Here is a 57,671-nt window from a genome sequence, read left to right as displayed (position 1 = left end):
ACCTGATCGATATCCAGGGGGGCGGGTACGGTCATCAACTACTCCTCTGGGCGGACTCTCGATGAGTGGTGCAACGATGAATGACTCAAAGAATAGACTACAGCAGCAGGATCTTCAGGCTGCGCATTCAACCCTTATGACGTTATCACGGTTTGCGACAGCCCGATTATGAGCTGGGTCAGACCGGGCACAAGGAAATGAAGATAATCGTAATAAGAATCGAAAAAAGGACAGTGGGCGCCACAAAAAGGGAATTTTTAATGAGTACTGATTGCAGGAAAATTCACGAAAATAGATAGAACTACTTACGATCTTAGACGAAAAAGTTACATTCTTATGCGAACCTTCATTCATTCCTTGTCGTCTTAGATAGTGAATCCGGATTTTTCCGATATCTGAGTAATGAGGTCGTCTATGAATACCAAATCCTTCTTCACCGCCGCCCTGATCGGTTCCGTCTTTGCCAGCTCTGCAGCACTCGCTGCCGGCGGCCCTGGTTATGGTGGCGGACACAAGGTCGACACCGCTTCAACCGACACAGAAACATCCACTACCACCGAGAGCACCAGCTCCGATCTCGCCAGCGTGGAAGTCAGTGACCTTCAATACATGCGTGAGGAAGAGAAACTGGCCCGGGATGTCTATCTGACCCTGGATCAATACTGGGGCCAGCAAACCCAGGTCTTCGCCCAGATTGCGCTGTCGGAGGAATCCCATACCAGCACCGTCAACTACCTGCTGGACAAGTTTGACGTCGAAGATCCCGTGGTAAACGACACAATTGGTGTTTTCGTCAATGAGGAGCTTCAGGCGCTCTACAATGAGCTCGTCGCCAAGGGCGAAAGCTCCTTCCTGGACGCCCTTTATGTCGGCGCTCTGATCGAGGAAAAAGACATGGTGGACATTCTCGCCGCCATCAACGAGACCGATGAACGCCCGATCATCCTGGCCTACTCCAACCTGCTGGACGGCTCCAAAAGCCATCTGCGCGCCTTCGTGAGCGTGATCGAGGCCCAGGGCATAACCTACGAAGCCCAGATCCTCGATTCGGAAGAAGTCGAGCTGATTATTGAAGAGGAAGACGAGGACTGAACCCTCGTTCCGGTTACGGAAAACACGAAAGGGCAGCCGATGGCTGCCCTTTTTTTGTCCTGATACGACCGGCGCAGGATCTACTGTTCGTTCTCAAGCTTGTCCTGGGTCCGGAGCTCGAAATCGCTGGCATCGTGACGTTCATGCAACTGGGACGACAAATCCCCCCAGGTCTTGTTCACCATCCGGCCACGCTTCACGGCCGGCCGTTGCGCCACCTCGTCGGTCCAGCGAACCACATTCGTATAAGTATGAGCCTGGAGAAACTCGGCTGCCTCGTACACCATATTCTTCACCAGGGCGCCATACCAGGGCCAGATGGCCATATCGGCAATGGTGTACTCGTCGCCGGCAATGTACCGGTTGTCCGCCAGCTGACGATCCAGGACATCCAGCTGACGCTTGACCTCCATGGTGTAGCGGTTGATTGGATACTCGTACTTTTCCGGCGCATAGGCATAGAAATGTCCGAAACCGCCACCGAGGAAAGGCGCACTGCCCATCTGCCAGAACAACCAGTTCAGGGTTTCGGTACGGCCGGCCAGATCCTGAGGGAGAAACTCACCAAACTTTTCAGCCAGATACAGCAGGATGGAGCCGGACTCGAAGATCCGGACCGCCGGGTCCACACTGTGATCCATCATGGCGGGAATCTTCGAGTTGGGATTCACCTTCACAAAGCCGCTGCCAAACTGGTCGCCTTCGGTAATCCGAACCAGCCAGGCATCGTATTCCGCACCTTTGTGACCTTTCTCCAGCAATTCTTCCAGCATCACCGTGGCCTTCACACCGTTCGGTGTTGCCAGCGAATAGAGCTGGATCGGATGCTTGCCGACTGGCAGTTCCTTGTCATGAGTCGGGCCTGCGATCGGGCGGTTGATGCTGGCAAAACGGCCACCGCTTTCGGCATCCCATTTCCAGACCTTTGGCGGCGTATAGGTGGGGTCGCTCATTGTGCATGTCTCCGATTGATGAATAGGAAGCTACCTCTGACTTTACAGGAAAAGCTCCTGGACGGTGAAGGTGTACGAACTTTACGCGATAAAGACCACCCATGCAGGGTTCTCGTCGGACTGGCTCAGCTATCGATTGAAAAAGACACGATCCGTGACAGGTGACTGTATGGAAGACCGGTCTCACGATGCCAACGATTGAACGCTTCCTGAGCCTGGATCAGCCTCTTTTTCGATCCGGGAGAGGCATCCACCAGCCCTTCCCTCTCAAGAACCGTGACGACATCAGGCGAGAGAATAAATCCGTCCCATCCGACACGGCGAAGGAAATACTGGGCGGATGCGCCACCAAGTCGACTGCCGTGCCGTTTCAGCCACAGCAGCAATCCGGCCTGATCGTCCGATGGCCATTGGCTGAGAAAGGCGCCAAAGCTGCCGTGTTCCCGCGAAGCATCCACAATCATCCGGGCATTCTCCGGAACCGTGCGGATTTTCTGCATGTTGCGAACAATGCGCTCATCCTTTGCCAGCTCTTCCAGCACCTCCGGAGGTACCTGTTGCCAGTACAGTGGCACGAAGCCCTGGAAAGCTGATTCAAAATCCGGCCATTTGTTCTCGATCACCCGCCATACAAATCCGGCCTTGAAAACGCAGCGGGTCATCTCGGACAGGTAACGATCATCGCCCCTTGCTTCCAACTCACCCGGCCCGGCAATACGAGGCATCAGGGCCGCCATAGCGGTTTCGCCGCCCTTGCGACGGGCAGCGCGGTCATGGATGGGCGCAAATGACATAGATATTCTCCTGACTCCGGATAACCATTCCGTAAGGCTTGCCTTAAGGAAACTTTAAGGACGATCGACAACAGTCATCGAGGCTCCCGGAGTTTTTATGTTTGAACTCACGGGGTTCATTTCCAATGGCAAGAAGGATGTCTGAGATGAATGTATCCGCTTCGGTACAGGCTCAGCAACTGATGCAGATGGCATCGGCCCAGGCCAAGCCTGCTGTACAGTCTGCGCAGCAGGTACCGCCCACGGCAAACGCGACCGGGGAAGAGACTTCCGAATCCCCTGCCGTGCAAATGGCTGAAGGAGAGATTGGCGGCAGGATCAATACCTACGCCTGAACAGCCAGCAGGCGGTCGTTCAACGACCGCCTGTCCGACTCACATCAGTGTTTTCCCACCATCTTGGCCAGTTTGGTGACATCGGCTTTCACCGCTTCGTTCGGCTCGCTCTGAATGGCCATGAACGTGGGGTGGCCCTGATCGTCGAACGCGAGAACGGCGCTGGAGTGCGACACATTGTAATTACCGCTCTCATCCGGCTCATCGTAGCTGTAGGAAACCCGATAGCGATTGGCAATGTCGTCGATCTGCGCTTTCGTTCCCGTCAGCCCGATGAACTCGGGACCGAAGGCGTCTGTATAGATAGAAAGTGACTCTGGCGTGTCTCTTTTCGGATCTACCGAAACGAAGAGCACCTGGATCCGATCCCGCAGGGTACTGTCCAGTTGCTGCAGGATGGCTCGCAGGCGGGCGAGTGTCGTCGGGCAGACATCCGGGCAGTGGGTATAACCGAAAAACAGGAGCGTCGCCTTGCCGGCATAATCCTGTTCGGTAACGGTTTTGCCGGACTCGTTGACCAGCTCGAAATCCAGGGGCGGCAGAACATCGGAAACGTCCTGCGTCCTCCAGTCTTCGCCAGTACAACCGGCCAGGATCATCGCGACAAACAGCGGAAACAAGAGTCTGGACATAAGCTCCCGGTTAATTCAATCGATGGGACCGCCAACTTACATGGCGGCAGGAGACACAACCTTGAAGGACACCGGCATCGGGTCCCGGCCCTCGAACTCAAGCGTGATGACCACCTCGTCACCGACCTTCAGAGGCGCAGAACGCTTCATAAGCATCAAATGATAGCCGGATGGCGCAAACTCAAAGTCCTCACCGGCAGCCACGTCGATTTCGGGCACCGCCTTCATGTGAGCCATTCCGTCCTTTTTCATGCTCATGTGCATGTGGACCATTCCGAAAGCATCACTGCGGGCGCCCACGAGCTTGATGGTTTCGTTTGTACCGTTATGCAGCTTGAAATAGCCGGCACTGGGAATATCGCCCGGCATCAATCTCACTTTCGGGTTCGAGACAGCCACATCAGAGGCGAAAGCCAGGCCAGTGGAGAGGAGAAGTGCTGAAACTCCCACCAGCAATGAACGGAAAAATGGATACATGGAGTGCTCCTTGAAAGGTTGAATCGGGCAAGCGGTGGTATCGAACACGCACTCTATCAACCGGCTCCCCGGTGTCACAGCAGATGCGACATTTGGTCTCAGCCGCCAGTGATGTCAGAACGTGTCGCAGAGCGTGGAAAATCCGCAACGGGACTGGAATGCCTGGGAGGAGGTATCCAGAACAACCTTTTTATTGACCGTTTCGTAGTAGAACGACGAAAACCCTTTATCGCTGCCGGTCACACGGTAGGTGCCACAGACGCCGTAACCATGGTCCACCCGCTGAAGGTTCACAAGCTCTACGCTTGTACTGCCTGCATTCACAGCAGCGGCAATGGCCTGCTGGACCTCGGCATCATCGCGAGTCTCGGAAAGCGCCTGCCCTCCGAAAATCACAGCCCCCAGGAGCACAAAGACGGCCAGAGGAACAACGAATACAAGAACAAAGGAACGTGTCTGCGTCATGGTCGGGCTATGATTCCCAGTTACTCGAAGGAATGCGTTTGATATGAATGTGACTGACCAGCCGGATGGTGGGGCGAATCAGAAACTGGAAGCTGCCAATGATAAACAACCAGATCGCTGCCGTCTCGTATTCCGGAAACAGGAACAGGATACTGCCGATCAGGAACCAGATGGCGATGAAAAAGTCGTTGATAATACTCAGGACCTCATACCGACGGCGAATGATCAATTCTTCCCGTCCAAGTTTCAAGGTCAGTGGATTATCTGTCCAGTCTTCAACCATGGCTGATCCTGTTTCCGGTCAACAATATCGGCAACCCTGTAAACACGGTTTTACTGCATCGCCTTGTAGGCTTCGTCAGTACGGGCCGCCATAATGAAGTCGTTTTTGTGCAACCCTCCGATTTTATGGGTCCACCAGCGAACCGTCACCTTGCCCCATTCCAGCAGTATCGCCGGATGATGGTTCTCCGCCTCGGCCAGGTCCGCCACTTTGTTGGTGAACGTCTGGGCCTCGGCAAAATTCCGGAATTTGAATGCATGCCGGAGCTGCTCTTCCCCATCCAGGGTTACAACTTCCCAGTCGGGCACATCTTTCTGCAGCTCTGCCTTTTCGGCATCGCTGACTCTGGGCGCATCGGAACTGCAGGCTTCACAGGCTTGCTGTTTCAATTGGGTCATATTCGAACCTCCTTTTTTGCTCCCTGCCATTACGTTGGGTGCAACACTCCGATTTATCAACCCGTGCTTGAAATCCGGCCCACTTCAGAATACTGTATATTTAAACAGTATTAGAGAGCCCCCACCATGAGCGAGCTACTGAACACACTGATGCAGGACGCCCGGGTCTGGCAGGGACACCGGCACAACAAAACCACCACGCCTTCGGAGTCAACCGGCTACCAGCTACTGGACAATCAGCTTGGCGGCATTGGCTGGCCCCGGGGCGCCCTGAGTGAATGCCTTGTGGACCAACCTGGCATCGGCGAAATACACCTGCTGCTGCCGCTGATGCAACGGCTGACCGGCACGGGCAAAACCGTGTTCTGGCTGAACCCACCTCACACACCCTATGCACCGGCCCTGGCCCGGGAAGGGATCAACCTGGATCAGGTTGTCATGATTCAGACCGGGGATGGAGGGGACTTTCTGTGGACCCTGGAAAACTGCCTGCGCTCCCCCGTTACGGGCCTGGTAATGGCGTGGCCGGGCAAACTGGCCACTCGCGACATACGTCGGCTTCAGCTTGCATCAGAATCGGGTAGCAACGTGTGCGTATTGTTCCGGGAGCGACGGTATACAGATCAGAATTCTCCGGCCGCTTTGCGCCTGGAGCTGACCCCCGGCGACCACCAGGATCTCAAAATCAACGTGATCAAGCGGCGTGGCAGCTGGCCCGGCCAGCGGTGCAGCCTGGCCATGGCGCACCGTGCTGACCTGGCCTTCCGGGAAACTCCACAGGTGGTTCAGGGTCCCTGGCATCAATCGCGGCGATAGAACCAACATGCTCTGGCTGTACCTGCATTTTCCACACTTGCTGCTGGATCACATTCGCCGTGATCGTCAGGATCAACGCCCCCTGGTGATCGTGGAAGGCACCGGGCAACATGTGCTCCAGGCCTGCCCGGAAGCACGGAATCGGGGGGTTCAGACCGGCATGCGCCTGAAAACCGCCGTCACACTGGCGCCGGAACTGGGCATCGTGCGGGCGCAGCCCGAACAGGACGCCCGGATCCTGGAAGATCAGGCCCGGTGGCTGTACCGCTACGCCGCTCATATTACCCTGGTTTCCCCTGACGGCCTGTTGGCCGAAATCGGCAGCCTGCAGAAGCTGTACGGCGGTTTGCCAGCGGTCTGGCAAACGGTGGAGCAGGCGCTGGATGAACATCGGCTGACAGCCTGGGCGGCCACCGGTCATACCCCGCTGGCCGCCCGCCTCATTGCACGGGCCGGCAAGGGCGAATGCACAGGCGACAGAGGGCATATTCTCCGTACCCTGGAGACCATGTCCCTGGCGACGGCAGAGTTTGATGCCAAAACCTGCACCCGCCTGCAACGACTGGGGCTGAACACCCTGGGAGAGGTGTTTGCCCTGCCTGCACCGGAACTGGCACGCCGCCTGTCTCCGGAAATCCTCGCCCACATCCAGAAAATCCGGGGTACCCGGCCGGATCCCCAGGCCCCCTGGCAGCCGCCCCACTCTTTCCGCCAGCAGGCAGACTTTGTGCAGGAAATTGAGCATAGCCAGGGCTTGCTGTTCCCCCTCCAGCGTATGCTCTCGGAACTGGAAGACGACCTGTGTTGGCGCCAGCAGGATACTGACAGCCTGCACCTGATCCTGCAGCACCGACACGAGGAAGATACCCGCCTGCGCATCCGGACTTCCGGCCCGGAACACCGGGCTGATGGGTTTCTGAACCTGATCCGGCTAAGGCTCGAACAACAACCACTTCGGGCCCCCGTCGTTGCGCTGGTATTGTCGGTGAAGCGTTTTATCGGGCGGGAAGCCCCCGCAGGACAGGACCTTCTGGGTAAAAGTCAGGACCTGAACGAAGCCTGGCACACCCTGATCAGCCGTTTGCAGGCCCGGTTGGGCGATCACGCCCTGAAACGACTCTCCCCCCAGGAAGACCACCGACCAGAAAGAGCCTGGTCAGCCTCGGAGGTGCAAAGCAAACACAAACCCCGCCTGACCAATCCGGAGCATCTGCCCCGACGCCCTCTCTGGCTGCTTCAGGGGCCACAGCCTCTGACCGAACCGCCAACAGCCTGGTTTTCAGGCCCGGAACGCATCAGCGGTGGCTGGTGGGATGGCGAACGGGTGCACCGTGACTACTACATTGCCCAGCTACGGAGCGGGCAACTGGCCTGGGTTTTCCGGGATGTGCGTGAGGGCTGGTTCATACATGGCTGGTTTGGATAGTGCCATGCCCGACTACGCCGAACTCTTCTGCTTCAGCAATTTCACATTTCTGACCGGTGCCTCCCATCCCCACGAACTGGCTGAACGGGCGGCGGAAATGGGCTATACGGCCCTCGCCATCACCGATACCTGCTCCGTCGCGGGTATTCCCCGGGCCTGGGCCGCACTGAAGGACAGCCCGGTGAAGCTGATCACCGGCAGCTGGTTCGCTCTGGAGGATGCCCCTGACGGTGCCGCTACGCCCCGATTCATTCTCCTGGCTCGTACCCGACGGGGCTACGGCCAGTTGTGCCAACTGATTACCACTGGCCGTCGTCGGGCCGAAAAGGGTCTGTACCGGTTGTTCTTCAGGGATGTGGAAACCCACGAACTGGACGACTGCCTGTGTCTGTGGCTGCCGCCCACGGTTGCCGAGGCGAACACCGACCAGGCACAGGCCTGTGGTGAATGGCTGCTCAGGCTGTTTGAGCACCGCCTCTGGATCGCCGCCACCCGCACCCTGGAATCCGGCGAAGAACACCAGCTGGCCCGCGTCCGGTGGCTTGCCGACCAGCTCCGCTGCCCGATCACGGCGTGCGGCGAGGTTCATATGCATAGCCGGGAACGCCAGCCTCTGCAGGATGTACTGACCGCCCTGCGCTATCACACTACCCTGGAACACGCTGGCTATTGCCTGTTCCAGAACGGTGAACGCTACCTTCGTCCGCTGCCCGTTCTGCAACGGCTGTTTCCCGAGGAATGGCTGAACCAGACCCTCCGTATTGCCGAGGCCTGTTCGTTCGAACCGGGCAGCCTGCGCTACGAGTATCCCCCGGATCTTGTTCCTTCCGGAGAAACCCCGGCCGGCTACCTCAAACGCCTGACCCACGAGGGCGAACGCCAACGCTACCCCGGAGGCACACCGCTGCAGGTCCAGGCCCTGATCCGCAAGGAGCTGGAACTGATTTCGCTGATGCAGTACGAACACTACTTCCTCACCATTCACGACATTGTCGCCTTTGCCCGAAGCCAGGGCATTCTGTGCCAGGGTCGTGGGTCGGCCGCCAATTCCGCAGTGTGTTACTGCCTGGGCATCACAGAGGTAAACCCTGCCAACGTGGAGCTGTTGTTCGAGCGGTTCATCTCCAAAGACCGGGATGAACCACCGGATATCGACGTGGATTTCGAGCATGAACGTCGGGAAGAGGTCATCCAGTACATCTATCAGCGCTATACCCGGGAACGAGCCGCCCTGGCCGCAACCGTCATCCGCTACCGTCCGCGCAGCGCCATCCGGGATGTCGGCAAAGCTCTGGGATTCGACCCGGCACTGGTCGAACAGCTGCTGGATGGCATCGACTGGCGGGACAAGGCTACCAATTGGCGCCAGCAGGTGCTGGACAAGCATCTCACCCGCAATCCGTCAGTGGCAGATCAGTTCTTTACCCTGGTCAACACCTTGCTGGGATTTCCCCGGCATCTGTCCCAGCATGTAGGCGGTTTTGTGATCAGCGCCGGCCCCCTGGCGGAACTGATCCCGGTGGAAAATGCCGCCATGAAAGACCGCACTGTCATCCAGTGGGACAAGGACGACCTGGAAAGCCTGGGCCTGATGAAGGTGGACGTACTGGCCCTCGGCATGCTCTCCGCCATCCGCAAGGCGCTGGCCCTGATCGGCGAACAGAAAGGCGTGCCCTTCCATATCCAGGACATTCCGCAGGAAGATCCGGCCACCTATGCCATGCTTCAGAAAGGCGACAGCATCGGCGTGTTCCAGGTGGAATCCCGCGCCCAGATCAACATGCTGCCCCGGCTCAAACCAGAGACCTATTACGATCTGGTGATCGAAGTCGCCATCGTGCGACCCGGTCCGATCCAGGGAGATATGGTCCACCCTTACCTGCGCAGGAAGCACGGTCTGGAACCGGTCAACTACCCCAATGATGCTGTCCGTCGGGTCCTCGAACGCACCCTCGGCGTTCCCATTTTCCAGGAGCAGGTGATCAAACTTGCCATGGTGGCCGCCGGTTTCTCGGCTGGCGAAGCCGATCAGCTCCGCCGGGCCATGGCCGCCTGGAAGTCCCATGGCGACCTGACACCTTTTCGTGAAAAGCTCATCACCGGCATGCTCGAACGGGGCCACGATGCGGATTTTGCGGAGCGACTGTATCAACAGATCTGCGGCTTCGGCGGCTATGGCTTCCCGGAATCCCACGCCGCCAGCTTTGCCCTGCTGGTCTATGTGTCCGCCTGGATCAAACGACATTACCCGTCGGCGTTTTACTGTGCCCTGCTCAACAGCCAGCCCATGGGCTTCTATTCGCCCTCACAGCTGGTTCAGGATGCCCGCCGCCACCAGGTTCAGGTGCTGCCCCCCGATGTCAATCACAGTCAGTGGGACCACAGCCTCGAGGGACCGGATCGCCACCTGCGCCTGGGTCTGAGAATCATCCAGGGGCTGTCCCGGGAAGGCGCCAACCGCATCCACCAAAACCGACCGGGCAGCGGCTACCGCTCAGCAACCGAACTCCGCCGCCAGGCCCACCTTAACCAGCGGGATATGGAACTGCTCGCCGGCGCCAACGCCATGCCCGGATTCACCACCAACCGCCACCAGGCTTACTGGCAACTGCTGGATCACGAACAACCGGCTGCCCTGTTTGCACAGGACACACCGGCAGACTACCAGCCGGACCACTGCCCCCTGCTCCCCGAACCCAGCGAAGGCCAGAACGTTCTGGCCGATTACGCCAGCCAGGGCCTGACCCTGCAACGTCATCCGCTGGCCCTGCTCCGGGAGCAGGGGCATTTGCGCTTTTGCCTGACCTCCGAACAGCTGAAGAATACAAGGGCCGGGATTCCTGTCCAGGTCGCCGGCCTGGTCACCGGCCGCCAACGCCCCGGCTCCGCCTCCGGGGTTACTTTCGTCACCCTGGAAGACGAAACCGGCAACGTTAATGTGGTGGTCTGGCTGGAAACCGCTCGACGGCAACGCAAACCGTTACTGACGGCAAGGCTGTTGCACGTAAAGGGTGTGTTGGAGAGGGAGGGCGACATTGTTCATGTGATGGCGGGAAAGCTTTCCGATCTGAGTCACCTGATCCATTCACTGCCGGTCAACTCCCGGGATTTTCAATGATCTGGTCATAGCCCGGCTGCATCGCTATCATCCGGTTGACCTTGTAGTTACCACAGGGTTTTAAATAGTCTCTGATCGATCTGGCTAACTGGAGCCGTATTGTGAGCAAAACCTGTGAAAACTCGTGTGGCTGCGCGGCCACATCAGAAGCAAATGCTGCTGATATTCCGGTTTCATCCGCAGCCTCAGGGGCATGGGTCAGCGTTTATACCGTCCCCAAAATGGATTGCCCGTCAGAAGAACGAATGATCCGAATGGCCCTGAGCAACTTTGACGAGATTCAAACGCTTTCCTTCGATTTGCAGAACCGCCGGCTCGACATTATCCATGACGGTTCGCCCGAGCCCATTACCGCAAAACTGGAGACTCTGAATCTGGGGGCGTCTCTTCAGCGGACCCGGTCTGCCGATTCGGAAATCATAAAAGCCGCAGCCGCACCTTCTCCGGCAGAAGAGGCCGGCACCTTGCGTATTTTACTTGGCATCAACGCCCTTATGTTTGTGGTGGAACTGGTTGCGGGCCTGATCGCCCAGTCTACCGGCCTGATCGGGGACTCCCTCGACATGTTTGCCGATGCCGCCGTCTATGGCCTGGCCTTCTACGCCGTCGGGCATAGCGCCAGGATGCAGGTCCGTGCCGCACATGTTGCCGGTGTACTCCAACTCATTCTCGCCATCGGAGTTCTTGCAGAAGTGGCGCGGCGCTTTGTGTTTGGCAGTGAGCCCGAATCCCTGGTGATGATGCTCATTGCGTTCATCGCGCTCATCGCGAATACAGCCTGTCTGCTGCTGATCTCCCGGCACCGTGAGGGTGGCGCCCATATGAAAGCCAGCTGGATATTCTCCGCCAATGATGTTGTCATCAATCTGGGCGTCATCGCCGCCGGCGCACTGGTTGCGTGGACCGGTTCCAGCTACCCCGACCTGATCATCGGCACGATCGTGGGACTGATTGTGCTCAACGGTGCCCGGCGGATCCTGGCCCTCAAAAACTGAGAGACAAAGGATCACATAAAAGAAAACCCCGCTTATCGCGGGGTTTTCTTTCGACGGTGAAAGACAATCAGCCCAACAGCTTGATCATCACACCCGCCGCCACAGCCGAGCCAATCACACCCGCCACGTTCGGGCCCATGGCGTGCATCAGCAGGAAGTTGTGAGGATTGGCATCCAGCCCGACCTTGTTCGATACCCGGGCCGCCATCGGCACCGCCGAGACGCCCGCAGAGCCAATCAGCGGATTGATCTTCTCCTTGGTGAAGGCATTCATCAACTTGGCCATCAGAACACCGCATGCGGTACCAACACAGAACGCTGCCATACCCAACACCAGGATACCGAGCGTCTGAAGGTCCAGGAACTTATCGGCACTCAACTTGGAGCCCACCGACAACCCGAGGAAGATGGTCACAATGTTGATCAGCGCATTCTGGGAGGTATCACTCAGGCGCTCCACCACACCACACTCACGCATCAGATTACCGAAGCAGAACATCCCGAGCAGCGGCGCTGCATCCGGCAGGAACAGCGCGGTGGCAATCAATACCACGATCGGGAAGGCGATGCGTTCCTTCTTGCTCACCGGCCGCAGCTGGGACATCTTGATGGAACGTTCTTTCTCGGACGTCAGCGCCTTCATAATGGGCGGCTGAATCATCGGCACCAGCGCCATGTACGAATAGGCTGCCACTGCGATCGCACCCAGAAGATGCGGCGCCAGAATGCTGGATACGTAAATCGAGGTGGGACCGTCGGCACCGCCGATAATCCCGACCGCAGCCGCCTCCAGGATGGTAAAGTCCATGGTGCCACTCCAGTCCAGCAGAGCCGCGCCAAGCACCGTGCCGAAAATACCGAACTGAGCGGCAGCACCCAGCAGCAGCGTTTTCGGGTTGGCCAGCAACGGACCGAAATCGGTCATGGAGCCCACACCCATGAAGATGATCAGCGGCGCGGCACCGCTGGCAATCGCCACCGTGTAGAAGTTATAGAGCATGCCATTGGTGTAGCCATAGGTCTGAGCCACCACGCTGGCCTGCTGGACCACATCGTAGCTGGCCTCCTTATAGGCATGTTTGAAGGCTTCCAGTAAATCCGGTGTCACCGCCTGCCCTGCCTGATAGGACACATCCAGAACAGCCGACAGGGCCGCCAGCACATCGGGTTTACCGAAGTGAATGGCATTCTCCGCCGCCGACAGGGCCAGGCCCGCCTCCGGAATATTCGCCAGGATACCCCCGAAGCCGATGGGCACCAGCAACAGCGGCTCAAAGCCCTTGCGGATCGCAAGGAACAACAGGAGCAAGCCCACACAGATCATCACGAACTGGCCGGCTGAGAGGTTGAACAGGCCACTACCCGTCCACAACGTTATTAGCTTTTCCATGGAATGCTGGCCCTTATCCGATTGTCAGCATTTCATCATCAGGGGATACGGCATCACCGACCTTGATGAAGACTTCGCCGACAGTGCCGGCTCTGTGTGCGCGGACTTCCGTTTCCATCTTCATGGCCTCGAGGATCACCAGGACATCGCCGTCCTCCACCACGTCACCGGCCGATACCAGTACCTTGAAGATATTGCCACCAAGCGGCGCCACCACAGGCTCACCTTCCCCGGCTGCGGGTGCTGGTGCCTGGGCGGGCGCCGACGCGGACGCGGACGCTGCACCGCCCTCACCCTGGATCTGGGTAATCTCACCACCCTCGGACACGGCAACCACGAACTTCTTGCCGTTGACCTCGACGGTATAGGTTTCAGGGCCGCCGGCATTCTTCGCAGGGGCGGCGCTTTCAGCAGTGGGGGCCGGCTCGAACGCATCCGGGTTGCCACGGTTTTCCAGGAACTTGAGGCCGATCTGCGGGAACAACGCGTAGGTCAGTACATCGTCAACCACGTTGTCAGCCAGCTTGATGCCTTTCTCATCCGCCAGCTTCTTCAGCTCATCGGTCAGCTTGTCCATTTCCGGCTCGATCAGATCCGCAGGACGGCAGGTAATCGCTTCCTTGCCATCCAGAACACGCTCCTGAAGTTCCTTGTTGAAGGCTGCCGGAGCCGCACCGTATTCACCCTTGAGGATGGCGGAAGTCTCCTTGGAAATGGACTTGTAACGCTCACCGGTCAGCACGTTGAGCACCGCCTGGGTGCCCACGATCTGGGAAGTCGGCGTTACCAGCGGAATGTAACCCAGATCCTCGCGGACCTTCGGAATCTCGGCCAACACATCGTCGAATTTGTCCGCGGCATTCTGCTCCTTCAGCTGGCTTTCCATGTTGGTCAGCATGCCACCGGGTACCTGGGCCAGGAGAATGCGGGAATCCACCCCCTTGAGACTGCCCTCGAACTTCGCGTATTTCTTGCGGACTTCCCGGAAGTAGCCTGCGATCTCCTCAAGCAGGTTGAGATCCAGCCCGGTATCCCGATCCGTTCCCTCCAGAATGGCCACAACGGCCTCCGTGGGAGAGTGGCCGTAGGTCATGCTCATGGATGAGATGGCGGTATCCACATTATCGATACCCGCTTCCGCAGCTTTGACCGCTGTCGCGGTGGACATGCCCGTGGTGGCATGACACTGCATGTGGATGGGCACGTTCAATTCTTTCTTCAGTCGGCTGACCAGATCATAGGCCACGTAGGGTTTGAGCAGACCGGCCATGTCCTTGATGGCAATGGAATCAGCACCCATGGACTCGACCTGCTTTGCCAGCTCGACCCACATCTCGATGGTATGCACCGGGCTGGTGGTGTAGGAAATCGTGCCCTGGGCGTGCTTGCCGGTCTTGCGGACCGCCTGGATAGCCGTTTCCAGGTTGCGGGGATCGTTCATTGCATCGAAGATACGAAATACATCCACCCCGTTCTCGGCAGCGCGCTCAACAAACCGCTCGACCACATCGTCTGCGTAATGGCGATAGCCCAACAGGTTCTGCCCCCGAAGCAGCATCTGCTGCGGGGTATTGGGCATGGCCTTCTTGAGTTCCCGGATACGCTCCCACGGATCTTCGCCGAGGTACCGGATACAGGCATCAAAGGTCGCACCCCCCCAGGACTCCAAAGACCAGTAACCCACCTTGTCGAGTTTCTCGGCAATGGGCAGCATGTCATCCAGTCGCATTCGGGTTGCAAGCAGGGACTGGTGGGCATCTCGCAGAATTACATCCGTAATGCCCAGCGGTTTTTTTGTATCAGTCATCGCGTCAGCCTTCTGAAAAGGTTCCAATCGGTGTCCGGCTCACTTCTTGTGGCGAGTCCGGTATTGTGCAATCGCCTTCTTGATGGCCTCGGCGGTATCAGCATCCACAGACGCGGGGGCCTTTGGCCTGGCTCGGGGGGACCGGGCCGGAGTCGCCGGCTCAGGAGGGGAATAACGGGTGATGATTCGCGACATCAAGCCGGTTGCAAACACCAGAATAATCAGGAATGCGAACACGAAGCCCATTCCCACGATCATCAGATCGATGGCTTGTGACATCAGCTCATTCATATCGAACAGCTACCTGTTTTGTTGTGTGTAACTTCCCTATCGGCGCAGCCTGGCGCAGGCAACGCGTCAGATTAATCCTGCGTAATGTACCGTTTCAAACGGTACTGGGCAACCAAGAACCATATTTTCCATACGGGTTTTCCGTAACTCCGTCAGGCATACCGAATCCGAAAATTTCTACCCTTGATCTTCCCGCGCTCAAGGCGCTTCAGGGCCCTGGCCGCGTAGTCCGCCTCAATAGCGACAAAACTCTCAAACTCGAACAGGTCAATCTTGCCAACGGCGCTGCCGGGGATGCCCGCCTCACCGGTCAGGGCACCCAGGATATCCCCGGGACGAACTTTGTTTTTTCGGCCACCGGCAATATTCAAGGTCACCATCGGCGGGGTGACCGGGCTGATCTCTGTCGCAAGCAAAGCCTCCGTATCACCCCACTGCACCGCCTGCCCCCGGGCTGACTCCAGGCGGGATATCTTGTGCCCTTTTGAGGGCGTACAGAGGGTAACGGCAACACCTTCCTCACCCGCTCTGCCAGTTCGTCCAATGCGATGAGTGTGGACCTCCGGATCCCGGGCTGGCTCAGCATTGATCACCAGCGGCAGGGATTTGATGTCCAGACCACGGGCAGCCACATCGGTTGCCACCAGTATCGAACAACTACGATTACCAAAGCGTACCAGCACGCTGTCCCGCTCTCTTTGATCGAGATCACCGTGCAACGCCTCTGCAGAAAAGCCTTCGCCGCGCAGACTCGATGCAAGCTGGTCACAATTCTGTTTGGTGGCACAGAACACGATGGCCGAAGTCGGCTGGTATCGGGACAGCAGGGCCATCACCGCTGGAACTTCAGCGTCGGGTGGAATTTCAAAGAAAACTTCGTGGATGTCCGGAGTCGCCTGCGTTCCCTCGACCCGCACATCAACCGGCTCCTTCTGGTAACGACCACTCAGGGCCCGGATCGCCTTCGGCCAGGTCGCGGAAAACATCAGCGTCTGCCGACGATCCGGTGTCTGGGCCAAGATCGATTCCACCGAGGCCTCAAAGCCCATATCCAGCATGCGGTCGGCCTCATCGAGCACGACCATTCCGGCGTTACCCAGATCCAGCGTGCCCTTGCGCAGGTGATCCTCAATGCGTCCGGGGGTGCCCACCACGACATGGGCCCCGTGGCTCAGTGAGCCGATCTGAGGCCCGATCGGGACACCGCCGCACAGAGTCAGAATCTTGATATTCCGTTTTGCCCTCGCCAACTCACGCAGGGCCTTGGCCACCTGATCTGCCAGTTCCCGGGTTGGGCACAGCACCAGCGCCTGGACCGAAAAATCCCGCGGCCGGAGTTTCTCCACCAGCCCGATGCCAAATGCCGCCGTCTTGCCACTCCCGGTGCGGGCCATGGCAATGACATCCCGGCCAGCCAGACAGTGAGGGAGTGCCAGTCGCTGGATATCGGTGGGTTGGACCAGGCCGAGCCGGCTAAGGCTGGACATCATGGCCGGGGAAAGACCGAAGTCGTCGAAGGAAGGCATAGGCAAACTGTCCGGAATCGTGAGGTACGGTTTTTGAAGGCGAAAATGACGGCGTATACTACCCCATCGTAACAGGCGAGTTCGCAACTATTCGACGGAGTACACAATGGCATCCTTACAGGATCAGCTCTTGAAGGCCGGCCTGGCCGATGAGAAGAAGGCCCGATCGGTCCGCAACGAGAAGCGCAAACAGCGTAAACAGCAGCCCAAAGGTTCGGTTCAGGTCAACGAAGCCGAGATTCGTGCCCGAAAGGCCCGGGAAGAAAAAGCCGAACGGGACCGCCAGCTGAACCTTGAGCGCCAGAAAGAGGCCGAGAAAAAGGCCATACAGGCACAGATTCGCCAGTTGGTCGAGACTAACCGCCTGGACCGCAGCAAGGCCGAAACTTCCTACCAGTTTGTGGACGGCAAGAAGATCAAGAAAATCCTGGTCGACGATACCATGGTGGACCAGCTTTCCCGTGGGCGCCTCGCTATCGTTCGTCTCGGAGAAGACTACAACATCGTGCCCGAAAAGGTCGCGCGCAAAATCATGGAGCGGGACGAAAGCGCTGTGGTCGTTCTTCACGACCGGAAACAGGATGATCAGGGAGACGATGATCCGTACGCCGGGTACGAAATCCCGGACGATCTGATGTGGTAGGGCTCGCCCCAGCCCTCTTTGCAAATCGAAGCTCCTGACCAGAACGGCTGATTGTAAGCTGCCGGATAATATCCGGCACTGCTGCTAATCTTTGAGGTAACGACACTGTACCGCCTCAAGGAGTTTGGCATGCCTGAGCTGACAGAAAGGGATTTTTCCTCGGGTTACATCACTGCCGTGCGAGGCAACGTCGTGGACGTTCGTTTCACTGGCGTGCTGCCACCCAGACATGCCGAACTGCACACCGGAAAGGCAGGAAATGTCATCCTTGAGGTGCAGACGCACCTGGACCGAACCACCGTCCGATGCATTGCCCTCACCCCCACCCGGCGCCTGGCCAGAGGCATGTCGGTTCAGCCGACCGGCACCGGGCTACAGGTGCCGGTCGGCCCGTCACTCATGGGCCGCATGATCAATGTCTTTGGCAAACCGGTCGACGGAGGTGCAGCCATTGAAACCTCGCAGTACTGGCCTATTCATCGCCCCGTCCTGCCCCTCTCCGAGCGCACCACCAGCACCGAAATTTTCGAAACCGGCATCAAGGCCATTGATCTGCTCGCCCCCATTGAACGTGGCGGGAAATCCGGCATGTTTGGCGGCGCGGGCGTTGGCAAAACCGTCCTGATCAATGAACTGATCAATAACATGGCCGAGCGGTACGAAGGCGTCAGCCTGTTTTGCGGCATCGGCGAGCGCATGCGCGAGGCCGAGGAAATGTACAGCTCCATGCAGGAATCCGGCGTTCTGGAGAAAGCCGTACTGATCTACGGCCAGATGAACGAGCCACCGGGTGCCCGATTTCGCGTTGGTCACGCCGCACTGACCGTGGCCGAGTATTTTCGGGATGTCCAGAAACGGGATGTCCTGCTTCTGATCGACAATGTCTTTCGCTTCGTTCAGTCCGGCATGGAGGTCTCCGGCCTCCTGGGACGGATTCCATCAAGGGTCGGATATCAGCCGACACTCGCGACCGAACTGGCGGAGCTTGAGGAGCGAATCTGCAGTTCAAAAAGCGCCAGCATCACCTCCGTCCAGGCCGTCTACGTGCCCGCCGATGACCTCACCGACCCCTCTGCCACGCATATTTTCTCGCACCTGACGGCGTCCATTGTCCTGTCACGAAAGCGGGCCAGCCAGGGACTGTATCCTGCCATCGACCCGCTATCGACCGCGTCGAAAATGCTCACGCCGACCATTGTCGGCCGCCGCCACTACCGCGTGGCACAAGCCGTTCGCAGCACCCTGGCAGAGTATGAGGAACTGAAGGACATCATTTCCATGCTGGGTCTCGAAGAACTGTCGCGGGAGGATCAGGCCACTGTCAGCAAGGCGAGACGGCTGGAACGGTTCCTGACGCAACCGTTTTTCACCACCGGACAATTCACTGGCAAAGGTGGCCGCCTGGTGCCACTGGAAAAGACGGTCGAGGGTTGTGAGCGGATTCTTCAGGGGGAATTCGAAAGCGTCAGTGAAAAGGCCCTGTACATGATTGGGGCGATTGAGGAAGTTGCTGCCCGGGAGACGGATCATGAGCACTGAACCACCGTCTCACATGAACCTGAAACTGCTCCTTCCGACCGAAGTTCTGCTCGAACAACCGGTCACCAAAATCATTGCCGAGGCAGAAAACGGAGAGTTCTGCCTGCTGCCGCGGCACATTGACTTTGTGGCCGCGCTGGTACCCGGCGTTCTGAGTTTCATCACGGGAGATGGCGAGGAACGTTTTGCGGCGATTGATCGCGGCATTCTGGTGAAATGCGGCCCTGACGTCTCGATATCGACGTTCCGGGGTGTCACCGGAACGCAAATCGACACACTCCAGGACCTCATTGATGAGCGCTTCACGGTTATGGATGAACATGAACGCAAGGCCAGATCTGCTCTGGCCCGCCTTGAGGCCAACACCCTGAGGGGGTTTCTGAACCTGGAGGAGCCCCATGAATGAACCCTCTCGCCGCCGCGGCTCTGAGCTGGATCCCGATCGCCTGAGCCGGAAAATCGGTCGCCGGGCAAAGCGCAAGCAACAGGCCCGTGAACAGAAACCCGGGCCGGCGTGGTTCGGTCTGGGGATGTTTGGCCTGGTGGGCTGGTCGATTGCCATACCGACGCTGATCGGAATCGCGGTGGGTGTGTGGGCCGATAAGCGCTGGCCCGGCGAGGTTTCCTGGACACTGACCCTGCTGTTCATCGGCCTCGCCCTGGGTTGTGCAAACGCATGGTACTGGATCAAACAGGAGAGCCATCGTGACTGAAACGTTAATCCAGATTCTCTATTACGGCATCTACCTGGCCAGTGGCGCGATACTGGGACTGGTGTTTCTCTGGGGGCTCTGGCTGACGGTCCAAAAGCTTCCTGCCACTCGACATCCGGCGCTTCTGGTCATGGCCAGCCTGATATTGCGATTTGCCGTCTCGTTGGCGGGATTCTATGTCATCGTCCAGCTGGGCGGCTGGGATCAGATTCTCATGGCAGTGGCCGGATTTACCCTGCCCAGGCTGTTTCTCGCAAGGCGCCTGCAACCCCCGCAGGAAGTGAGTGGAGGCGTTGATTCATGACGATTTCTCCCGACAGCATTGTCTACTGGCAATGGCATGCCCTCACCCTGAACGCGACCATCGTCTTCACCTGGCTGGTCATGCTGATTCTGACCGTCGGCTCATGGCTGGTCACCCGAAACCTGTCCGAAGGCCCGGAGCTATCGCGCCTTCAGAATCTGCTGGAAGTGGTGGTAACAGGTATTCGGGACCAGATTGCCCAGGTGAGCCTACAGAACCCCGGTCCCTACCTGCCCTTTGTCGGCACCCTGTTCCTGTTCATCGCCACCGCCAACCTGCTCAACATCATTCCGGGTTACCAGGCACCGACGGGATCACTGTCGACCACGGCAGCACTGGCAATCTGCGTGTTTATTGCGGTCCCCGTCTTTGGTATCGCCAACCGGGGAGCCGGGCGTTTTCTGAGGCACTACATCCAGCCAACGCCCCTGATGCTGCCATTCAACATTATCGGGGAGCTCTCCCGAACCGTGGCGCTGGCCGTTCGCCTGTATGGCAACATCATGAGTGGCACCGTCATCGTCGCCATCCTCCTGAGCCTGACCCCCTATTTTTTTCCCATCGTCATGCAGCTCCTGGGGCTACTGACCGGCATGATCCAGGCCTACATCTTCGCTGTTCTGGCCATGGTCTACATCGCTTCGGCAACCTCGGCCCAGGAGCCTGAAAAAGAGAACACACAGACCTCGCCCCCCTCTCACGAACGCTGAAGGAGTTACTCTATGGATAGCATCTCGATCATTGGCATGGTGTCGGTCATTACTGCAGGGCTGACGATTGCGATCGGGTCCATTGGCCCGGCCTTCGGAGAGGCACGGGCAGTTGCCCAGGCCCTGAGTGCCATTGCCCAGCAGCCGGACGAATCAGCCACCATCACCCGAACCCTGTTCGTCGGTCTGGCCATGATCGAGTCGACGGCGATCTATTGTTTTGTGGTGGCCATGATCCTGATTTTCGCCAACCCCTTCTGGAATCATGTGACCGCTGCAGCGGGAGGGTGATTCATGGACATTGACTGGATAACGGTCTCCGCACAGGTCGTTAATTTTCTTGTACTGGTCTGGCTGCTTAAACGCTTTCTCTACCAGCCGGTCATTCGTGCCATGGACCGGCGTGAGCAAAGCATACGGAACCGGGTTGATGATGCAGTACAGCGGGAGCAGCTTGCTGAAAGCGAACGGGACGCTTACCAGAACCGAATTGCCGAACTGGAAGCCAAGCGCGAGGAACTGCTCGAAGAGGCGCGCCAGTCGGCACGACAGACCCGAAGCCAGTTGCTTGACGAAGCACGGGAGGAAACGGCTCGGGCCCGGACCAACTGGATGCGCGAAGTCTCAGAAGAGAAGTCCGCCTTCATCGATGGATTGCGAACACAGACGCTTGAGGTGGTCGATTTGATCGCCCGCAATGCGCTTCGAGATCTGGCGGATGAGACGCTGGAAGAAAAGATGGCTCACTCGCTGGCCCGCCAGATCCATCATCTCCAGCAGGAACTCCGGGAGGCCCTACGAAACTCGAAAGACGCCATCGTCATTAACAGCGCCTTTGAGCTCAGCTCCTCTGTCCGCAGCGCACTGACCCGGACAATTCACGAGCAGGTCGGCTCCGCTGTGGCCGTCAATTATGCCCGCAACGCGGACCTCATCTGCGGCATCGAACTGATTGGCGGGGGACTCCGGATTGCCTGGAACCTGTCCGACTACCTGAATCAATTGACGACGCGCATAGACAAGGCTTTCGAACCGTTAGAGACCCAATCCGATGAAGCATGATGGCCCGTTAAACCAGATGCTGTCGGATACCATGTTGACAGTCCGGCAGGAACTCCAGCAGAAGCAGCCAACGCTGATCTGCCAGGAAACCGGAACGGTTCTTCAGGTCGGTGGCGGTATTGCACGCGTTCAGGGACTGGCGAGCATTTCTTCGGAAGAGCTGGTGGCATTCCCCGGGGGCGTGCTGGGCGTCGCAATCAATCTGGAACCCGATGAGGTCGGTGTCATTCTCCTTGGCGAAAGCGAACAACTGGGCGCTGGTGTGCGCGTGACCGCAACAGGCCGGGAGGCCGACACACCCGTAGGCGATGGCCTGCTCGGCCGGATTCTGGACGCAACGGGAAAAGTACTTGATGGGGGCAAACCACTGGAGGTCCACGAACGTCGACCGATTGAACGGGCAGCTCCGGAAATCATTGAACGCGCACCGGTGACCGTCCCGCTGGAAACCGGTCTCAAGCCGATTGATGCCCTTATTCCCATAGGTCGAGGGCAACGGGAACTGCTTCTTGGCGATCGGCAGACTGGCAAGACGTCCATCGCCATTGACACCATTATCAATCAGCGAGACAAAGGCGTTATCTGCCTGTACTGTGCCGTTGGACAACGCGGCACATCCGTTGCGAAAGTGATCGAAACACTACGCCAGCACGATGCGCTGGACCATACCATTGTCGTCGTTGCTTCCGATGAAGACCCGGCCGGGCTCCGATACATCACCCCCTATGCGGCCACAACCATGGCCGAATATTTCATGGAACAGGGGCGCGATGTTCTCATTGTCTATGACGATCTGACCCGCCACGCCCGTGCCTACCGGGAACTGTCCCTGCTCTTGCGCCGCCCACCCGGAAGGGAGGCCTACCCCGGCGACATTTTCTACATCCACTCGCGTCTGCTTGAACGCAGCACGCACATGCGTGCCGAATACGGCGGCGGCTCCCTGACGGCACTGCCCATCATCGAGACCCAGGCCCAGGACATTTCGGCCTACATCCCCACCAATCTCATCTCGATTACCGATGGCCAGATCTACCTGTCCCCGACGCTCTTCCAGAAAGGCTTGCTGCCCGCCATCAACATTGGTAAATCCGTCTCCAGGGTGGGCGGCAAAACCCAGCATCCGGCCCTCCGGAACGTTGCCAGCGACCTTCGCCTCGCCTATTCCCAATTCGAGGAGCTGGAAACCTTCGCCCGATTCTCAACCCGGCTGGACCCGGAAACCAGGGACACCATTGAACGGGGCCGGAGGGTTCGGGAAGTTCTCAAACAGACTGAGCACCAGCCCCTTCGGACCAGCGAACAGGTGGGCATCCTCACTGCCGTGAATGCGGGCCTTTTCGATAGCCTGCCACTGGAAGACCTGGCCGACGCGGAAGAATGGATCCGACGCGGATTGCTCGAGAGACTGCCCGAGCTCTGCGCCCACATCGATAGCGGCAAGCCCCTCGACGAGGAACAGTCACGACAGCTCCTTGACGACATATCCACCGGCCTGACCACACTGCCCTCCTGATCGGACCAAAACCATGGAAACGCTGGAGTACCTGCACAGGAAAATGGACAACCTCGAGGACCTTCACGGCATTGTGAAAACCATGAAGGCCCTCTCAGCCGCCAACATCCATCAGTACGATCAGGCCGTTGGCGCCCTCGACGGCTATTACCGGACCATCGAGATGGGGCTTCACATTCTGCTCAAAGACTATGATCCCGCCAGTTTCAATTCGCCTCGGCCCAGAACCGCAAACAGGCTGGGTGCCATCATTTTCGGGTCCGATCACGGGCTGTGCGGTCGATTCAATGAAGACATCGCCCTGTATGCCACGGAGCGGATGGGAGCCATTCCCGCAGACAGTACCCATCGACAGATTCTGGCGATTGGCGCACGGGTCGCAGAAAACCTGGAGGACGCGGGAGAAGGCATTGATGAGGTGATGCCGGTACCCGCTTCCGCGGCCCAGATCACCAGTTTGGTCGAACGCATCCTGATGACCATCGACGACTGGCGTGAAGCCGGGAATGTTCACTATGTCTACCTGTTCTACAACCACCCACTGAAACGGTCGGGTTACCATCCGATCGGCGTTGAACTGCTCCCGGTTAACCTCCAGAGATTTCATCGCCTGGAGGAGGAGCGCTGGCCCTCCCGTTCGCTCCCGACCTACACCATGAACCGGCAGACCCTGTTTCAGCGACTGCTGGATCAATATCTTTTCGTGCTGCTGTTCCGTGCCTGTGCTGAGTCCCAGGCGAGTGAACATGCCAGTCGGCTTGTTGCCATGCAGTCGGCAGAACGGGCCCTGGACGAACGACTGGAGGATGTCACCATGAATTTCCGTCGGGTGCGGCAATCGCTCATCACGTCGGAGCTGCTCGATCTGATTTCAGGTTTCGAAACAACCGGGTCAACAGATCAAACAAACTGATTTTATTTTTGTGCTTTAATTTTTTCGGGCGTGTCACTTCGAGAAACCCGTGAAATCATCTGTTACCTTAAACCACTGGAATTTTTCACAAATTCAGGCCTTAATATAGGCATCAATAATAAACAGAATGCCGCTTTTCGTATCAGGATAGTTCGTTGATCTGCTTCAACCTCCCTGGCACGTCAGCATCGGTTTTGTTCAAGGAAATCAAGGGCGCACCATGAGTCTTCCAAACCTGCTCAACAATTTGACCATTCGCTCCAAGCTCGCAGGTGGGTTTGCGGTGTTGCTGGTACTGACCATTGTGGTTGGCGTTGTCGGCAATCGTGCGCTGGAAAGCTACAGCACCCGGTCGAACATCGTTGCCATGCTCGGACAGGTGAATACGAGGCTGACCGAAGCGAGGGTCGAAGAGAAAAACTTCCTGCTGACCAGCGAAGCCGACGCTGTAAAGAAGGCGCAGGCAAAGGGTGACGCGGTACTTGCCGTAACCGGCCAGATCGAGCCCCTGCTATCGGTTGCCGAAGAACTCGACACGCTGGATGGAATCGAGAAAAACGTCCACCAGTATCAGACCCTTCTGGGCAAGGTAAAAACCAACCTCGCCGAGCGGGAGGCGGCACTGGGTCGTCTCGAAACCAAGGCGCGGATCGCCGAGTCCTCCCTCAAAGCGCACAGCTCACTGTTTTTCGCATCGGCCATGTTCGGAGATCTTCGCCGATCCGAAAGGAAGTTCCTGGTCGAGCACGATCAGGACAGCGTAAAAGCCTTCCAGGGAGACTCGGAACGAATCAAGGAACCCCTCAAGTCCGCCGCCCTGTCCGCCGAGGACAAGGCAAAAGTCACCAAAGCCATCGACGATTACATCAACGAATTCAAGACCGTTGTCGGCTTGTTCCAGTCCGGTGAAGAACTTTCCAATCAGATGGTGGATACGGTGACGGGCGCGATCGGCTCCGCCAATCGTCTGAGAGAAAACCAGGTCGAGATGATGGCCTCCGAACGCAGTGAAGCAACACTGCTGATTTTCAGTACGACAGCCCTGGCACTGCTACTGGGGGCCGCAATGGCCTATCTCATCATCCGCGCGATCACCGCCCCCATTAATCAGGCCGTTTCCATTGCATCGGAAGTGGCATCCGGCAATCTGTCCGTTCACATCGACAACCGGAGAACCGACGAAATCGGAAAACTGCTGGCCGCCCTGTCAACCATGGTGGTGGGTCTGCGGGAGCTGATCCGGAGCATTGAAACCGGCGCCACGAACATCGCATCCTCCGCCGAGCAGCTATCAAGAGTTACCGCCCGGACCAGCAGCGGCATCGACCAACAAAAGCAGGAAACCGATCAGGTCGCCACCGCGATGAACGAGATGACGGCCACCTCTGCCGACATCGCCCGGAACGCGGAGCAGGCCTTCAGCGTCGCGTCGGAAGCGTCCAACCAGGCCGGCGACGGCGAGCGGGAAGTCAAAGACACCATCGACCAGGTGAACCGGCTGACCCAGGCGGTCAATCAGAGCATGGAAACCATCCAGGGGCTCCAGCAGGAAACCTCCAACATCGGAACCGTGCTGGACGTGATCAAATCTGTCGCTGAACAGACCAACCTTCTGGCTCTGAATGCCGCCATTGAGGCAGCCCGAGCCGGTGAACAGGGGCGCGGCTTTGCGGTCGTGGCGGACGAAGTAAGGTCACTTGCCCAGCGAACACAGACATCCGCCCAGGAAATCGAGACTCTGGTTACTTCACTTCAGAGCAGCGCCGGCAATTCCGTTTCGGCGATGGAATCCAGTGCGAACCTGGCATCAGACACCCTGACGCGGGCGTCGGCCACGGGTGACACCATCGCACGCATCACTCGCGCGGTGGAGGAAATCCAGCAATACAACAATCAGATCGCAACGGCCTCGGAAGAACAGACCTCGGTCGCCGAGGAAATCAGCCACAATGTCACCCGGATACGGGATGTGACGGAACAGTCGGCAACGTCGGCGAACGAAACGGCCGGCTCCAGTTCAGAGCTCGCAGCGCTGGGCAGCGAGCTCCAGAAACTGGTTTCGCGATTCCGTCTGTAACGATCGCCCGTCAATCCCGGCGCCAGTACACCCGGACCAGATTGGATTCTTTGGTGTACTGGATGTCGAGATTGCCGTCGTAGGCCCGCTCGATGGCCTGCCCGGTACCTCTGGGCAGGTGCGTATCGGTAAACGTCAGAACCACGTCTCCCTCTGGTCCATCTTCAACGGCCATGAGTCGTTTGAGAGGGTGCCCGGCCTTCTCTTCCTCTACCTTGTGCTGAACCAGCTTGAGAATTTCTTCCTTGTGGCCATCGAGAAAGCCTCCGCTTAACGTAAGGATGCCCGCCGGCATATTGTCCTCAATTCGCTTGCAAGCCGGACACATCACCTCGTCAGCATCGCCTATGTAATCCACTTTCCATTGCCACCGGCCCTTGTGGAAAATGGCACCGCATCCCGGACAGACCGTGGGCTCAGACAGCTTACCCCTGGCCTGGTAGGGATCGTGAATCTCTTCCTGTATCAGGCGGTCATGACGATCGCCGCCAGGACCGGGATCATTTCCCGCACTCATCTCGCTGCTCCTCTGACATTGGGATTTCTCGGCCGAGCCGCCTCCGGTTAATGGAGCTGGCGCCGGTCAAAAATTACCCGGACCTCCCGTTCCGCGTCAGCTACTGGCATCTTTCAGAATAGGCAGCGAGGCTCGATGTGCGCAAATTTTGAGCAGTCAAAGTTGATTTGGCGCAAGCCCGGCTTTAGGACGGCGCCTGACGCCCCGTCCATTTCCAGTCCCGGATATCCGGCATGTCCTGCCCTACCCGCTCTATATAACGCTTGTGCTCGGTGAGCCGGTCCCTCATACGCTGTTTGAGATAGGCTCCGCTGGCACCCAACGACGGAACCCGATCAACCACATCCATCACCAGGTGAAAGCGGTCAAGATCATTCAGCACCGCCATGTCGAACGGGGTAGTGGTTGTCCCCTCTTCCTTGTAACCGCGGACATGAAGGTTGTCATGATTGGTACGCCGATAGCACAGTCGGTGAATGAGCCAGGGGTAGCCGTGAAACGCGAAGATGATCGGTCGGTCTGTGGTGAACAGGGTGTCGAAATCCCGGGCCGACAATCCGACCGGGTGTTCCTCCCTTGGCTGGAGTGTCATCAGGTCTACCACATTGATTAACCGGACTTTCAGATCCGGAAGATGCTCATTGAGGATTTCCACCGCCGCCAGGGTTTCTATGGTCGGTACGTCACCGGCGCAGGCCATGACGACATCCGGCTCGCTTCCCTGGTCGTTGCTGGCCCATTCCCAGATGCCGATACCGGCCCGACAGTGATTGATGGCCGCATCCATATCCAACCACTGCGGATTCGGTTGTTTGCCCGCGATAATGACATTGACCTTGTCCCGACTACGCAGGCACTGGTCGGCAATATAGAGCAGTGAATTGGCGTCCGGCGGCAGGTATACCCGGACAATGCTCGCCTTCTTGTTGACCACATGATCGATAAACCCCGGATCCTGGTGGGAAAAACCGTTGTGGTCCTGGCGCCACACATGGGACGTCAGCAGAATGTTGAGCGACGCGATCGGACGACGCCAGGGGATTTCCTTGCTCACCTTCAGCCATTTGGCGTGTTGGTTGAACATCGAATCCACGATGTGGATAAACGCCTCGTAGCAGGAGAAGAAGCCGTGGCGACCGGTCAGAAGATACCCCTCCAACCAGCCCTGACAGGTGTGTTCGGAGAGTATTTCCATCACCCGGCCATCGGGCGACAGGTGATCATCGTAATCGAAACGGTCCGCCTCCCAGGTCCGGTCGGTTGCTTCCAGAATGGCGCCCAGTCGATTGGAAACCGTTTCATCCGGACCAAAGACACGAAAGTTCCCCCGGGCCCGGTTTGCATGCATTACATCCCGCAAAAAATCACCTAGCCGACGCGTTGCCTCTCCCATCACCGCTCCGGGCAGCGGTACTGTCATCGCGTAGTCAGCGTAATCCGGCAGCTGCAGGCTCTGCATCAGGAGCCCGCCGTTGGCGTGAGGATTGGCTCCCATTCGTCGCAACCCTTTCGGTGCCAGTTCCGCCAGCTCGGGCCTGAGGCTTCCGTTTTGGTCGAACAGCTCCTCGGGCCGGTAACTCTTCATCCATTGTTCCAGCAGTTTCAGGTGTTCTGGCTTGCTCGCGAGCTCGGCAAAGGGCACCTGGTGGGCCCGCCAGTAGCCCTCCAGCTTCAGACCATCGACGTCTGGCGGGCAGGTCCAGCCTTTGGGCGTCCGCAGAATGATCATGGGCCAGGTGGGGCGGGCCGATGCACGCCCTGATCGGGCCTCTTCCTGAATCGTTCGAATGCGGTCCAGTGCGTAGTCGACCGTCTGCGCCATGGCCTGATGCACAACCAGCGGATCATCCCCGTCCACCAACAAGGGTTCGTAACCATAGCCCTCAAACAGGGCGAGCAGCTCCCGATCACCGATTCGGGCCAGAACCGTCGGGTTGGCAATCTTGTATCCGTTCAGATGAAGGATCGGTAGCACCGCTCCATCGCTGGCGGGATTCAGGAATTTGTTGGAGTGCCAGGCCGTCGCGGCCGGCCCGGTCTCGGCTTCTCCGTCACCGACGACGCAGGCAACGATCAGATCCGGGTTATCGAACGCGGCGCCGAAGGCATGACTCAGGGAATACCCCAGTTCACCGCCCTCGTGAATGGATCCGGGCGTTTCCGGCGCGGTGTGGCTGGGAATGCCCCCCGGAAATGAGAACTGCCGGAACAGTCTGGTCAGACCCTGCCGGTCCGCACTGACGCTGGGATAGATCTCGGAATAGGTGCCCTCCAGGTAGGTGTTCGCAAGGATCCCGGGGGCACCATGGCCCGGGCCGGTTATGTAGATCATGTTCAGATCCCGGGCCTTGATCACCCGGTTCAGATGCACATAGATGAGATTCAGGCCCGGCGCGGTGCCCCAGTGTCCCAACAGGCGGGGCTTGGTGTGGGAGAGCTTCAGCGGTTCCTCCAGCAAAGGATTATCGAGGAGGTAGATCTGGCCGATAGACAGATAGTTGGCTGCCCGCCAGTAGGCATCCATCCCTGCCAGCTCTCTATCTGTGAGCGGATTGGGGGCATTCCCGGCTCTTGTGTCAGATCCCGCCATGGTTGTCTCCCTGGCCTAGATGGAAAATTCTTCGTGCAAACCCGGCATGATCACTTTGGTATTATTCAGTTGACCGGCAAAGGTATTCATCGCGTCTTCCTCGCCGTGCACCAGGAATGTCAGCTCGGGATTGCCGAGCTTCTGATGCCACGCCAGCAACTCATCGCGGTCGGCATGGGCAGAGAACCCGCCGATGGTATGGATTCTGGCACGCACCTGGATGTCTTCGCCAAACATCCGGATCTCGCTCGCACCGTCCACAATACGCCTCGCTGGCGTGCCCTGGGCCGCATACCCCACAAATATCACACTGCTGTCCTCCCGCCAGAGATTGTGCTTCAGGTGGTGCCTGACCCGCCCACCTGTGCACATCCCGGAACCGGCAAGTATCACGGCGCCGCCGCCAATACGGTTCAGCGCCATGGATTCGGCGGTCTGACGGGTAAAATGAAGACCCGGGAAATCAAATGGATCATCGCCATTACGGAAAAGCTCGCAGGCCTGTTCGTCGTAACATTCGGGGTGACGGCGGAAGATCTCTGTGGCCGAAATGGCCATGGGAGAATCCAGGAAGACCTGCATCGAGCTGGACAGCGCGCCGCTCTGGATACCCTCCCGAAGGTAGTAAAGAATCTCCTGGGCGCGTTCCAGGGCGAAGGTAGGAATAACCACGTTACCACCGCGTTTGAAGGTATCGTTGATCGCCTGGTACAACTCTTCGATGGAGGGCTGGAGGCTCTTGTGCAGGCGGTCACCGTAGGTGGTCTCCATTACCACAACGTCTACCGGCGATGGGGGCGCAGGATCCCGGAGAATAATGCGATCGTTGTAACCCAGGTCTCCGGAGAAAAGCACCCGCCTGGAATACCCGTCCTCCTCCAGCTCCAGCAGCACCGATGCCGACCCCAGGATGTGTCCGGCATCGTAAAACGTGGCCTTGAGTCCACCGTCCAGTGTCAGGGCCTGACCATAGGATGCCGTCCGTCCAAAATGGTCCAGGCTGTTGAGGGTATCCAGAACCGTATAAAGCGGTTTGATTTTCTTCCCTTTCTTGCCATGGCGAGCATGTTTGCGGGCCTGCCATTCCGCTTCTTCTTCCTGCAGGTGGGCACTGTCCAGCATCACCAGTTTGGCGAGCTCCCGACTGGCCGAGGTGGTAATGATCTCGCCACGAAAGCCCCGGTTGAACAGCAATGGAATCCGGCCGCAGTGGTCCAGATGGGCATGGGTCAGGAGCAGGTAGTCGATGGTGGAAGGGTCGAACCCCAGAGGCGCCTGATTTTCCTCCTCAAGATCATGTCCGCCCTGGTACATGCCACAGTCGATCAGAATTCGTGTATCGCCGCATTGCACCAGATGGCAGGATCCCGTAACTCCGAGATCGGCACCGTGAAAAGAAATCTTCATGGATCATTCCCCTGTTTAAAAATTTGCGAAGGTACGATCGCGGGCCTAAGCCAACGCTCCCTCTCGCCGCAGCATCCGGTAGGTGAACACCTTGACTGCATCATTGACCAGAAACCACACCAGAGCATAGCCCCAGATCGCCAGCGCATAGGCCCAGCCGATCGGGTCGATAAAAATGCCGTAGACCGCGATGAACGTACCCAGAATCTCCGTTCCGAAGGTAGCGACCAGCAGCAGAGGCGCCGGTAGAGGGCGTTCCCAGAACCAACCCTCCGAGCGGGTAACGTAGAGCGTACTGTGTCCGGCGACGATCAACTTGAGGAAAAGCATGCTGCGAATGACATCGTCGGAGAATCCCTGCTCCCGAAGGATAAAGAACAGCAGGAAGGAGGCCAGAACGCCGAAAACGCCCAGGACCATGGATACCGTCAGCAATTCCCGCATGTTCCACCGCACGGGCTTTTGGTGGACGCGCGTGTTGTCATAGGCGATGGCCAGGATGGGAATATCGTTGAGCAACGCCAGGAGGATGATCATCAGCGCCGTGATGGGGTAAAAATTGAAGACGATGATGGACAGTGTCATAAACAGAATGATCCGTATTGTCTCAGCAATGCGGAACGTGGCGTAACTCTTCATCCTCGCGAAGGTAATTCTGGCCTGGCGCAACGCGTCGTTGATTACGGAGAGCCCGGGCGCCGTCAAAATGATATCGGCTGCAGCCCGGGCCGCATCTGTGGCATTGGAGACAGCAAATCCGCAATCCGCCTTTTTAAGGGCCGGTGCATCATTAACGCCATCGCCCGTCATGGCCACGATGTGATCGCCTTTCTGTAGCGTATCGATAATGCGGTACTTATCTTCCGGCACCACCTCCGCAAAGATATCCACCTCCTCGATCATTTCGATGATGGCGGACTCATGGGTATGGATGAATTCACGCTCGAGGACACGGGTGTCGTACAGCGTTGCCACCTCTTCCATTACCTCACTGGCAAACCGGCGGGCTTCTTTTTCGGCCACGTCCCCTTTCAGCCTGCGGTAGATCACCCGGGTAAGCACTTCGGCCAGCTCCAGCAACTCGTTGCTGGCAGCACCGGACAACTGGGAAGAGCGAATCGTGCGTTGCTGGAGCCCCAACAGACCGCCAATTTCGCGGGCAATGGCGAGGTTGTCGCCGGTAACCATCTTGACCTGAACCCCGTAATTCTCCATTTCCGCAATGACGTCTTTCGAATCATCCCGCGGCGGATCGTAAAGCGGAATCAAGCCCAGGAGCTTCAGAGGCGCCTCTCCCTGTCGCCGCCCTACCGCAAGTGTTCGATAGCCCTTGGCAGCCAGCTCATCGACCCGCTGATTGATTTCCCGGGTCTTCGATTCATCGAGTTCCGTCATCCCCAGCAACACCTGGGTCGCCCCCTTGGTCACAACGAACTGTTCGCCCCCTCTCTCAACGCTGGCTTCTGTGCGCTTGCTGATCGGGTCAAAGGGTGTGAACGACGCCTGTTTCCACGAGTGCCAGTCGGATTCGCTGCCGTGCTCCTCCAGCCACTGAAAAATCGGAGATTCAATCGGGTCCTGGTTTTCCCGTCGGGAGGCCAGCGCCGCAAACACAAACAGTTCCTGTTCAGTGAAACCACTGAACGCGACAGGATCCTTCACCTGCATCTGGTTCTGGGTGAGCGTCCCGGTTTTGTCCGAACAGAACACATCCACCCCCGCCAATTCTTCAATCGCGGTCAGATGGGACACAATCGCTTTTCGTCGGGCCAGATTTACCGCCCCCACCGCCAGGGTGACAGACAATACCGCGGGCAACGCCACCGGAATGGCGGCCACAGTCAGAACCAGCGCAAAGCGGGCAATCTCCAGCAGCGGTTCATGCCTGAACAGGGAGACCATGACAATCAACAGCACAAGTGCCAGGGAGACCATGATCAGGAAATTGCCGATCTGCATCACCATCTTCTGGAAATGACTGCGCTCTTTGATACCGGCCCTGGCCACGAGCGACACGACATTGGAGAAGTTGGTGTGCATCCCGGTATTGACCACCACCGCTTCCATCTCGCCCTGCTTGACGATGGTATTGGCGTAGGCCACTTCCCGGGCCTTTTTACTGACCGGAAGCGACTCTCCGGTCAGAGCCGCCTGGTCCACCAGGAGATAGTCGCCCTTCAAAAGCTGGACATCGGCCGGGACCACGCTTCCAATCTTCAGGCGTATGATGTCGCCCGGCACCAGTTCTCGAACCGGCACGGAATGGTATTCGCCATCCCTCAGCACCGGCACCTTTCCCGCCAGCCCCTTCTTGAGCGCCTTGAGGGCATTCAGGGCCCGGTGTTCCTGGAAAAAATCCAGGAAGGCATTTACCAGCAGCATAACGAGGATGATGCCGAAGTCTTCCCACTTCCCCACCATCGCGGACAATATGGCCGCGATCTCGATCATCCATGGAATGGGCCCCCAGAATCGACGGAAAACCCGATGCCAGACGGATTCTTCTTTCTCCACAATTTCGTTGAAGCCGACGGTTTCCAGGCGTTCCCGGACCACCGCATCGGTCAATCCCGTGGTGCCGTCCGAGCCAAGGCGCTCGAGCGTCTGGTCCAGGGTTAACTGCCCATAATCATCGGTTTTGGTGCGTTCCATGGACGTGGGAACCCTCATGCCGGGAATAGATAAGCAAAGACAGGACTAATCAGGGGGCGCGGGAGAAATCCCCATTTAAAGTTAGTAAGCCACCGAACCCGTGTCCACGTTTTGACCTTTCTCAAATTTTTTTCCATGCAAAGTGCAACTTTCTGCTGCGCTGCGCCGAATACCCTAGGCGACCTGTCGCAAAAAAAGACAATGACCACAAGATTCAGGAGAAAGACAATGAATGGAACAATCGCAAAATCGCTGGGCATCGCTTTTTGTATTATCGGATTCTCCTCGCCTTCCTTTGCAGGACACACAAACCATGTCCTGAAAGCAAAACTCGACGGAAGCCAGATGGTGGGTACCGAAGGTGATAGGAACGGAATGGGCGAAGCCTACGTGTTCGGTATTGATGGTGATCCGAAAACGCTGTGCTATGTCCTTGAGGTTGAGGATATACAGACCGTTCCAGTCAAGGAAGGAATGGCGGCGCACATTCACGAGGCCAGGAAAGGCATGAATGGATCACCCGTTGCCGTGCTGGCAGGCCCTGAGGATGGTGATGCGGCGGATTGCCTGACTGAAGGCGAAAAAGGGAAGTTTCCGACTGGAGAGGCCGGAATTGTGCAGCGGATTCTCGCGAATCCCGACGACTTTTACATCAACGTGCACAATCCGGAGCATCCTGCCGGCGCCATTCGTGGTCAGTTACACGGCCAACACGACACGAAAATGTAATAGAAAAGGCAAAGCTCGGCAGCAATAAAGCCCCGGTCCGGCAACGGATCGGGGCTTTTCTGTGCGAATAATAAAAAACCCCGCGCTTGGCGGGGTTCTTTATTTGATATGGCGCGGCTGGGAGGATTCGAACCTCCGACCGCCTGGTTCGTAGCCAGGTACTCTATCCAGCTGAGCTACAGCCGCTTGAAATCGGTCGCAAGTGTCGGGAAGTGGCGCGGCTGGGAGGATTCGAACCTCCGACCGCCTGGTTCGTAGCCAGGTACTCTATCCAGCTGAGCTACAGCCGCGCATTAATCACTTGCCTGTCGAGTGCTACCTCAACGGTTCTCTGCTTTTCCCGAAAAGGAAATGGCGGAGAGGGAGGGATTCGAACCCTCGATACGCGCAATGCGTATGGTTCCTTAGCAGGGAACTGGTTTCAGCCACTCACCCACCTCTCCTTGAGAACGGGGCGTATACTACCATAATTTTTCTGTTTTCATAGGGTTGACACAAGATTTTTCCGGGACGATTTGCCCGGAAATAAAAAAAGCCGTTCGGGCTTTCCCTGAACGGCTTTTTTCTGATCAGCGGTTGCCTGGTTCCGGCTCTTCCGAGCCCTTTTCAGACTGGATCCGCTGATAGATCTCTTCCCTGTGAACTGCAACGTCCTTGGGCGCATTCACGCCGATGCGTACCTGGTTTCCCTTCACCCCAAGAACGGTGACGGTGATTTCATCACCGATCATCAAGGTTTCGCCAACGCGGCGAGTCAAAATCAACATATCCCTTACTCCCTATCAGAGCTTCTACCTGTTCCGACAAATGGTTTTTTTCATACTTCTTGTACTTATTATTTTTATAGTGAGATCACTGTCTGATCAAAAGACGCACATACCCTTATACTGATATGCATTTCGATAAACTCAGACAATGACCTCTTTTCCAGAGACCAGCGGATTGACCTGAAATCCGCTGTATCAGGCCTCTTCCTGTACCCCGTTCCTGTCGAGTTCGAATGCGCTGTGCAGCGCCCGGACCGCCAGTTCGAGATATTTCTCATCGATCACCACCGAAACCTTGATTTCAGAGGTGGAGATCATCTGGATATTAATACCTTCGTTGGAGAGGGCTTCAAACATTTTTGTCGCCACACCCGCGTGTGAACGCATGCCCACACCGACAATACTGACCTTGGCAATCTTGCTGTCGCCAATCACCTGGCCTGCGGTCAGCTCGTCCGCCACCTTCTGAAGAACTTCCTTGGCCCGCTTCAGATCATTGCGGTGTACCGTGAATGTGAACGCGGTCTTGTTATCTTCTCCCACATTCTGGACGATCATGTCCACTTCAATGTTCGCATCGCTGACCGGTTTCAGAATTCTCAGTGCACTGCCGGGAGTGTCCGGCACACCGGAAATGGTCAGTTTTGCTTCATCACGATTAAAAGCAATGCCGGAAACAACCGGTTGTTCCATGGCGTCTTCATCCTCAAAAGTAATCAGGGTACCTTCACCTTCAGTAAAGCTGGAAAGTACCCGTAATGGAACGTTGTATTTACCTGCAAACTCGACGGCGCGGATCTGGAGCACCTTGGACCCGAGGCTCGCCATCTCAAGCATTTCCTCAAAGGTGATCTGCTTGAGCCGACGGGCACTGTCCACAACACGGGGATCGGTTGTATAGACGCCGTCCACATCCGTGTAAATCTGGCATTCATCAGCGTTCAGAGCCGCCGCAAGAGCCACTGCGGTGGTGTCAGAGCCACCCCGGCCGAGCGTGGTGATGTTGCCGAGCTCGTCAATGCCCTGGAAGCCAGCCACCACAACCACCCGACCGGCTTCGAGGTCGCCCCGCATATTATGCTCATCGATATGCTGGATACGGGCCTTGGTATGGCTGCTGTCCGTCAGTATTCGGACCTGCGACCCGGTATAGGAACGGGCATCGCAACCACGTTTCTGAAGCGCCATGGACAACAGGGCAATGGTCACCTGTTCACCGGTGGAGACCAGAACATCCATCTCACGGGGGGTGGGTTCTTCCATGATCTCGTTGGCAAGACCAATCAACCGATTGGTTTCGCCACTCATCGCCGAGACCACCACCACGACATCGTGTCCTTCGTTGCGGAAACGGCACAACTTGTCCGCAACCGCTTCTATCCGCTCGGTGGTGCCCACGGAGGTACCACCAAATTTCTGAACCAACAGAGCCATGTCTTCCCAAACTCCGAAACGGGGACTCACGACAGGGATCAACCTGCCAATCAAAAGAAAGCGGGCGGGATTATAAACCCCTGCCCGCTCTCAAAAACAGTTGCTCAAGCGATATTTTGCTCAACCCAACCCGGTACAGCCTGCAACGCCTCTGCCAACCGGGACGGATCGTTGCCGCCACCCTGGGCCATATCGGGCCGGCCACCTCCTTTGCCGTCAACCTGCGATGCGAGGTGCTTCATGAGATCGCCCGCCTTGATGCGGCTGGTTGCCGACTTGGTAACACCGGCCACCAGCGTCACCTTGCCGTCTGCCACTGTTGCAAGAACCACAACACCCTCACCCAGTTTGTTCTTGAGCTGATCGGCCGTTTCCATCAGTGCCTTGCGATCGGCCCCCTCAAGCTCAGCCGCAACAACCTTGAGACCGGCAACTTCAACGGCCGACGCCGCCAGATCGGTTCCGGCGGAACTGGCCAGTTTTGCCTTCAGAGCATCCACTTCCTTTTCGAGCTGGCGATTGCGATCCATCGCCTGCTGAACTTTCTCGACCACTGTGTCGCGGGTCGCCCTGACAAGTCTGGCCGTGTCGCGAAGGGTACGCTCGGTTTCCTCGACCCAAGCCAGAGCTCCGAAACCGGTCACCGCTTCAATCCTCCGGACACCGGAGGAGATGCCGCTCTCGGAGGTAATCCGGAAAAGACCGATATCCCCTGTGCGGGCAACGTGGGTTCCACCACACAGCTCCACCGAGTAACTGTCGGTACCCATGCTCAGCACCCGGACGGTATCGCCATACTTTTCACCAAAGAGCGCCATGGCGCCCTTCTCTTTCGCATTTTCCATATCCGTGATTTCGGTCTGAACCGGCGTATTTTCGAGAATCTGCTCGTTTACCTGGTGCTCAATCTCCTTGAGTTGCTCAGGGGTCACGGCTTCAAAATGCGAAAAGTCGAAACGTAATTTGTCCGGGTCGACCAGAGATCCTTTCTGGCTGACATGCTCACCCAATACCTTGCGCAAGGCCGCATGCAGCAGATGGGTGGCGGAGTGATTGCGTTTGGTGCGCTCGCGACGGGCATGATCAATGCGAGCATCAACTTCCAGCCCCGGGAAAAGCTCGCCCTCAATAACGGTGCCGATGTGCAGATGGTTGTCACCTTCCTTCACCGTATCAGTCACCTGAAAACGACCGCCACTCCAGGTCAACAGGCCGGTATCACCGACCTGCCCACCGGATTCGGCGTAAAACGGCGTCCGCTCCAGCACGACGACGGCCTCGTCACCGGCCTCGGCGTTGCGCTCTTCAGACCCCACCAGAACCGTCCGGATTCGCTCGTGGCCATCAACATGATCGTAACCGGTAAACTCGGTTTCACCTTCGATCGTCAGCCCGGTTGCATTGTAATCGATGCCGAATTTACTGGCGGCCCGGGCACGCTCACGCTGTGCTTCCATGGCCTTTTCATAGCCCTCGTAATCCAGCGACAGGCCTCTTTCACGGGCGATGTCGTTGGTCAGATCCACCGGGAAGCCATAGGTATCGTAAAGCGTAAAGATGGTCTCGCCGGGGATCTCGGAACCCTCAAGCCCGGCGATGTCCTGCTCCAGCAGGCGAAGCCCCTTGTCCAGAGTCTTGGCAAACTGCTCTTCTTCCTGCAGCAATACCTTTTCGATCTGCTTCTGGCTGCTGACCAGTTGGGGATAGGCCTCTCCCATCAGATCCACCAGGGCGCTGGTGAGCCGGTAGAAGAACGGCTCCGTTGCGCCCAGTTTGTTTCCGTGGCGTGCGGCCCGACGGATGATCCGACGCAATACAAAGCCGCGCCCCTCATTGGAAGGCATAACACCGTCGGCAATCAGGAAAGCACAGGACCGGATATGGTCGGCCACCACGCGAAGCGACGCTTCGGTAGCAGGCACGCCGCCCAGAACATCAGACGCGGCGTTCAGCAGATCCTGGAACAGATCAATCTCATAATTACTGTGGACGCCCTGCAGGACCGCCGTAATGCGTTCCAGCCCCATACCGGTATCGACTGACGGTTTGGGCAGCTTGAGCATTTCGCCATCCGCCTGACGGTTGTACTGCATGAACACCACGTTCCAGATCTCGATGTAGCGATCACCGTCTTCATCCGGGCTACCGGGAGGACCGCCGGCTACATCCGGGCCGTGATCATAGAAGATCTCGGTACAGGGACCGCAGGGACCGGTATCTCCCATCTGCCAGAAATTATCCGACGCGTAGCGGGCGCCCTTGTTATCGCCTATGCGGACAATCCGCTTAGCCGGCACGCCTATTTCACTGTTCCAGATATCGTAGGCTTCGTCGTCTTCTGCATAGACCGTTACCCACAGCTTGTCCTTGGGCAGTTTGAGCCACTGCTCTCCCGTCAGAAACGTCCAGGCGTAGTTGATGGCTTCGCGCTTGAAGTAATCACCGAAACTGAAGTTGCCCAACATCTCGAAGAAGGTGTGATGACGGGCGGTGTAGCCGACATTCTCGAGGTCATTGTGCTTGCCGCCGGCACGCACACATTTCTGGGAGGTGGTCGCTCGTGTATAGTCGCGCTCTTCGCGCCCGAGGAAGACGTCCTTGAACTGATTCATGCCCGCATTGGTAAACAGCAATGTCGGATCGTCATGAGGCACCAGTGAACTGCTTTCAACAATGGTGTGACCCTGCTGCCTGAAATACTCGAGAAACGCCTGTCGCAACTCTGCGGTTTTCATAGACCTTTGATACCTTTCCAGAAACCGGGCGGAAATCCCCTGGGGACCGCGATTGAATACGGATACTTACATGCGTGTGCAAATCGGCTACTCTAGCACACGCCGAGTACAGGAAAAACGTGAAACCTCACAGGAGAGACCATGCCCCGACGCTTCCACGACCCGGAAGACCTTTTCCCGCCAGCAACCTTTATCAAGCGGGCCCTGGCCATCATTTACGACGGGCTTATCAGCATCGCGGTCCTGATGGTAGCGACCTGGGTATACACCATGATTGCCGGCTCTTTCACCGGATGGGACCGGTACGAGAAAATGGCGGAAGCCAACGAACTTTCCGGCGACCCGGCCCTGACCTTTATCCTGTTTCTCGTTCTCTACCTGTTTTTCGCCTACTTCTGGACCCGCATTGGCCAGACGCTTGGCATGCAGGTCTGGCGAATCCGGATCGAAAACCTCGACGGCACGTCGGTCAACTGGACCCAGTCCCTGCTGCGTTACGGCACCGCCTCTGCGGTCATTTTCATCGCGATGCTTGGAGGCTACTACCTTGGCCCAGTCACCCTGCTGTTGACTGTCCCCGCCATCATCGCCCTGTTCCTGCCGATTAATGGCCTGTCCCTGACAGACAGGGCGTCCAACAGTGTCGTCGTACAGGTTCCCAGGGAATCCAAAAGCCGTTGACGATCAGCCGGCCCGACGCATCAGAATGAGGCCGGCAATGCCGCTGATGATAATGGGGATAAGAACGGCGAGCACCGGGTTGAAACCATAGACCACGCTCATCGGCCCCAGCAGATCCTGCATATATTTGAACAGCAGCCCCACCAGCAGGCCCGTAAACACCCGGAACCCCATGGTGACCGACCGTAGCGGGCCGAAGATAAAGGAAATTGCCACCAGCACCATGACCGCGGTGCCCAGAGGCTGAAGCGCTTTCTTCCAGAACGCGAGCCAATACTGCGCTGCGTTGAGGTCCTGCTCCCCAAGATACCTCGCGTAAGTGTAGAGCCCCGATAGCGAAAGGTCCGTGGGGTCGACGATCAGCACGCTCAGAACACCGGGCGAAAGTCCGGTATCCCAGGTCTGCTCTGCATGCGTTTCAACCCGGGTCCGATCCTTCTCGATATAGGTCGTACGGATATTCTGCAGTAACCAGTGATCTCCCTGGTAGATCGCTCGTTTGGCAAAACTGGCCGACAGCAACTTGCGCTGGTCGTTGAAGCGGTAAAGAGAAACACCATGCAAGACGCCGTTAGGCTGAACCGCATTGAGGTGGATAAACTCGTTACCTTCCCGATGCCAAACCCCCCTCGAGGAAGCGATATTTTTATTCGCACCGAGCGCAACAGCTTTCTCACTTTCAGCAAACCGCTCTGTGGCCGGTGCTACATACTCTCCGATCAGCACGCCGAGAACTACAATGACCAGCGCTGGCTTCATAGCTGACCATACGATTCGCGCAAGCGACACCCCTGCGGCCCGAATAACCGTCAACTCAGAGGAACCTGCCATGGCACCGAGCCCCACCAGGCATCCCATGAAGGCGCCCAACGGCAGATAATCGTATATTCGTCGGGGAATGGTAAATAACATGTACCAGAGAACCTCAAGGATCCCATAGTTGTTCCTGATGTGATCAAGCTCCCCAATGAACCCAAAAATAAGGTCAAGAGAAAGCACCACGACCATAACAAGGACCATTGCCCCACCGACATTACGCATGACGTAGCGGTCAATCCTGCGCATCGCGCGCCCCCCGTCGCAGCAAGCTCCGCCGACGGAGCCAAGCCGGCCCAAACTGGAGCCAGAACCACAGCCCCAGAAACAGAGCATGAACCCACAGCATTCCGAGCCAGCCCGGCACTTTGCCATCGGCCAACATATCCCGAGCAACAATCAACAGACCAAGATAAGTAATGTATACAAGCATCGCGGGCAGGAGATGGAAAAATCGTCCCTGGCGGGGATTGACCCGACTGAGCCTCACCGCCAGCAAGGTGACAATCGGCACAATCAAGGGCAATGACAGACGCCAGTGAAGAAGTGAGCGATGCCAAGGGTCGTCTGAGTTCCAAAGCTCGGCCGTGCTGATTGCAGATTTGTAATTGAGATCCCGTCCTGCCCCACTCTGGAGTTTGAGGCCATAGGCCCCGAATTCGGTCACCTTGTAATCCAGCGCTCCCGGGGCGCCGTCGAAACGGGCACCATCTTTCAGAATGAGGAAACGACTTCCAGTATCCTTGTCGATCAACTGCGAACCGCTATCCGCCGTGATGATGCTCAGCCCCTCGCCGTTCCGACCGTACTCGGCGATAAAGACGCCCTCCAGGCGACGCTTGTCATCGCTCAGGTCCTCGGTGTAGGTCACGCGCCCTCCGGACATGAGATTCTGGAAACGCCCCGGTGCCAGCATCTCGAATTCCGTTGCCTTGGCCTGATCCTCGATGATGGTCTCGACCTGTTTCATGCCCCAGGGCCCCAGGTACAGGCTCATCGAACCCACGATGATCATGATCGGAAGGCTGGCCAGCAGGGATTTGGCAAGCAACTGCTTGTCGCTCACGCCGCAGGCATAGAGCACCGTCATTTCGCTTTCCAGATACATTCGGCCGTAGGCAAGCAGAATGCCGATGAACAGACCGAGCGGCAGGATCAGCTGGATCAGATCCGGGAACCGATACATCATGATCGTTGCCAGAACGTCCACGGAGATTTTGCCCTCGGCCGCGTCCGCCAGATAGCGAAGGAAGCGGCCGCTCATGAAAATCAGCACGAGGATCGCCGAAATGGCGAGCATGCTGACCATCACCTGGCGGGTCAAATAGCGAAAAATGATACTCAAATCGGTGTCTCTGGCCGCACTTTCTGAAACGAATGGAGGAATCCCGAAACTGCGCGTATTCTATGTAACCTTTGGTCCGAATGACAGAGCAACGGAGTTACAGACGCACCATGGATCCACCCGATCCGGCCTGCTTGATTAATTCCCTGCCAGACCCAATGCTAGTCTAGACATAATAATCACTCCGCTTTCCCGCGGAACGTTTCCGGAACAAACCAACAGGAGTTGTCATGAACTTCAGCCTGAGCAGCAAAGCTATTGCAACCATCAAGGCAGACTGTCTCGTTGTCGGCGTGCCTGAAAAAGGCGATTGGCCAGAGTCCACCACCCATGCCGATGAAGCGCTCGACGGACTGATCAAACGGTTGCAATCGGCTGGGGACATCACGGGCAAGAGCGGCAGCACTGGTGTATTCCCACTTGAGGGCCGCTCCTGGAGCCGCCTGATGGTGGTCGGAACCGGCAAGGACACTGACCGGTCATACGCTGCTTTTCGAAAGGCAGTCATTGCTGCAGTCACCGCGCTGAAGGATGGCCCATCCAAGAGCGCACTGATCGCATTGGCCGATACCCCGGTCAACGGCGAGGACGCGGTGAGTTCCGAGGAAGCTCTGCTGAACCTGATCGGACGCACTCTTGAAGAGCAGCTTTACACGTTCACTCAGTTCAAGAGCGACAAACCGGCATCACGGAAACTGAACAAAGTCATTGCACTGGCCTCCGGCAACGGCAAGGCACTGAAAGACGCCTTCAATCTTGGCCTGGCCACCGGCCGTGGCATGAACTTCACCCGAGACCTGGGCAACACCCCACCCAACATCTGCCACCCCATCTGGCTGGCGGAGCAGGCCAAACAGATGGCCAAGGACTACGACTGCATCAAGACCGAAGTCCTTGATGAAAAGCAGATGGAAAAAATGGGGATGAACACCATCCTGGCGGTCGGCAAAGGCAGCACCCAACCTCCCCGGCTGATTGTCATGGAATACCGCGGTGGTAAAGCCAAGGACAAGCCTTACGTGCTCGTCGGCAAAGGCATTACCTTTGATACCGGCGGCATCAGCCTGAAGCCCGGCGAAGCCATGGACGAAATGAAGTATGACATGGGCGGCTCCGCCAGCGTTTTCGGCACCATGAAAGTCATTGCGGAGACCAAACCGAAGATCAACGTGGTTGCGGTTGTCGCCGCAGCGGAAAACATGCCGGACGGCGGCGCCTCTCGCCCGGGCGACATTGTTACCACGCTCTCTGGACAGACGGTAGAAATCCTCAACACCGACGCGGAAGGCCGCCTGGTATTGTGCGATGCCCTCACCTACGTCAAGAAATTCGATCCGGAAGCGGTGATCGACATGGCCACCCTCACCGGCGCCTGCATCATCGCGCTGGGTAACCATGCGACAGGCATGCTTGCCAACAACGATGACCTGGCCAACGAACTGCTGGCCGCAGGCGAACGCACCGGTGACCGCGCCTGGCGCCTGCCGCTCTGGGATGAATACCAGAGCCAGCTCGACAGCAACTTTGCCGACATGGCCAACATCGGCGGCCGCCCTGCGGGTACGATTACCGCCGCCTGCTTCCTGTCCCGGTTTGCCAAGGACTACCGCTGGGCCCACCTGGACATCGCCGGCACCGCCTGGCTTTCCGGCAAGGCGAAGGGAGCCACCGGCCGCCCGGTACCCCTGCTTGTCGACTACCTGATGTCCCACGCCGGCAAATAATGCAGGACAGACAGCCTCAAACCACCCCGGACCCCGGCAGCAACCCTGCCGGCCCGTCCGGGCAGGAAGACCGGAACCAACGCTACTGGTTCCACATCCTCGCCAGGAACACCCCTGCGGCGCGCAACCTCCACGCCATCAAGCTGGTGGACAAAGCCTGGCAGCAGGGCGACCGCGTCTGCGTGGTCTGCGACACCATGCAACAGGCCCAGGAGCTCGACGACCTGCTCTGGAACTTCAGCCCGGACGCGTTCATCCCCCACTCCATCGTTCCGGACTCAGCCACCACCTGCACCGATCCCGTCGGTATCCTTTTATGCCCACCGGTGGCCGAAGACTGGGATACGGTGATCATCCTCTCCGCCACATTGCCGGCCGATGCCGACCGCTTCCGCCGGCTGGCGCTGGTCGCTCACAACGACCCGAACGTACTGAATCAGGCGAGATCCCACTTCAAGCAACTTCGCGCTCTCGGCATCGAACCCAGAGTCCACGACCAGCGAAAGCGGTAACGAGCGAAAACTACTCACAGGCCGAAGCGCCGGAGGAAGAGTCCCTTTCCAAAACTGTTGAGGGCCAAGGACGGCCCGAAACAAGCGCACATGGGTGAGGCCGAGCGTTCATGAAGCAAAGCTTCATGCGACAGCCGAACGACAGCAATCTGTGATTGCTGGCTGGACCCCGGAGGGGTGCTCGTAGCGTGTTTTGGAAAGGGACTCTTCCTCCGGCGCCACACCCAAAAACGCAGTCCTGATAGATCAAAACCGAGGTTCGCCGCAAACAGAGCGAGCATGTATAATCGGGCGTCTAATTTTTCCCTTGTGAATCAACCAACGGTCACTGCAGAAACCCATGGAAAAAACCTACCAGCCAGAAAATATCGAGCGCCAGTGGTACGAAAACTGGGAATCCAAAGGGTACTTCCGCCCCAGCGGTGAAGGCCAGTCCTACAGCATCGCCATTCCACCGCCCAACGTGACCGGCAGCCTGCACATGGGCCACGCTTTCCAGCACACCATCATGGACACCCTCACACGCTACAAGCGTATGCAGGGCCGTAACGCTCTCTGGACGGTCGGCACAGACCACGCCGGCATTGCCACCCAGATGGTCGTCGAGCGCAAACTGGCTGCCGAAGAGGGCAAAACCCGCCACGACCTTGGCCGGGAAGAATTCATCAAGCGCATCTGGGACTGGAAAGAACACTCCGGCGGCACCATCACCCGCCAGATGCGCCGGCTGGGCAACTCCGTCGACTGGGACAACGAACGCTTCACCATGGACGACGGCTTCTACAAGGCCGTTCAGGAAGTCTTCATCCGGCTGTACGAGGACGGACTGGTCTATCGTGGCAAGCGGCTGGTGAACTGGGATCCAAAGCTGCACACCGCTATCTCTGATCTTGAAGTCGAAAACAAAGAAGAAAAAGGGTTCTTCTGGCACCTGCGCTACCCGTTGGCAGACGGCGCAAAGACTCAGGACGGCAAGGATTATGTCATTGTCGCCACCACCCGGCCGGAAACCATGCTGGGCGACACCGCTGTCGCCGTTCATCCGGAGGACGAGCGCTACCAGCACCTGATCGGCAAGCACGTTCTTCTGCCTCTGGTGAACCGCCGCATCCCGATCATCGCGGACCACCACGCAGATCCCGAGAAGGGCTCCGGCTGCGTCAAGATCACCCCGGCCCACGACTTCAATGACTACGGTGTGGGCAAGCGCAACGATTTGCCCATGATCAACGTCATGACCCAGGACGCCAATATCCGGGACGTGGCCGAGGTCTTTAACGCCGACGGCACCGAAAACACCGATATCGATGGCACCATGCCCGAGGCCTATGCCGGCCTGACTCGTGAGGCCGCCCGCAAGCAGATCGTCGCCGACATGGAGGCTCAGGGCCTGGTCGAAAACATTGAAGACCACGTGCTGAGTGTCCCCCGCGGTGACCGCTCCGGCCTGATCATCGAACCCATGCTCACCGACCAGTGGTTCGCCGACGCCAAGACCCTGGCCAAGCCCGCAATCGAGGCGGTGGAAGACGGCCGCATCCAGTTCGTACCCAAACAGTACGAAAACATGTATTTCGCCTGGATGCGCGATATCCAGGACTGGTGTATCTCCCGTCAGCTGTGGTGGGGCCACCGGATTCCGGCCTGGTACGATGCCGACGGCAACATCTATGTTGGTCGCAGCGAAGAGGAAGTGCGCCAGAAGCATGGCCTGACAGCCGATGTAGAGCTCAGCCAGGACGAAGACGTGCTGGACACCTGGTTCAGCTCCGCCCTCTGGACCTTTGGCACCCTGGGCTGGCCGGAAATTACCGAGCGCCTGAAAAATTTCCACCCGACCGACGTGCTGGTCACCGGCTTTGACATCATTTTCTTCTGGGTTGCCCGGATGATCATGATGACCATGCACTTCATGAAGAACGAAGATGGCACCCCCCAGGTGCCCTTCCACACCGTCTACGTCACCGGCCTGATCCGGGACGAGCACGGCGACAAGATGTCCAAGTCCAAGGGTAACGTCATCGATCCGCTGGACATGATCGACGGCATCAGCCTGGACGACCTGCTGGAGAAGCGCACCGGCAACCTGATGCAGCCCAAGCTGGCTGAAAAGATCGGCAAGCGCACGCAGAAGGAATTCCCCGAAGGCATCGCCGCCCATGGCACCGACGCCCTGCGCTTTACCCTGGCGGCCATGGCCACGACAGGCCGTGATATCAACTGGGACATGAAGCGCCTTGAAGGCTACCGTAACTTCTGCAACAAGCTGTGGAACGCCGCCCGTTACGTGTTGATGAACACTGAAGGCGAGGATTGCGGCGTGAACGACGAGCCGGTCACCCTGTCGCTGGCGGATCGCTGGATTGTCAGTGAACTCCAGAAGTGTGAGCAGGACGTCATCCGCCACCTCGACCAGTATCGCTTCGATCTCGCTGCCTATGCCCTGTACGAGTTCATCTGGAACGAATACTGCGACTGGTATCTGGAACTCTCAAAGCCGGTTCTCAATGACGACAGTGCCAGCGCCGAGGCCAAACGCGGGACTCGGCGGACTCTGGTACGGGTTCTCGAGGCCGTACTTCGCCTGGCCCATCCGATGATGCCGTTCATCACTGAAGAGATCTGGCAGCGCATCGCACCGCTGGCCGGCAAGAGTGGTGACAGCATCATGTTGCAGGCCTTCCCCCAGCCTGACGAAAGCAAGCAGGATGATGCCGTTGCCGCGGATATCGAGTGGCTCAAGGGCGTCATTGTCGCGGTACGTAATATCCGTGGCGAGATGAATATTTCTCCTGCCAGGCAAATCCCGGTGTTGCTCAAAGGCAACCGGGACGAAGATCGCCGCCGGATGGACGATAACCGCCAGTTCCTGATCTCTCTCGCAAAGCTGGAGAGCCTGGAATGGTTCGACGGAGATAAGGCGCCCATGTCCGCCACGCAACTGGTGGGCGAGATGGAAGTCTTGGTTCCGATGGCAGGCCTGATCGACAAGGATGCCGAACTGAAACGCCTCGACAAGGAACTCGACCGCCTGCAAAAGGAAATCGGCCGTCTCGAAGGCAAGCTGGGCAACGAAAAGTTCACTGCCAAAGCGCCGGCGGAAGTCGTGGAGAAAGAAAAAGAAAAACTTCGCGATGCCCAAAGCAGTCTGCAGCGTTTGAGCAACCAACGGTCTGAAATCGAGGCCATGTAAGCGCCATGATCGGGATCCTGGGTGCAGGGGCGCTGGGGCGGCTGTGGGCCGCCCTGCTTCCCGCTGATCAGGTCGGCTACTTATCCCGGCCGGAGGCCAGTCTCTCCGGCCAGGATGTAGACTACATTTTCGAGTCCATCAGCGGCGAAGAACACCCGATCCATCTATCACCAATCACGCCCGAAACAATCAGCGTACTTCTGGTCACCACCAAGGCCGGCGACACTTTGACGGCTCTCCAACACAGGATGCCGGCCATCCCGCTCCGAACCCCCATCGTTTTGTTCCAGAACGGCCTGGGTAGCCAGCAATCCGTCGCCGAAGCCTGGCCCGACCGCCCGATTCTGGCAGCGTCTACCACGGAGGGCGCCAATCGCCCAACGCCGGAACGTGTGATACACGCCGGGCTGGGCAAGACCTGGCTGGGTCCGATGACACCCTCTGGACGTCAGTGCGTCGAGGATGTGCTTCGGGTGCTGAAACAGACCGGCCTCGAGCTCCACGCCGAGGAAAATATTCTGACACGGCTCTGGGACAAACTGATTGTTAACGCCGGCATCAATCCGTTTACGGCGATTCTGGACTGCCCGAACGGCGATCTCCTGGAATCAGCCTTTTTCCAGAAGCACATCGGGGCCCTATGCCGGGAAATGGCCCTTCTGGTGGCGGCGGAAACGGACCGGGATCTCTCGCCGGAAGATCTACAGGAACGGATCCGGGATGTGGTGATCAGAACTGCGCGCAATACCTCGTCGATGCGCGCCGACGTCTTGCGTGGAAAGCCGACCGAGATCGACTTTATTAATGGCTACCTGGTGGGCCTCGGCAAAAAGCTTGGCATACCCACCCCGGTGAACCAATTACTGACAGAGCAGGTAAAACAACTGTCACCACACTCAGAGTGAGAGGAGTTTCCTGATGGGCAACCGTCTTTCAAAGATTTATACCCGTACCGGCGATGATGGCTCCACGGGCCTGGCAGATGGCAATCGCATCGCCAAGAATGCTCAGCGGGTAGAAGCCATGGGAACCGCCGATGAACTGAACAGTCATATTGGCGTCCTGATCGAAACACTGCCCTCCGGCGATGAGCTGGTCGAGACTCTGCGGCGCATTCAGCACCACCTGTTCGACCTGGGGGGTGAATTCGCTATTCCGGGCAGCCAGGTCATTGGCGACGATCACATTCAATGGCTGGAGCAGACCCTGGACCATCACAATGAGAGCCTCCCTCCCCTGAAAAACTTCATACTGCCGGGCGGAACCGCAGCTGCCGCCCAGTGCCACCTGGCCCGGGCGGTGTGCAGACGTGCGGAGCGAGTGGTCGTCGCCCTGGGTCATGAAGATTCAATCAACACCGCATCAAGGCATTACCTCAACCGCCTTTCGGACCTGCTGTTTGTGATTGCACGTCAGCTGGCCCGGCAAAACGGGGGGCAGGAAATTCTCTGGGAACAAAAAAAATCCGGCCTCTAGGGCCGGATTTTTATCGCTGGACGCAGATCGTCCTGACGATCACACTTTGAACGCCTCCACGAGCCGCTGGAGTGATGCCGTCAGATCGGACATTTCCCGGGACGCTGCAAGGGTCTCGTCCGCATTCTCCGCCGTACTCTGCCCAAGCTCGCCGATCTGTTCCACCGACGCGTTGACGTTTTTCGAAACCGCAGACTGTTCTTCTGCCGCCTGGGCAATCTGATGGCTCATGTCCACGATGGTCGAAATCCCGCCGGCAATACGGTCGAGGGCCTCGGTAACCTCTTCGGATTTCGCAACGGTGGTCTCGGTGACGCTCCGACTGTTGGTCATGGCGTTTACGGCATCCTTGACCCCACTTTGCAGCCTCGAAATCATGCCCTCGATTTCTTCCGTTGATTTATGGGTTCGCTGCGACAGGGACCGAACCTCATCAGCCACGACGGCGAAACCGCGCCCCTGTTCGCCGGCGCGCGCAGCTTCGATCGCCGCATTCAGTGCCAACAGGTTGGTCTGCTCCGCAATCGCCTTGATCTCCACCAGAACCTGGCTGATGTTGTCACTGTCCCGGCTCACACGGTTGATCACCTCAACCGCATCGGCGATCTCCTGGGCAAGGTGGTTAATCGTTTCCACCGTGCCGGCAACGACCCCGCGACCGGTTTCCGTATCCCGTTCCGCCACCCCGGCACTGTCCGCCACCCGATGGGCACTCTCGGTCACTTCCCGGACCGCTTCCACCATCTGGTTCATGGCTTCGGCAATGTGTCCACTCTCTTCCATCTGGCGACTGACGGCCTTGGCGTTGGCTGAGGCCGTATCGTTAACTCGCGACGCCTGCTGATCGACCTCTGTCGTCGTTCTTGTGACGGAACGGACGAGTTCGGCAATCCTGTCGGTCATATTATTGAATTCGGACGTCAGCTCACCCAGTTCGTCCCGATTACGGATCAGAACGTGGGTGGTCATATCGCCCGCCGCCACGTTACGGGCGGCAGCCGTAAAGCGGTTGATCGCGGTCCGGACCGAGACAAAGAAACCGATGTACAGATAGACCACCACCAGAAGAATCCCGATCAATGCAATCACGATGGCGTTGCGCTGACTGGTCTCGGCCTGAAGACGTGATTGCAGATTCTCCCGGATGACACTGAAGATCGCCGCCTTGAGGGTATCAAAGTGCTCCATCTGCTGATTGATCTGCTCGTCGTAGTCCTGCCAGGGCATTTCAAGACGCATCGGCGTAATCACGTTGGTATCCAGCACGTCACGGACGGCCAGCAGACTGTTCTTCACTTTCGCGATCGCGCCATCAGACGCCGCAACCAGCCGCGGCGAGGCGTCCTGCGCAACGCTCAATGCCGGCGCAAGCAGAGAACTCCGGTTGGTCAACTGATCGTATATGCCATTGAGCGTTTCGCTCAGCGCATAACCAACCTGGCCCTCCACGAGCGCGAAGATACCGTAAGACCGGGCCCGTCCCAGCGCCTGACGCGCTTCAGGCAAAGCCTCTTCAATCAGCCCCAGCAAAAGCTGGCTTTCACGTTCCGCCTCCTGACCCAACCCGGAAATCTCGATCATTGAGGATGGCAGGGCCATGACCTTCTGGACGAACTCCTGATAGTACTTGAACTGGGGATCCATGTTCCCCTGATAGCTGTCATTGGCCCGGAGCGTTTTCCAGGCTTCGGCCACCGTCTTCACCTGGTTTTTCCAGGTCCCGGACCGGTCGAGGGAATCCGGCACCGACGACAGCTGTTTGAGCAGTGTGTCGATCCTCTGTGCCGCCGCTTCCGCTTTCGCGGTGATATCCGCTTCGTCCTTGATGATTCCGGGCGCCTTGTAGTCCCGGTACTCCATGGACGCCACCACGAGGCGATTGACGCTCTCAAGCTGGCCCAGTCCTTCGACACCCCGTGCAATGGTCTGGACCGAACGGTTGAGATCCGAGATTACCAGCCATGAAAGTCCACCGATGGGCAACAGGAAGAGAATGCTGATGAGCCCGAACTTATAGACCATCGGCAGACGGTTCATCAGCGCTATCGCGGGTTTGATCAATTTTTTCACGAATACCCTCACGGAAATGGTGAACCACACCTGGATTGTTGTTCTTTTCTATATTGTCGCCCGAAGTTCCGAAAACTTAATCACTATTTGGTGTGAAACTGTAATATTTTTAAAAATATAACCGGGCTCAAATCACGCCAGAGATCACCATGAGGGCCAATCCGCAAAGCCAGACGAGCATCGAACGGTTCAGAAGATCCCGGATCGCTTCAACGCTTCGGCCACCGAATTCCAGCCAATCGTCGGCATGTAGTGTCCTGAACCGGTCCGGATCCAGGGCATATCCGGTCAAAGCCCCGTTAGCAGAGGCCATCAGCGCTTCTCCGGTGGCCAGCCCCGGATGACTGAGCACCCGCCGGGCGACCCGTAACCAGCCCGCCAGATCACCGGCCAGACCGAATGTCAGACACAAAAGCCGGGATGGAGGCCAGGCGAGCCAACGGGCCATACGGACAAACGCCGGCCGCGCCGACGCCTGCGGCCACTGTTCTGCCAACGCAACCAGCCCTCGCGCCAGGATCGCACCGGCCATACCACCGAGCACAAACCAGAACGCCACCAGGAAGAAACGGTTAAACACCGCCAACATCAATGCCCGTGAAAGCGACAGATGCATGGCCTCCGGAGACAGGGCGTCACCGCGCTCACTGGCCGGGAGCTGATCACGCACATGGTGCCATGCTGCCTGCATGTCCCCCCGGGACCAGGCTTCCGAGTAATCCGTCAGCAGGGAGCGCCAGCCGGGCGTTCCCATCATCAGGACCAGTACCACCAGTTGCAGTGGGTAAAGCAGACCCCAAAAGCCAAGACTGGACAGTTCGAATTCGATGACTGCCGCCATAATTACCGGAAGCAGCAAAAAGATCAGGGCAGGACCTGCTGCCCCTTCCTTGCCCGGCGACGCGCGGGAACCCCACCTGAACCAGAGACGCCAGAGCGCATCGGAAGAGAGATGGTTGGCATTATCGAGCCGTCGGCGGATCAGGTAAGCAAGCAAAAAGACAATTAACGCCATCAGGCATCGACTCCGTCGAGGGGCCGCGTCACCAACAGGGCCCGGAACCGGTTCCAGTCGAATGCGGGGCCCGGATCTGTTTTCCTGCCGGGAGCGATATCGCTGTGGCCGGTTATGCGGTCCACCTGAATATCGGGCCACGCCTGCATCAACAGTGTTGCCAGTTCAGCCAGACGGTGATACTGCGCTTCGGTGTAGGGAACGTCATCGCATCCTTCAAGCTCGATACCAATGGAAAAGTCGTTGCACTCCTCCCGGCCATCGAAACAGGAACGACCAGCATGCCACGCCCGATCAAGCAGGCTGACGAACTGGACAACCGTTCCATCCCGTCGAATCAAGGCATGCGCTGATACCTGAAGACCGGCAATTTCCTGAAAATAGGGGTGGGCCGAGATATCCAGCTGGTTACAGAAAAAATCCGCGATTTCAGGGCCTCCGAACCGACCCGGCGGCAGGCTGATGTTGTGGACCACCAGCAGACTGATGCCGGCGCCTTCAGGCCTGGCACCAAAATTGGGGGAGGGACGCCAGGTCACTCCGGGCAATCGCCCTGTTTTACGGAGCGCCTCGACGTCCGACTGATGGAAGGTTCCTGAAGACAGAGGAGCTTTTGTTTCTGGCAAGGTTGATCCCAAAGCTACACATCATTTAAGGATGTGAACGATTGAATCACAAAGCCCTTCTCGTTGCCATGCTCTCAGTCTTTACGGCTGCTGCGCAGATTATCAATGATGGATTCAAGGGCTCGGTCAAAGATCAGACCGTCATCAAGCATACCGATTTCGCCCGCTTCCATGGAGGCCGCAAGTTCCTCACGGAGGTATTCAGCCACCTTGGCGCCGCTGCGATTCACGAAGATATACTTTCCGGTTGCCTTGATGAACGCTGCCAGCTTGCAACGAACCTTGTTGCCGTCCCGGGTCAGCTCAATCCAGGAGCCAACTCGCAGGGAGTCGGCACGCTCCAGCCACTCGGGCGCAGCCCCGACAGCTGGGCTCTCTGCCGTTGTTTGGGCTTCCTCGACCGGAGGCGTAGCCATCCCGGCGGTCTCGCTATCGGAGGCCTGCTCGGGAATCGGCGCTGGTTCGATCGCGTGCCGGGCTTCGGGCTCAACGGTGCCGGAGAGATCAGGTGCGGGCGTCTCAACAGGGTCTTTCGATGCCGGCGGCTCAACTGTCTCTTCCCGCGGTGCGGCCGTAACCAGCCGTTGAAAGACGTCCACGTGGGCCAGCTCGAGGTCACGGATCGCGGAGTCCGTTGCAAACGGGTCCCAGGAAATTTCCTGCAGTGCAGCCCGAAGATCATCAACGATGGACGGGATGGCGCGCAAAAGCTCGCTGCGTGTGGATGGGCCAACCGGATTCGGATCGACACTCCAGACCAACCGTTCCGTCAACGCGACACCGGTATTCCAGCGATCGGCTCCCTCCCCTTCCCGGAGATATAACCACTGCAGGTAGCGGTTCCAGGGATCCTTCAACAGTGACACGACGGACTCGGGCACATCGCGGTTTTCAAGCAGAGGTTGTATGACTCCATCCGCTGCTTCAGACGCCTTCTCCTGCCGGGCACGCCCCTCTTCAGCATCACGCAGGCGTTGTTCGATGAGCTCACGTCGCCTCCGATCGAGGTCGGTGAACCGGCTAAAGTCCTCAAGAAGATCCTCGAACAGTGAGACGTCGTCGGTGAAATCGTCCAGCACCCGGGTCACAACTGCTTCGATTTTTTCCTTGAGCGGGTCCCGTTGCCCTTCCCTTTTTTCGCTCCAGCCCATAGCTGATAGCGCAAGTTCATTCAGCAGCTTGCGTACCGGGTGTCCGCCGCGGTTAAAGAAATTCCGGTCGCTCAATGCCACCTTGAGCACCGGAATCTGGAGACGTCCGATCAGCGCCTTCATTACGGGATGGAGCTGGCGATCTTCCAGAATAAAATCGAACAGCATCGACACCAGGTTGATGACATCGCTGTCGACCTGTTCAACTTGCAAGGTCTGTCCGGAGTCACCCCTCAATACCGATTGCAGCTGAGTGTTCAGTGAGACCACTTCTCCGGGCTGCCAGTTTCCTGGCTGGGCCTGGATACTGCTCAGCCGGTCTACCAGCCGGTTGGTGTCGAGAAAGCTCGTGCCCGTACCTGCACCGGCGTTCCCGGAGGGCACGCCTCCCTGGCGCAGGAGCGCAGTAAGTTCGGAGAAGGTGGCGCCACCCGGCGCCGATCCCTGTTCCGGGCCGCCATCGCCTGCCACCCCGGATTCTGCTGCGCGACCGGTGCGACGGGACTGTGAACTGGTTGCCGGAGGCCGCTTCAGGTCTGGCAGTACCCCCTCGGTCGCCAAGGCTTTGTTGGCATTCTGGTAAAAGGGCCCCAACTGGTCCGCGAGCAGCCGGTCGAACAACTTCAACACCACCAGTTTGGCCCGGATGTCGATGTCCAGATCAGAACAGGCTTCGGCGATTGCGCCGCAGATCACTTCAGGGCTCAGCGGCATCTGGCTGTCGCTGAGATCGACATTGGGCACCAGATGGCTGACACGGGCCTTGAGCATCAGGATGGCATCGAGGTGGCGATTCCGGAACTTGTTGACCATGTTATCGATCGCGACCTTCTGCTCCATGTCGGCATGGTCCAGGAGACTCAGTCCTTCACTGTCGATGTCGTCCAAGGACCGACCGGAAGGCCGGGAGCGAAAGCGCCCGATGTCGTTGAAGGCACGGGAAACATACTGCAGCATCGATAGCATCATGGCCTTCCGATGCATTCTCAGCTCACGCATGGCATCGAAATAGGCGTTCTGATCGACATTGCTGGCTGCACGGTCGGCAAGTTCGAACAGCGAGTCGTCCGCGCCATCAAAAAAGTCGGCCAGCATGGCCTTCATGGAGTGACCCGATGCGTCACGCAGGCGGACCAAGGCGGTCGGAAGCCCGGATCCACTGGACGGATTGCCGCCCGAGAAGGAAACCACCTTGTTATCCTGCGCCATTGAGCTACTCCCGGAATCAGTGTGCGCACTTATTCTACGCGTCTTACCAACTATGGTACGAGCTGAGCACGTCAGGTTGTGTCAGAATTTGTCACCTTTTGTGTAGATCGGACCTGAGTCACAGTTTAGCTGACGGCAACCCGTCATTTGGCGAAAGCCGGACATCGCTATAGAATCGTCCGCCAGTCATTTTTACTCTGAATCCGCGGACCACCTATCATGCTGCCTGACGAACGTTTACGCCAATCCCGAATTGAATCAGTCGCTCTCAGCCTGCGCGAAGACATCGGCGATGGTGACATCACTGCCCGCCTCATTCCGGCTGAAACCCACGCCACTGGGCGAGTGATAACCCGGGAAGCAGCAACCATTGCCGGAGCCGAGTGGGTCAATGAAGTCTTCCGGCAGGTGGATCCGGACGTTTCCGTAAACTGGCAGGTAGCCGACAGCGACAGGGTCGTCCCCGACCAGACCCTGTTCACCCTCGAAGGACCCGCCCGTAGTTTGTTAACCGGCGAGCGCGCGGCCCTCAACTGGCTCCAGACTCTCTCCGGCGTCGCCACCACCTGCGCGTCCTACGCTGCAAGGGTGGCACACACGCAAGTCCAGCTGCTCGACACCCGAAAAACACTGCCAGGCCTGCGAATGGCGGAGAAGTACGCCGTGACCTGCGGTGGGTGCTTCAACCACCGCATCGGCCTATGGGACGCCTTTCTGATCAAGGAGAACCATATCGCCGCCTGCGGTTCAATCGCCAGCGCAGTGGCCGAGGCCCGCAGAATTGCGCCGGACCGTCCTGTTGAAGTGGAAACCGAAACACTGGACGAACTCGATCAGGCCCTGGCTGCCGGCGCCGATATCATCATGCTGGATGAGTTTTCGCTGGCAGACCTGAAGACCGCCGTTACTGTCGCAGCCGGCCAGGCCAGACTGGAAGCATCGGGCGGGATCAACGCCCAGACCCTGGTCCCGATCGCAGAAACCGGGGTGGACTTCATTTCTATCGGCGCCCTGACCAAGGACATCAAAGCCATTGACCTCTCAATGAGGCTGGACTGAACACAACTATTGGTCGGACAACAACCTGTCCATGGCCTGAAGCTCCCTGATCAGGCCATGGCCGGATTCCGGCCTGCCACGGAAATGTTCCTCAGCCATGGGAGCCATGCCTGAGACCTCGGGCAACGGGTGGCCATTCTCAATCAGGATTTTCATTCTCTCCACGAACACGAACTGAAGCCACTGCGTAAACTCCATGGTATCGACGCAGAAGGGCTTGTCGCTCTGGAAGGCCTCCCGGGGAGGCGCTTCCTCTTCCCAAACGTCCAGCTGCCGGAGTTCGACTTCGATCTGCAGCAGGCTGTCCGCTACTCGCGCCACTTTGCTATTGCCATCGGTCATGCGATCACCTATTCGGTCAGAGGCTCCAGCTCGACTGCCTCTCCGTGCAAGACCCGGAACAGATCTTCGTATTGCCGGGTCAGCGGATGCTTCGGAGCCATATGAATGAGGGGCTGCCTGCTCTGATGGGATTCTTTCATCTTGACCGAACTGGACAGCCGGACAGGAAGCACCGGCAAACCCTCCTCGGTCAGCTCCAGGACCAGTTTCCTGGGGAGACTGGCCCTTGGCTGGAACTGATTGGCGATAATGCCCTCGACCACCAGATCCTCATTGTGATCCTCCTGCAGTTCGCGGATCTCCCCCAGAATGTTGTAAAGCGCCTGGCGCGAGAAGTCATCACAATCAAAAGGTATCAGGCAACGCTGTGCAGCAATCAATGCGGACCGGGTATAGAAATTCAAGGCCGGCGCCGTGTCGATGTAAATCGCATCAAAGCTGTCACTCAATTTTTTCAGGGCTTCACGGAGCTTGTAGATCTTGTGTTTCGCCTCAAGCTTGCGCTCCAGAAAATCCAGTTCCGGGCTCGAAGGCAACACAAACAGGTTATCGAAAGGCGTGGCGTGTACAAATTCGTCGGGCCGACGGTTGAACATGGTAAACGCCACGGTCTGCTCCAACAGATCGGCGATGGTATCCTTCAGTTCCGCCGCCGGCCTGCCGAGCAGATAATGCGTGGAGTTGCCCTGCGGATCCAGGTCAACAACCAGCGTCCGCTTTCCCCTGGCAGCGCTGATAGCCGCCAGATTGCAGGTGATACTGGACTTGCCCACACCGCCTTTCTGGTTGAACACAACCCGTCTCATTTCGTCTCTCCCCTTGCGCGATCGTATCGATCGGTCGTTTTTATCATTACCCGGGCTACCATCCCATGACCGTCTTGACGAACGGGATGGTCAGACGCCTCTGGGCCTGCAGCGAATTTTCATCCAGGACATCCAGCAGGGCCAGCAGGTCCCCGAGCCGTCGCGGCGCCCGACGCATTATGAATCCGGCAACGTCGTCCGCCATCACAAGGCCTCGTTGCTCCGCACGGGCCTGGAGAATTCTCTGGCGGTCCTCGTCCCGATAGACGCCGAGCTGCAACAAAAGTCCGTGCCCCAGTCGGGACATCAGGTCAGGCAAACCCAGTCCCAATGCCGACGGGACGTCCCCAGCACTGACCACCAACAGGCTACCCTGATCCTGAATCCGGTTATAAAGATGGAAGATGGACTCTTCCCAGGCTGGATCGCCGGCGATCCGCTCCAGATCGTCCAGACAAACCAGGCGCTGTGACTCCAGCCCCGACAGGGCTCCCGGCCCAAAGGGCTCGAGTTCAGCCAGACTGACACAGACCGCACCCT

53 protein-coding genes and 3 tRNA genes (2 of these 56 cut by a window edge) are annotated in these 57,671 nt (G+C 58.0%); 25 read left to right on the top strand and 31 right to left on the bottom strand.

Features of this window, described 5'->3' with window-relative positions:
* Window positions 1–35, bottom strand: the 5' portion of a protein-coding gene (locus MLD04_RS08810; RefSeq protein ID WP_248157146.1) for a Lon protease family protein. 2,365 nt of this gene lie to the left of the window's left edge; the window shows 35 of its 2,400 coding nt (coding positions 1–35); it begins with the start codon at window positions 33–35; its stop codon lies off the left edge, out of view.
* Between the two features lie 379 nt (window positions 36–414).
* Here MLD04_RS08810 and MLD04_RS08805 point away from each other — a divergent pair, with 379 nt between their 5' ends.
* Window positions 415–1,092: a DUF2202 domain-containing protein gene (locus tag MLD04_RS08805; RefSeq protein ID WP_248157144.1), complete on the top strand. Its 678-nt coding sequence runs from the start codon at window positions 415–417 to the stop codon at window positions 1,090–1,092.
* Window positions 1,093–1,172: 80 nt separating this feature from the next.
* Here MLD04_RS08805 and yghU read toward each other — a convergent pair whose 3' ends face one another.
* Both yghU and MLD04_RS08795 read right to left on the bottom strand, forming a co-directional pair.
* Window positions 1,173–2,045 (bottom strand): glutathione-dependent disulfide-bond oxidoreductase, encoded by an 873-nt coding sequence (yghU, locus tag MLD04_RS08800; protein ID WP_248157142.1) that lies wholly within the window; start codon window positions 2,043–2,045, stop codon window positions 1,173–1,175.
* 125 nt (window positions 2,046–2,170) lie between these two features.
* Window positions 2,171–2,839, bottom strand: coding sequence for a DNA-3-methyladenine glycosylase I (locus MLD04_RS08795; protein ID WP_248157135.1), 669 nt, complete (start codon window positions 2,837–2,839; stop codon window positions 2,171–2,173).
* Window positions 2,840–2,985: 146 nt separating this feature from the next.
* On the opposite strand from MLD04_RS08795, the gene MLD04_RS08790 reads away from it, so the two are divergent.
* On the top strand, window positions 2,986–3,174 hold the full coding sequence (locus tag MLD04_RS08790; protein WP_248157132.1) for a hypothetical protein: 189 nt from the start codon (window positions 2,986–2,988) through the stop codon (window positions 3,172–3,174).
* A gap of 44 nt (window positions 3,175–3,218) precedes the next feature.
* On the opposite strand, the gene MLD04_RS08785 is transcribed toward MLD04_RS08790, so the two are convergent.
* From MLD04_RS08785 to MLD04_RS08765, 5 genes are all read right to left on the bottom strand, one after another.
* Window positions 3,219–3,806: an SCO family protein gene (locus tag MLD04_RS08785; RefSeq protein ID WP_282451827.1), complete on the bottom strand. Its 588-nt coding sequence runs from the start codon at window positions 3,804–3,806 to the stop codon at window positions 3,219–3,221.
* 36 nt (window positions 3,807–3,842) lie between these two features.
* Window positions 3,843–4,283, bottom strand: coding sequence for a copper chaperone PCu(A)C (locus tag MLD04_RS08780; protein WP_248157130.1), 441 nt, complete (start codon window positions 4,281–4,283; stop codon window positions 3,843–3,845).
* A gap of 114 nt (window positions 4,284–4,397) precedes the next feature.
* Window positions 4,398–4,748 (bottom strand): hypothetical protein, encoded by a 351-nt coding sequence (locus tag MLD04_RS08775; RefSeq protein ID WP_248157128.1) that lies wholly within the window; start codon window positions 4,746–4,748, stop codon window positions 4,398–4,400.
* Between the two features lie 7 nt (window positions 4,749–4,755).
* On the bottom strand, window positions 4,756–5,031 hold the full coding sequence (locus MLD04_RS08770; protein ID WP_248157127.1) for a YrhK family protein: 276 nt from the start codon (window positions 5,029–5,031) through the stop codon (window positions 4,756–4,758).
* Between the two features lie 50 nt (window positions 5,032–5,081).
* Window positions 5,082–5,429: a 4a-hydroxytetrahydrobiopterin dehydratase gene (locus tag MLD04_RS08765; protein ID WP_248157125.1), complete on the bottom strand. Its 348-nt coding sequence runs from the start codon at window positions 5,427–5,429 to the stop codon at window positions 5,082–5,084.
* A gap of 126 nt (window positions 5,430–5,555) precedes the next feature.
* On the opposite strand from MLD04_RS08765, the gene imuA reads away from it, so the two are divergent.
* From imuA to MLD04_RS08745, 4 genes are all read left to right on the top strand, one after another.
* A complete protein-coding gene (imuA, locus tag MLD04_RS08760) occupies window positions 5,556–6,245 on the top strand; it encodes a translesion DNA synthesis-associated protein ImuA (protein ID WP_248157122.1) in 690 nt (229 codons plus the stop codon).
* Window positions 6,246–6,252: 7 nt separating this feature from the next.
* Window positions 6,253–7,671, top strand: coding sequence for a Y-family DNA polymerase (locus tag MLD04_RS08755; RefSeq protein ID WP_248157115.1), 1,419 nt, complete (start codon window positions 6,253–6,255; stop codon window positions 7,669–7,671).
* Window positions 7,672–7,675: 4 nt separating this feature from the next.
* On the top strand, window positions 7,676–10,789 hold the full coding sequence (locus tag MLD04_RS08750) for an error-prone DNA polymerase (RefSeq protein ID WP_282451826.1): 3,114 nt from the start codon (window positions 7,676–7,678) through the stop codon (window positions 10,787–10,789).
* Window positions 10,790–10,890: 101 nt separating this feature from the next.
* Entirely contained in the window at window positions 10,891–11,784 is an 894-nt protein-coding gene (locus tag MLD04_RS08745) for a cation efflux transmembrane domain-containing protein (protein WP_248157107.1), read from the top strand.
* A 67-nt stretch (window positions 11,785–11,851) separates the two neighbouring features.
* On the opposite strand, the gene MLD04_RS08740 is transcribed toward MLD04_RS08745, so the two are convergent.
* The 4 genes from MLD04_RS08740 to dbpA all read right to left on the bottom strand — a co-directional run bounded on the left by MLD04_RS08740 (window position 11,852) and on the right by dbpA (window position 16,798).
* Window positions 11,852–13,174 carry a sodium ion-translocating decarboxylase subunit beta gene (locus MLD04_RS08740; protein ID WP_248157100.1) on the bottom strand — a complete coding sequence of 441 codons (1,323 nt, stop codon included), beginning with the start codon at window positions 13,172–13,174 and terminating at the stop codon, window positions 11,852–11,854.
* Window positions 13,175–13,187: 13 nt separating this feature from the next.
* Entirely contained in the window at window positions 13,188–14,981 is a 1,794-nt protein-coding gene (gene oadA, locus MLD04_RS08735; RefSeq protein ID WP_248157098.1) for a sodium-extruding oxaloacetate decarboxylase subunit alpha, read from the bottom strand.
* Window positions 14,982–15,020: 39 nt separating this feature from the next.
* Window positions 15,021–15,272 carry an OadG family protein gene (locus MLD04_RS08730; RefSeq protein WP_248157096.1) on the bottom strand — a complete coding sequence of 84 codons (252 nt, stop codon included), beginning with the start codon at window positions 15,270–15,272 and terminating at the stop codon, window positions 15,021–15,023.
* Window positions 15,273–15,424: 152 nt separating this feature from the next.
* Window positions 15,425–16,798 (bottom strand): ATP-dependent RNA helicase DbpA, encoded by a 1,374-nt coding sequence (gene dbpA, locus MLD04_RS08725; protein WP_248157094.1) that lies wholly within the window; start codon window positions 16,796–16,798, stop codon window positions 15,425–15,427.
* 106 nt (window positions 16,799–16,904) lie between these two features.
* Here dbpA and MLD04_RS08720 point away from each other — a divergent pair, with 106 nt between their 5' ends.
* From MLD04_RS08720 to MLD04_RS08670, 11 genes are all read left to right on the top strand, one after another.
* On the top strand, window positions 16,905–17,441 hold the full coding sequence (locus MLD04_RS08720; protein ID WP_248157092.1) for a DUF2058 domain-containing protein: 537 nt from the start codon (window positions 16,905–16,907) through the stop codon (window positions 17,439–17,441).
* A gap of 129 nt (window positions 17,442–17,570) precedes the next feature.
* Window positions 17,571–18,980, top strand: coding sequence for a F0F1 ATP synthase subunit beta (gene atpD / locus MLD04_RS08715; protein WP_248157090.1), 1,410 nt, complete (start codon window positions 17,571–17,573; stop codon window positions 18,978–18,980).
* The gene (locus MLD04_RS08710; protein WP_248157088.1) at window positions 18,970–19,386 is read left to right on the top strand and encodes a F0F1 ATP synthase subunit epsilon; all 417 of its coding nucleotides are present in this window, start codon (window positions 18,970–18,972) and stop codon (window positions 19,384–19,386) included. Before atpD ends, MLD04_RS08710 begins: the two co-directional genes overlap by 11 nt.
* A complete protein-coding gene (locus MLD04_RS08705) occupies window positions 19,379–19,693 on the top strand; it encodes an AtpZ/AtpI family protein (protein ID WP_248157087.1) in 315 nt (104 codons plus the stop codon). The genes MLD04_RS08710 and MLD04_RS08705 overlap by 8 nt, the downstream gene beginning before the upstream one ends.
* Window positions 19,686–19,997, top strand: coding sequence for an ATP synthase subunit I (locus tag MLD04_RS08700; protein ID WP_248157085.1), 312 nt, complete (start codon window positions 19,686–19,688; stop codon window positions 19,995–19,997). Before MLD04_RS08705 ends, MLD04_RS08700 begins: the two co-directional genes overlap by 8 nt.
* Entirely contained in the window at window positions 19,994–20,707 is a 714-nt protein-coding gene (locus MLD04_RS08695; RefSeq protein ID WP_248157081.1) for a F0F1 ATP synthase subunit A, read from the top strand. Before MLD04_RS08700 ends, MLD04_RS08695 begins: the two co-directional genes overlap by 4 nt.
* Before the next feature lie 12 nt (window positions 20,708–20,719).
* Window positions 20,720–20,998 (top strand): F0F1 ATP synthase subunit C, encoded by a 279-nt coding sequence (locus tag MLD04_RS08690; protein WP_248157079.1) that lies wholly within the window; start codon window positions 20,720–20,722, stop codon window positions 20,996–20,998.
* A gap of 3 nt (window positions 20,999–21,001) precedes the next feature.
* Entirely contained in the window at window positions 21,002–21,769 is a 768-nt protein-coding gene (locus MLD04_RS08685; protein WP_248157069.1) for a F0F1 ATP synthase subunit B family protein, read from the top strand.
* The gene (locus MLD04_RS08680; protein ID WP_282451825.1) at window positions 21,759–23,285 is read left to right on the top strand and encodes an alternate F1F0 ATPase, F1 subunit alpha; all 1,527 of its coding nucleotides are present in this window, start codon (window positions 21,759–21,761) and stop codon (window positions 23,283–23,285) included. The genes MLD04_RS08685 and MLD04_RS08680 overlap by 11 nt, the downstream gene beginning before the upstream one ends.
* A gap of 13 nt (window positions 23,286–23,298) precedes the next feature.
* On the top strand, window positions 23,299–24,198 hold the full coding sequence (locus MLD04_RS08675; RefSeq protein WP_248157068.1) for a F0F1 ATP synthase subunit gamma: 900 nt from the start codon (window positions 23,299–23,301) through the stop codon (window positions 24,196–24,198).
* 220 nt (window positions 24,199–24,418) lie between these two features.
* On the top strand, window positions 24,419–26,275 hold the full coding sequence (locus MLD04_RS08670) for a HAMP domain-containing methyl-accepting chemotaxis protein (RefSeq protein ID WP_248157067.1): 1,857 nt from the start codon (window positions 24,419–24,421) through the stop codon (window positions 26,273–26,275).
* A gap of 10 nt (window positions 26,276–26,285) precedes the next feature.
* Here the strand turns inward: MLD04_RS08670 and MLD04_RS08665 are convergent, their stop codons facing one another.
* The 4 genes from MLD04_RS08665 to MLD04_RS08650 form a co-directional block, all read right to left on the bottom strand.
* Window positions 26,286–26,792: a BCAM0308 family protein gene (locus tag MLD04_RS08665; protein ID WP_248157066.1), complete on the bottom strand. Its 507-nt coding sequence runs from the start codon at window positions 26,790–26,792 to the stop codon at window positions 26,286–26,288.
* Window positions 26,793–26,976: 184 nt separating this feature from the next.
* Window positions 26,977–29,382, bottom strand: coding sequence for a phosphoketolase family protein (locus MLD04_RS08660; protein WP_248157064.1), 2,406 nt, complete (start codon window positions 29,380–29,382; stop codon window positions 26,977–26,979).
* Between the two features lie 15 nt (window positions 29,383–29,397).
* Window positions 29,398–30,789, bottom strand: coding sequence for an MBL fold metallo-hydrolase RNA specificity domain-containing protein (locus tag MLD04_RS08655; protein ID WP_248157062.1), 1,392 nt, complete (start codon window positions 30,787–30,789; stop codon window positions 29,398–29,400).
* A gap of 45 nt (window positions 30,790–30,834) precedes the next feature.
* Entirely contained in the window at window positions 30,835–33,441 is a 2,607-nt protein-coding gene (locus tag MLD04_RS08650; RefSeq protein ID WP_248157060.1) for a plasma-membrane proton-efflux P-type ATPase, read from the bottom strand.
* Window positions 33,442–33,552: 111 nt separating this feature from the next.
* On the opposite strand from MLD04_RS08650, the gene MLD04_RS08645 reads away from it, so the two are divergent.
* Window positions 33,553–34,170 (top strand): CHRD domain-containing protein, encoded by a 618-nt coding sequence (locus MLD04_RS08645; protein ID WP_248157058.1) that lies wholly within the window; start codon window positions 33,553–33,555, stop codon window positions 34,168–34,170.
* A 109-nt stretch (window positions 34,171–34,279) separates the two neighbouring features.
* Here the strand turns inward: MLD04_RS08645 and MLD04_RS08640 are convergent.
* The 6 genes from MLD04_RS08640 to alaS form a co-directional block, all read right to left on the bottom strand.
* Window positions 34,280–34,356 (bottom strand) — tRNA-Arg (locus MLD04_RS08640).
* A gap of 27 nt (window positions 34,357–34,383) precedes the next feature.
* Window positions 34,384–34,460, bottom strand: a tRNA-Arg gene (locus tag MLD04_RS08635).
* A gap of 62 nt (window positions 34,461–34,522) precedes the next feature.
* Window positions 34,523–34,613 (bottom strand) — tRNA-Ser (locus MLD04_RS08630).
* Window positions 34,614–34,739: 126 nt separating this feature from the next.
* A complete protein-coding gene (gene csrA, locus MLD04_RS08625; protein WP_092002912.1) occupies window positions 34,740–34,937 on the bottom strand; it encodes a carbon storage regulator CsrA in 198 nt (65 codons plus the stop codon).
* Between the two features lie 195 nt (window positions 34,938–35,132).
* On the bottom strand, window positions 35,133–36,371 hold the full coding sequence (locus MLD04_RS08620) for an aspartate kinase (protein ID WP_248157056.1): 1,239 nt from the start codon (window positions 36,369–36,371) through the stop codon (window positions 35,133–35,135).
* A 104-nt stretch (window positions 36,372–36,475) separates the two neighbouring features.
* A complete protein-coding gene (gene alaS, locus MLD04_RS08615; RefSeq protein WP_248157054.1) occupies window positions 36,476–39,106 on the bottom strand; it encodes an alanine--tRNA ligase in 2,631 nt (876 codons plus the stop codon).
* Between the two features lie 141 nt (window positions 39,107–39,247).
* On the opposite strand from alaS, the gene MLD04_RS08610 reads away from it, so the two are divergent.
* On the top strand, window positions 39,248–39,787 hold the full coding sequence (locus MLD04_RS08610) for an RDD family protein (RefSeq protein WP_248157052.1): 540 nt from the start codon (window positions 39,248–39,250) through the stop codon (window positions 39,785–39,787).
* A gap of 3 nt (window positions 39,788–39,790) precedes the next feature.
* On the opposite strand, the gene lptG is transcribed toward MLD04_RS08610, so the two are convergent.
* Window positions 39,791–40,852: an LPS export ABC transporter permease LptG gene (lptG, locus tag MLD04_RS08605; RefSeq protein WP_248157050.1), complete on the bottom strand. Its 1,062-nt coding sequence runs from the start codon at window positions 40,850–40,852 to the stop codon at window positions 39,791–39,793.
* Window positions 40,839–41,948 carry an LPS export ABC transporter permease LptF gene (gene lptF / locus MLD04_RS08600; protein ID WP_248157048.1) on the bottom strand — a complete coding sequence of 370 codons (1,110 nt, stop codon included), beginning with the start codon at window positions 41,946–41,948 and terminating at the stop codon, window positions 40,839–40,841. The genes lptG and lptF overlap by 14 nt, the downstream gene beginning before the upstream one ends.
* A 230-nt stretch (window positions 41,949–42,178) precedes the next feature.
* Between lptF and MLD04_RS08595 the strand changes: the two genes are divergently transcribed.
* From MLD04_RS08595 to MLD04_RS08575, 5 genes are all read left to right on the top strand, one after another.
* Complete coding sequence (locus tag MLD04_RS08595) at window positions 42,179–43,672, top strand: leucyl aminopeptidase (protein ID WP_248157046.1); 1,494 nt, start codon at window positions 42,179–42,181, stop codon at window positions 43,670–43,672.
* Complete coding sequence (locus MLD04_RS08590) at window positions 43,672–44,184, top strand: DNA polymerase III subunit chi (RefSeq protein WP_248157044.1); 513 nt, start codon at window positions 43,672–43,674, stop codon at window positions 44,182–44,184. The genes MLD04_RS08595 and MLD04_RS08590 overlap by 1 nt, the downstream gene beginning before the upstream one ends.
* 340 nt (window positions 44,185–44,524) lie before the next feature.
* Window positions 44,525–47,377 (top strand): valine--tRNA ligase, encoded by a 2,853-nt coding sequence (locus MLD04_RS08585; RefSeq protein ID WP_248157042.1) that lies wholly within the window; start codon window positions 44,525–44,527, stop codon window positions 47,375–47,377.
* Window positions 47,378–47,382: 5 nt separating this feature from the next.
* Window positions 47,383–48,282 (top strand): ketopantoate reductase family protein, encoded by a 900-nt coding sequence (locus MLD04_RS08580; protein WP_248157040.1) that lies wholly within the window; start codon window positions 47,383–47,385, stop codon window positions 48,280–48,282.
* Between the two features lie 13 nt (window positions 48,283–48,295).
* Window positions 48,296–48,853 carry a cob(I)yrinic acid a,c-diamide adenosyltransferase gene (locus MLD04_RS08575; RefSeq protein ID WP_248157038.1) on the top strand — a complete coding sequence of 186 codons (558 nt, stop codon included), beginning with the start codon at window positions 48,296–48,298 and terminating at the stop codon, window positions 48,851–48,853.
* 39 nt (window positions 48,854–48,892) lie between these two features.
* Here MLD04_RS08575 and MLD04_RS08570 read toward each other — a convergent pair whose 3' ends face one another.
* The 4 genes from MLD04_RS08570 to MLD04_RS08555 all read right to left on the bottom strand — a co-directional run bounded on the left by MLD04_RS08570 (window position 48,893) and on the right by MLD04_RS08555 (window position 54,924).
* Window positions 48,893–50,923, bottom strand: coding sequence for a methyl-accepting chemotaxis protein (locus MLD04_RS08570; RefSeq protein ID WP_248157036.1), 2,031 nt, complete (start codon window positions 50,921–50,923; stop codon window positions 48,893–48,895).
* A 127-nt stretch (window positions 50,924–51,050) separates the two neighbouring features.
* Window positions 51,051–51,938, bottom strand: coding sequence for a histidine kinase (locus MLD04_RS08565; protein ID WP_248157031.1), 888 nt, complete (start codon window positions 51,936–51,938; stop codon window positions 51,051–51,053).
* Complete coding sequence (gene ampD / locus MLD04_RS08560) at window positions 51,938–52,543, bottom strand: 1,6-anhydro-N-acetylmuramyl-L-alanine amidase AmpD (protein WP_379883615.1); 606 nt, start codon at window positions 52,541–52,543, stop codon at window positions 51,938–51,940. The genes MLD04_RS08565 and ampD overlap by 1 nt, the downstream gene beginning before the upstream one ends.
* Before the next feature lie 95 nt (window positions 52,544–52,638).
* Window positions 52,639–54,924, bottom strand: a complete 2,286-nt coding sequence (locus MLD04_RS08555; RefSeq protein WP_248157029.1) for a DUF1631 domain-containing protein — start codon at window positions 54,922–54,924, stop codon at window positions 52,639–52,641.
* Between the two features lie 219 nt (window positions 54,925–55,143).
* Between MLD04_RS08555 and nadC the strand changes: the two genes are divergently transcribed.
* On the top strand, window positions 55,144–55,983 hold the full coding sequence (nadC, locus tag MLD04_RS08550; protein ID WP_248157028.1) for a carboxylating nicotinate-nucleotide diphosphorylase: 840 nt from the start codon (window positions 55,144–55,146) through the stop codon (window positions 55,981–55,983).
* Between the two features lie 6 nt (window positions 55,984–55,989).
* Here the strand turns inward: nadC and MLD04_RS08545 are convergent, their stop codons facing one another.
* The 3 genes in view from MLD04_RS08545 to hda are tightly spaced (at most 55 nt apart) and all read right to left on the bottom strand, a layout consistent with a single transcriptional unit that may run on beyond the window.
* Window positions 55,990–56,325 carry a YqcC family protein gene (locus tag MLD04_RS08545; RefSeq protein ID WP_248157027.1) on the bottom strand — a complete coding sequence of 112 codons (336 nt, stop codon included), beginning with the start codon at window positions 56,323–56,325 and terminating at the stop codon, window positions 55,990–55,992.
* Window positions 56,326–56,333: 8 nt separating this feature from the next.
* A complete protein-coding gene (locus MLD04_RS08540) occupies window positions 56,334–57,131 on the bottom strand; it encodes a ParA family protein (RefSeq protein ID WP_248157025.1) in 798 nt (265 codons plus the stop codon).
* A 55-nt stretch (window positions 57,132–57,186) separates the two neighbouring features.
* Window positions 57,187–57,671, bottom strand: partial view of a DnaA regulatory inactivator Hda gene (hda, locus tag MLD04_RS08535; RefSeq protein WP_248157024.1) — the 3' portion only. Its footprint extends 214 nt past the window's final position; the window shows 485 of its 699 coding nt (coding positions 215–699); its start codon lies beyond the right edge, outside the window — the gene reads right to left on this strand; the stop codon is at window positions 57,187–57,189.

Source organism: Marinobacter koreensis, from assembly GCF_023156285.1.
Taxonomy (GTDB): Bacteria; Pseudomonadota; Gammaproteobacteria; order Pseudomonadales; family Oleiphilaceae; genus Marinobacter; species Marinobacter koreensis.
Note: the sequence above shows the minus strand (reverse complement) of the source record. Positions and strands in the feature narration are given on the sequence as shown.

Excerpts from the sequence above, each read along its gene's own strand:
- MLD04_RS08575 (WP_248157038.1), top strand. The coding sequence starts at position 48,296 with ATGGGCAACCGTCTTTCAAAGATTTATACCCGTACCGGCGATGATGGC.
- MLD04_RS08655 (WP_248157062.1), bottom strand. The coding sequence starts at position 30,789 with ATGAAGATTTCTTTTCACGGTGCCGATCTCGGAGTTACGGGATCCTGC.
- MLD04_RS08705 (WP_248157087.1), top strand. The coding sequence starts at position 19,379 with ATGAATGAACCCTCTCGCCGCCGCGGCTCTGAGCTGGATCCCGATCGC.
- MLD04_RS08675 (WP_248157068.1), top strand. The coding sequence starts at position 23,299 with ATGGAAACGCTGGAGTACCTGCACAGGAAAATGGACAACCTCGAGGAC.
- MLD04_RS08755 (WP_248157115.1), top strand. The coding sequence starts at position 6,253 with ATGCTCTGGCTGTACCTGCATTTTCCACACTTGCTGCTGGATCACATT.
- MLD04_RS08650 (WP_248157060.1), bottom strand. The coding sequence starts at position 33,441 with ATGGAACGCACCAAAACCGATGATTATGGGCAGTTAACCCTGGACCAG.
- MLD04_RS08730 (WP_248157096.1), bottom strand. The coding sequence starts at position 15,272 with ATGAATGAGCTGATGTCACAAGCCATCGATCTGATGATCGTGGGAATG.
- yghU (WP_248157142.1), bottom strand. The coding sequence starts at position 2,045 with ATGAGCGACCCCACCTATACGCCGCCAAAGGTCTGGAAATGGGATGCC.
- MLD04_RS08610 (WP_248157052.1), top strand. The coding sequence starts at position 39,248 with ATGCCCCGACGCTTCCACGACCCGGAAGACCTTTTCCCGCCAGCAACC.
- MLD04_RS08660 (WP_248157064.1), bottom strand. The coding sequence starts at position 29,382 with ATGGCGGGATCTGACACAAGAGCCGGGAATGCCCCCAATCCGCTCACA.
- MLD04_RS08620 (WP_248157056.1), bottom strand. The coding sequence starts at position 36,371 with ATGGCTCTGTTGGTTCAGAAATTTGGTGGTACCTCCGTGGGCACCACC.
- oadA (WP_248157098.1), bottom strand. The coding sequence starts at position 14,981 with ATGACTGATACAAAAAAACCGCTGGGCATTACGGATGTAATTCTGCGA.
- MLD04_RS08795 (WP_248157135.1), bottom strand. The coding sequence starts at position 2,839 with ATGTCATTTGCGCCCATCCATGACCGCGCTGCCCGTCGCAAGGGCGGC.
- MLD04_RS08750 (WP_282451826.1), top strand. The coding sequence starts at position 7,676 with ATGCCCGACTACGCCGAACTCTTCTGCTTCAGCAATTTCACATTTCTG.
- MLD04_RS08775 (WP_248157128.1), bottom strand. The coding sequence starts at position 4,748 with ATGACGCAGACACGTTCCTTTGTTCTTGTATTCGTTGTTCCTCTGGCC.
- MLD04_RS08540 (WP_248157025.1), bottom strand. The coding sequence starts at position 57,131 with ATGAGACGGGTTGTGTTCAACCAGAAAGGCGGTGTGGGCAAGTCCAGT.
- MLD04_RS08720 (WP_248157092.1), top strand. The coding sequence starts at position 16,905 with ATGGCATCCTTACAGGATCAGCTCTTGAAGGCCGGCCTGGCCGATGAG.
- atpD (WP_248157090.1), top strand. The coding sequence starts at position 17,571 with ATGCCTGAGCTGACAGAAAGGGATTTTTCCTCGGGTTACATCACTGCC.
- MLD04_RS08555 (WP_248157029.1), bottom strand. The coding sequence starts at position 54,924 with ATGGCGCAGGATAACAAGGTGGTTTCCTTCTCGGGCGGCAATCCGTCC.
- MLD04_RS08585 (WP_248157042.1), top strand. The coding sequence starts at position 44,525 with ATGGAAAAAACCTACCAGCCAGAAAATATCGAGCGCCAGTGGTACGAA.
- nadC (WP_248157028.1), top strand. The coding sequence starts at position 55,144 with ATGCTGCCTGACGAACGTTTACGCCAATCCCGAATTGAATCAGTCGCT.
- MLD04_RS08565 (WP_248157031.1), bottom strand. The coding sequence starts at position 51,938 with ATGGCGTTAATTGTCTTTTTGCTTGCTTACCTGATCCGCCGACGGCTC.
- alaS (WP_248157054.1), bottom strand. The coding sequence starts at position 39,106 with ATGAAAACCGCAGAGTTGCGACAGGCGTTTCTCGAGTATTTCAGGCAG.
- MLD04_RS08685 (WP_248157069.1), top strand. The coding sequence starts at position 21,002 with ATGGACATTGACTGGATAACGGTCTCCGCACAGGTCGTTAATTTTCTT.
- MLD04_RS08790 (WP_248157132.1), top strand. The coding sequence starts at position 2,986 with ATGAATGTATCCGCTTCGGTACAGGCTCAGCAACTGATGCAGATGGCA.
- dbpA (WP_248157094.1), bottom strand. The coding sequence starts at position 16,798 with ATGCCTTCCTTCGACGACTTCGGTCTTTCCCCGGCCATGATGTCCAGC.
- MLD04_RS08805 (WP_248157144.1), top strand. The coding sequence starts at position 415 with ATGAATACCAAATCCTTCTTCACCGCCGCCCTGATCGGTTCCGTCTTT.
- MLD04_RS08710 (WP_248157088.1), top strand. The coding sequence starts at position 18,970 with ATGAGCACTGAACCACCGTCTCACATGAACCTGAAACTGCTCCTTCCG.
- MLD04_RS08695 (WP_248157081.1), top strand. The coding sequence starts at position 19,994 with ATGACGATTTCTCCCGACAGCATTGTCTACTGGCAATGGCATGCCCTC.
- csrA (WP_092002912.1), bottom strand. The coding sequence starts at position 34,937 with ATGTTGATTTTGACTCGCCGCGTTGGCGAAACCTTGATGATCGGTGAT.
- MLD04_RS08740 (WP_248157100.1), bottom strand. The coding sequence starts at position 13,174 with ATGGAAAAGCTAATAACGTTGTGGACGGGTAGTGGCCTGTTCAACCTC.
- lptG (WP_248157050.1), bottom strand. The coding sequence starts at position 40,852 with ATGCGCAGGATTGACCGCTACGTCATGCGTAATGTCGGTGGGGCAATG.
- MLD04_RS08770 (WP_248157127.1), bottom strand. The coding sequence starts at position 5,031 with ATGGTTGAAGACTGGACAGATAATCCACTGACCTTGAAACTTGGACGG.
- MLD04_RS08785 (WP_282451827.1), bottom strand. The coding sequence starts at position 3,806 with ATGTCCAGACTCTTGTTTCCGCTGTTTGTCGCGATGATCCTGGCCGGT.
- MLD04_RS08690 (WP_248157079.1), top strand. The coding sequence starts at position 20,720 with ATGGATAGCATCTCGATCATTGGCATGGTGTCGGTCATTACTGCAGGG.
- MLD04_RS08595 (WP_248157046.1), top strand. The coding sequence starts at position 42,179 with ATGAACTTCAGCCTGAGCAGCAAAGCTATTGCAACCATCAAGGCAGAC.
- MLD04_RS08780 (WP_248157130.1), bottom strand. The coding sequence starts at position 4,283 with ATGTATCCATTTTTCCGTTCATTGCTGGTGGGAGTTTCAGCACTTCTC.
- MLD04_RS08765 (WP_248157125.1), bottom strand. The coding sequence starts at position 5,429 with ATGACCCAATTGAAACAGCAAGCCTGTGAAGCCTGCAGTTCCGATGCG.
- MLD04_RS08545 (WP_248157027.1), bottom strand. The coding sequence starts at position 56,325 with ATGACCGATGGCAATAGCAAAGTGGCGCGAGTAGCGGACAGCCTGCTG.
- MLD04_RS08590 (WP_248157044.1), top strand. The coding sequence starts at position 43,672 with ATGCAGGACAGACAGCCTCAAACCACCCCGGACCCCGGCAGCAACCCT.
- MLD04_RS08580 (WP_248157040.1), top strand. The coding sequence starts at position 47,383 with ATGATCGGGATCCTGGGTGCAGGGGCGCTGGGGCGGCTGTGGGCCGCC.
- MLD04_RS08665 (WP_248157066.1), bottom strand. The coding sequence starts at position 26,792 with ATGAGTGCGGGAAATGATCCCGGTCCTGGCGGCGATCGTCATGACCGC.
- MLD04_RS08680 (WP_282451825.1), top strand. The coding sequence starts at position 21,759 with ATGAAGCATGATGGCCCGTTAAACCAGATGCTGTCGGATACCATGTTG.
- MLD04_RS08670 (WP_248157067.1), top strand. The coding sequence starts at position 24,419 with ATGAGTCTTCCAAACCTGCTCAACAATTTGACCATTCGCTCCAAGCTC.
- imuA (WP_248157122.1), top strand. The coding sequence starts at position 5,556 with ATGAGCGAGCTACTGAACACACTGATGCAGGACGCCCGGGTCTGGCAG.